General features: G+C 48.1%; 42 protein-coding genes (1 of these 42 running past the window's edge). 23 read left to right on the top strand and 19 right to left on the bottom strand.

Features of this window, described 5'->3' with window-relative positions; translation table 11 throughout:
* Positions 1-247 precede the first annotated feature (247 nt).
* The 3 genes from aspA to I2I11_RS18590 form a co-directional block, all read right to left on the bottom strand.
* Positions 248-1,657, bottom strand: a complete 1,410-nt coding sequence (aspA, locus tag I2I11_RS18600) for an aspartate ammonia-lyase (RefSeq protein WP_196269250.1) — start codon at positions 1,655-1,657, stop codon at positions 248-250.
* 55 nt (positions 1,658-1,712) lie between these two features.
* Positions 1,713-2,876 (bottom strand): ribonuclease D, encoded by a 1,164-nt coding sequence (locus I2I11_RS18595; RefSeq protein ID WP_196269249.1) that lies wholly within the window; start codon positions 2,874-2,876, stop codon positions 1,713-1,715.
* A 149-nt stretch (positions 2,877-3,025) separates the two neighbouring features.
* Entirely contained in the window at positions 3,026-3,259 is a 234-nt protein-coding gene (locus I2I11_RS18590) for a hypothetical protein (RefSeq protein WP_196269248.1), read from the bottom strand.
* 313 nt (positions 3,260-3,572) lie between these two features.
* On the opposite strand from I2I11_RS18590, the gene I2I11_RS18585 reads away from it, so the two are divergent.
* Entirely contained in the window at positions 3,573-4,361 is a 789-nt protein-coding gene (locus I2I11_RS18585) for a DUF5602 domain-containing protein (RefSeq protein ID WP_196269247.1), read from the top strand.
* Between the two features lie 55 nt (positions 4,362-4,416).
* Here the strand turns inward: I2I11_RS18585 and I2I11_RS18580 are convergent, their stop codons facing one another.
* On the bottom strand, positions 4,417-6,171 hold the full coding sequence (locus tag I2I11_RS18580; protein ID WP_196269246.1) for a M28 family metallopeptidase: 1,755 nt from the start codon (positions 6,169-6,171) through the stop codon (positions 4,417-4,419).
* Positions 6,172-6,429: 258 nt separating this feature from the next.
* On the bottom strand, positions 6,430-6,786 hold the full coding sequence (locus tag I2I11_RS18575; RefSeq protein WP_196269245.1) for a WYL domain-containing protein: 357 nt from the start codon (positions 6,784-6,786) through the stop codon (positions 6,430-6,432).
* A gap of 537 nt (positions 6,787-7,323) precedes the next feature.
* On the opposite strand from I2I11_RS18575, the gene I2I11_RS18570 reads away from it, so the two are divergent.
* The 5 genes from I2I11_RS18570 (at position 7,324) to I2I11_RS18550 (ending at position 14,889) form a co-directional block, all read left to right on the top strand.
* Positions 7,324-10,080 carry a 2-oxoglutarate dehydrogenase E1 component gene (locus tag I2I11_RS18570; RefSeq protein WP_196269244.1) on the top strand — a complete coding sequence of 919 codons (2,757 nt, stop codon included), beginning with the start codon at positions 7,324-7,326 and terminating at the stop codon, positions 10,078-10,080.
* Positions 10,081-10,189: 109 nt separating this feature from the next.
* The gene (odhB, locus tag I2I11_RS18565; RefSeq protein ID WP_196269243.1) at positions 10,190-11,761 is read left to right on the top strand and encodes a 2-oxoglutarate dehydrogenase complex dihydrolipoyllysine-residue succinyltransferase; all 1,572 of its coding nucleotides are present in this window, start codon (positions 10,190-10,192) and stop codon (positions 11,759-11,761) included.
* Positions 11,762-11,951: 190 nt separating this feature from the next.
* Positions 11,952-13,355, top strand: coding sequence for a dihydrolipoyl dehydrogenase (lpdA, locus tag I2I11_RS18560; RefSeq protein WP_196269242.1), 1,404 nt, complete (start codon positions 11,952-11,954; stop codon positions 13,353-13,355).
* 387 nt (positions 13,356-13,742) lie between these two features.
* Positions 13,743-14,531 (top strand): pentapeptide repeat-containing protein, encoded by a 789-nt coding sequence (locus I2I11_RS18555; protein ID WP_196269241.1) that lies wholly within the window; start codon positions 13,743-13,745, stop codon positions 14,529-14,531.
* A 133-nt stretch (positions 14,532-14,664) separates the two neighbouring features.
* Entirely contained in the window at positions 14,665-14,889 is a 225-nt protein-coding gene (locus I2I11_RS18550; RefSeq protein WP_230680407.1) for a PLDc N-terminal domain-containing protein, read from the top strand.
* A 22-nt stretch (positions 14,890-14,911) separates the two neighbouring features.
* Here the strand turns inward: I2I11_RS18550 and I2I11_RS18545 are convergent, their stop codons facing one another.
* Positions 14,912-15,475: a hypothetical protein gene (locus I2I11_RS18545; protein ID WP_196269240.1), complete on the bottom strand. Its 564-nt coding sequence runs from the start codon at positions 15,473-15,475 to the stop codon at positions 14,912-14,914.
* Positions 15,476-15,686: 211 nt separating this feature from the next.
* On the opposite strand from I2I11_RS18545, the gene I2I11_RS18540 reads away from it, so the two are divergent.
* Entirely contained in the window at positions 15,687-16,172 is a 486-nt protein-coding gene (locus I2I11_RS18540; RefSeq protein ID WP_196269239.1) for a CHRD domain-containing protein, read from the top strand.
* Between the two features lie 116 nt (positions 16,173-16,288).
* Positions 16,289-16,774: a GNAT family N-acetyltransferase gene (locus I2I11_RS18535; RefSeq protein WP_230680406.1), complete on the top strand. Its 486-nt coding sequence runs from the start codon at positions 16,289-16,291 to the stop codon at positions 16,772-16,774.
* Between the two features lie 80 nt (positions 16,775-16,854).
* Here I2I11_RS18535 and I2I11_RS18530 read toward each other — a convergent pair whose 3' ends face one another.
* Entirely contained in the window at positions 16,855-17,409 is a 555-nt protein-coding gene (locus I2I11_RS18530; RefSeq protein WP_196269238.1) for a DUF4864 domain-containing protein, read from the bottom strand.
* Between the two features lie 139 nt (positions 17,410-17,548).
* Between I2I11_RS18530 and I2I11_RS18525 the strand changes: the two genes are divergently transcribed.
* From I2I11_RS18525 to I2I11_RS18515, 3 genes are all read left to right on the top strand, one after another.
* Positions 17,549-18,361 (top strand): phosphatase PAP2 family protein, encoded by an 813-nt coding sequence (locus I2I11_RS18525; RefSeq protein ID WP_196269237.1) that lies wholly within the window; start codon positions 17,549-17,551, stop codon positions 18,359-18,361.
* A gap of 204 nt (positions 18,362-18,565) precedes the next feature.
* On the top strand, positions 18,566-18,874 hold the full coding sequence (locus I2I11_RS18520) for a hypothetical protein (RefSeq protein WP_196269236.1): 309 nt from the start codon (positions 18,566-18,568) through the stop codon (positions 18,872-18,874).
* 204 nt (positions 18,875-19,078) lie between these two features.
* Complete coding sequence (locus I2I11_RS18515; RefSeq protein WP_196269235.1) at positions 19,079-19,525, top strand: hypothetical protein; 447 nt, start codon at positions 19,079-19,081, stop codon at positions 19,523-19,525.
* A 72-nt stretch (positions 19,526-19,597) separates the two neighbouring features.
* Here I2I11_RS18515 and I2I11_RS18510 read toward each other — a convergent pair whose 3' ends face one another.
* The 7 genes from I2I11_RS18510 to I2I11_RS18480 form a co-directional block, all read right to left on the bottom strand.
* Positions 19,598-19,885: a hypothetical protein gene (locus I2I11_RS18510; RefSeq protein ID WP_196269234.1), complete on the bottom strand. Its 288-nt coding sequence runs from the start codon at positions 19,883-19,885 to the stop codon at positions 19,598-19,600.
* 197 nt (positions 19,886-20,082) lie between these two features.
* Positions 20,083-21,600, bottom strand: coding sequence for an HTTM domain-containing protein (locus I2I11_RS18505; protein ID WP_196269233.1), 1,518 nt, complete (start codon positions 21,598-21,600; stop codon positions 20,083-20,085).
* A gap of 92 nt (positions 21,601-21,692) precedes the next feature.
* The gene (locus I2I11_RS18500; RefSeq protein ID WP_196269232.1) at positions 21,693-22,169 is read right to left on the bottom strand and encodes a hypothetical protein; all 477 of its coding nucleotides are present in this window, start codon (positions 22,167-22,169) and stop codon (positions 21,693-21,695) included.
* 211 nt (positions 22,170-22,380) lie between these two features.
* Positions 22,381-23,742 (bottom strand): lysophospholipid acyltransferase family protein, encoded by a 1,362-nt coding sequence (locus I2I11_RS18495; RefSeq protein ID WP_196269231.1) that lies wholly within the window; start codon positions 23,740-23,742, stop codon positions 22,381-22,383.
* Positions 23,743-23,965: 223 nt separating this feature from the next.
* On the bottom strand, positions 23,966-24,370 hold the full coding sequence (locus tag I2I11_RS18490) for a hypothetical protein (protein WP_196269230.1): 405 nt from the start codon (positions 24,368-24,370) through the stop codon (positions 23,966-23,968).
* A 331-nt stretch (positions 24,371-24,701) separates the two neighbouring features.
* Positions 24,702-24,923 carry a hypothetical protein gene (locus tag I2I11_RS18485; RefSeq protein ID WP_196269229.1) on the bottom strand — a complete coding sequence of 74 codons (222 nt, stop codon included), beginning with the start codon at positions 24,921-24,923 and terminating at the stop codon, positions 24,702-24,704.
* 54 nt (positions 24,924-24,977) lie between these two features.
* Entirely contained in the window at positions 24,978-25,484 is a 507-nt protein-coding gene (locus I2I11_RS18480) for a hypothetical protein (protein WP_196269228.1), read from the bottom strand.
* A gap of 200 nt (positions 25,485-25,684) precedes the next feature.
* Here I2I11_RS18480 and carB point away from each other — a divergent pair, with 200 nt between their 5' ends.
* Positions 25,685-28,498 (top strand): carbamoyl-phosphate synthase large subunit, encoded by a 2,814-nt coding sequence (gene carB, locus I2I11_RS18475; RefSeq protein ID WP_196269227.1) that lies wholly within the window; start codon positions 25,685-25,687, stop codon positions 28,496-28,498.
* Positions 28,499-28,742: 244 nt separating this feature from the next.
* Here the strand turns inward: carB and I2I11_RS18470 are convergent, their stop codons facing one another.
* Positions 28,743-30,707 carry an LTA synthase family protein gene (locus tag I2I11_RS18470; RefSeq protein WP_196269226.1) on the bottom strand — a complete coding sequence of 655 codons (1,965 nt, stop codon included), beginning with the start codon at positions 30,705-30,707 and terminating at the stop codon, positions 28,743-28,745.
* Between the two features lie 541 nt (positions 30,708-31,248).
* Between I2I11_RS18470 and I2I11_RS18465 the strand changes: the two genes are divergently transcribed.
* From I2I11_RS18465 to I2I11_RS18455, 3 genes are all read left to right on the top strand, one after another.
* The gene (locus tag I2I11_RS18465) at positions 31,249-31,533 is read left to right on the top strand and encodes a DUF4834 family protein (RefSeq protein WP_196269225.1); all 285 of its coding nucleotides are present in this window, start codon (positions 31,249-31,251) and stop codon (positions 31,531-31,533) included.
* Positions 31,534-31,575: 42 nt separating this feature from the next.
* Positions 31,576-34,074, top strand: a complete 2,499-nt coding sequence (locus I2I11_RS18460) for a YfhO family protein (protein ID WP_196269224.1) — start codon at positions 31,576-31,578, stop codon at positions 34,072-34,074.
* A 74-nt stretch (positions 34,075-34,148) separates the two neighbouring features.
* Positions 34,149-35,048, top strand: a complete 900-nt coding sequence (locus I2I11_RS18455) for a 1-aminocyclopropane-1-carboxylate deaminase/D-cysteine desulfhydrase (RefSeq protein ID WP_196269223.1) — start codon at positions 34,149-34,151, stop codon at positions 35,046-35,048.
* On the opposite strand, the gene I2I11_RS18450 is transcribed toward I2I11_RS18455, so the two are convergent.
* Positions 35,020-36,198 carry a hypothetical protein gene (locus I2I11_RS18450; protein WP_196269222.1) on the bottom strand — a complete coding sequence of 393 codons (1,179 nt, stop codon included), beginning with the start codon at positions 36,196-36,198 and terminating at the stop codon, positions 35,020-35,022. The two genes, I2I11_RS18455 and I2I11_RS18450, sit on opposite strands and share 29 nt — an antisense overlap.
* Entirely contained in the window at positions 36,182-37,333 is a 1,152-nt protein-coding gene (locus tag I2I11_RS18445) for a hypothetical protein (RefSeq protein WP_196269221.1), read from the bottom strand. The genes I2I11_RS18450 and I2I11_RS18445 overlap by 17 nt, the downstream gene beginning before the upstream one ends.
* 187 nt (positions 37,334-37,520) lie before the next feature.
* On the opposite strand from I2I11_RS18445, the gene I2I11_RS18440 reads away from it, so the two are divergent.
* A complete protein-coding gene (locus I2I11_RS18440) occupies positions 37,521-38,156 on the top strand; it encodes a DUF4230 domain-containing protein (protein ID WP_196269220.1) in 636 nt (211 codons plus the stop codon).
* Positions 38,157-38,334: 178 nt separating this feature from the next.
* Here I2I11_RS18440 and I2I11_RS18435 read toward each other — a convergent pair whose 3' ends face one another.
* Positions 38,335-38,817: a regulatory protein RecX gene (locus I2I11_RS18435; RefSeq protein WP_196269219.1), complete on the bottom strand. Its 483-nt coding sequence runs from the start codon at positions 38,815-38,817 to the stop codon at positions 38,335-38,337.
* A 264-nt stretch (positions 38,818-39,081) separates the two neighbouring features.
* Here I2I11_RS18435 and I2I11_RS18430 point away from each other — a divergent pair, with 264 nt between their 5' ends.
* On the top strand, positions 39,082-41,673 hold the full coding sequence (locus I2I11_RS18430; protein ID WP_196269218.1) for a DUF5686 and carboxypeptidase regulatory-like domain-containing protein: 2,592 nt from the start codon (positions 39,082-39,084) through the stop codon (positions 41,671-41,673).
* Positions 41,674-41,823: 150 nt separating this feature from the next.
* The gene (locus I2I11_RS18425; protein WP_196269217.1) at positions 41,824-42,132 is read left to right on the top strand and encodes a hypothetical protein; all 309 of its coding nucleotides are present in this window, start codon (positions 41,824-41,826) and stop codon (positions 42,130-42,132) included.
* A 54-nt stretch (positions 42,133-42,186) separates the two neighbouring features.
* Here I2I11_RS18425 and I2I11_RS18420 read toward each other — a convergent pair whose 3' ends face one another.
* Entirely contained in the window at positions 42,187-43,137 is a 951-nt protein-coding gene (locus I2I11_RS18420; protein ID WP_196269216.1) for an EamA family transporter, read from the bottom strand.
* A gap of 184 nt (positions 43,138-43,321) precedes the next feature.
* Here I2I11_RS18420 and I2I11_RS18415 point away from each other — a divergent pair, with 184 nt between their 5' ends.
* The 5 genes from I2I11_RS18415 to I2I11_RS18395 all read left to right on the top strand — a co-directional run.
* A complete protein-coding gene (locus I2I11_RS18415) occupies positions 43,322-45,778 on the top strand; it encodes a bifunctional UDP-N-acetylmuramoyl-tripeptide:D-alanyl-D-alanine ligase/alanine racemase (protein ID WP_196269215.1) in 2,457 nt (818 codons plus the stop codon).
* A 370-nt stretch (positions 45,779-46,148) separates the two neighbouring features.
* Positions 46,149-46,400 carry a FeoA family protein gene (locus I2I11_RS18410; RefSeq protein ID WP_196269214.1) on the top strand — a complete coding sequence of 84 codons (252 nt, stop codon included), beginning with the start codon at positions 46,149-46,151 and terminating at the stop codon, positions 46,398-46,400.
* A 7-nt stretch (positions 46,401-46,407) separates the two neighbouring features.
* A complete protein-coding gene (feoB, locus tag I2I11_RS18405) occupies positions 46,408-48,564 on the top strand; it encodes a ferrous iron transport protein B (protein WP_196269213.1) in 2,157 nt (718 codons plus the stop codon).
* Between the two features lie 867 nt (positions 48,565-49,431).
* Positions 49,432-52,644, top strand: a complete 3,213-nt coding sequence (locus I2I11_RS18400) for a SusC/RagA family TonB-linked outer membrane protein (protein WP_196269212.1) — start codon at positions 49,432-49,434, stop codon at positions 52,642-52,644.
* A gap of 1 nt (position 52,645) precedes the next feature.
* Positions 52,646-53,502, top strand: the 5' portion of a protein-coding gene (locus tag I2I11_RS18395) for a SusD/RagB family nutrient-binding outer membrane lipoprotein (RefSeq protein WP_196269211.1). It continues 655 nt past the right edge of the window; the window shows 857 of its 1,512 coding nt (coding positions 1-857); the start codon lies at positions 52,646-52,648; the stop codon falls past the right edge of the window.

The following is a 53,502-nucleotide window of genomic DNA, read 5'->3' as shown; positions in this document are numbered from 1 at the left end:
CCCGGGAGAGTAGGTGGCCGCCAACCCTATAACAAAGAGATGCCCCCTGTAGAGAAATCTACAGGGGGCATCTCTTTGTTGTGCCAATCCAATAGCAACTGGATGGAGGCTAGATAGCTGCTGCCTCTACTTTAGCATATCCTTTCCGGAATAGCCCTAACCTTTTAATTTTGCTCCTGTAAATGAAAAGCAGGTAAGGAAGAGAGATTTCCTTACCTGCTTTTCGTTTGATTTATAAATACGCAGGTTAGCTGTTTATAAACCTGGGACTAATCAGGTTTTCCAGAGAGTAGATCTCGTTCCATTTTTCCTGCGTAATGCGTTTCCTTTCAATTACTGTAATATCGTGTATCGATTTACCGGTGAGCAGGGCTTCTTTAGCAATAGAAGAAGATTCTTCGTAGCCAAGTATAGGATTCAGGGCTGTTACAATGCCTATACTATTCATCACCATATTCTTACAAACCTCCTCATTCGCCGTAATGCCATCCACACACTTCCTTTGTAAAGTATAACAGGCATTCTCTAAGTAAGTGCAGGAGCTGAAAAGGCTGAAAGCTATCACCGGCTCCATTACGTTTAGTTGCAACTGCCCTGCCTCCGCAGCCATGGTGATTGTAACATCGCTACCAATTACATAGTAAGCTGTTTGATTAACCACCTCAGGTATAACCGGGTTTACTTTACCAGGCATAATGGAAGAGCCTGGCTGCATGCGCGGCAGGTTTATTTCGTTTATACCAGCCCGGGGCCCCGAAGATAGCAGGCGCAGATCATTGCAAATCTTTGATACTTTAACGGCACATCGTTTTAACACACCAGATACCTGCACGTAAGCGCCTGTGTCGCAGGTAGCTTCTATCAGGTCTTCTGCCAGCACAACAGGTATGCCGGTTAGCTCACGTAAGTATGCGGTAACGCGTTCAGGATAGCCTTCGGGGGCATTAATAGAGGTGCCAATAGCGGTAGCTCCCATATTAATTTCACAGATCAGCATTTTCGCTTCATTCAGCCGCTGAATATCTTCCCTGATTGTAGTAGAAAAGCCATGAAATTCATCCCCAAGCGTCATCGGCACAGCATCCTGTAACTGTGTGCGGCCCATTTTAAGTATAGTCTTAAATTCTTCGCCTTTTCTGGCAAAAGACTGCTGCAAGGCTTCCAGACTTCCGATAAAGTTCTCTATCCTGCGGTAAAGCGCCAGGCGGAAAGCTGTGGGATAAGCATCGTTAGTAGATTGTGAGAAATTGATGTGGTTGTTCGGGTGCAGGAACTGGTATTCGCCTTTCTGGTGGCCCATCATTTCCAGGCCAACGTTTGCCAGCACTTCGTTTACGTTCATATTAACTGAAGTGCCTGCGCCGCCCTGGATCATATCCGTTACAAACTGATCAAGGTACTCGCCGGCAATAAGCCGATCAGCAGCGCGGCAGATTACGTCCGCTATTTCAGGAGATATAACGCCGCAATCGCGGTTAGCCATGGCTGCTGCCTTTTTTACATAGCCAAAAGCCTGTATAAAGAGGGGCTCTTTAGAAATAGGAATACCTGTAATATTAAAGTTCTCTAAAGCGCGCAATGTCTGAATGCCATAGTATACTTCGTCCGGAATGTCTTTTTCTCCTAAAAAGTCATGTTCTTTTCTGAATCCGCTCATGTGCAGCTTGTGAGTTTATAAGTATTCTATCAATAATATTTGTTTATAGCTGGCCTTATACCTGGCCAGATAAGGTGATGCCCAGTTCTTCGGCGGTTTCTGATACAATGTCGGCTGCGTATTTTTTACTGCAGCGCAACCGGCCTGTCTGGCTATACTCCATTATCAGGTTCTGGTTGATGATCAGCCTGGAAGTAAATTCTCCATACTTCTCCATAATCCGTTTTTGTACGTGCGTCAGCGCTTCCTTGCGCTGTTCGGTTTCGGAGGTGCGCAAAGGGCGCTGCCAGCGGTTTTCCGGATAATCGTGGCTGATATCCTGCACGGCTGCTTCCCGTTTCGCTTCAGCAATAGCGTCTTTTAATTGTTTCTCACTGCCCGTTTTTTTCAGGCCACCGTGTATACCTTTGGTATGATGGAGCCATTCGTGCAAATCTATGTCCGTGTTTTTGGCCAGCTCTACCAAAGCCTCATTACCGATTACGTAAGCAGCTGGTTTGTTGAATGACCTGGCCATTTTATCTCTAAATTCATACAGCTTTTTAAGTATAAACTGCTGATAAAGATTAAGCCGAAAAGCTTCCTTAAGTTTCATGTGCGGATTTTCCGCCTCTGCGTAGGTAATTTGCTCCAGCAGATGGTTTTCCTCTTCCAGCCACGATAAACGTCCTTTTTCTTGCAGTCCGGCCAGAAGATGATCTTTTATGCGGTGCAGGTAAATAACGTCGATAGCAGCGTAGCGCAGTTGCTCTGCCGTTAGTGGGCGCTTGTTCCAGTTGCTGGACTGCTGAGATTTGTCGATCTCTATATCAAAGTCTTCTTTTAAAACCGTAGCCAGCGACGAGCGTTCATAATTCAGCAGTTTGGCTGCAACATCAGTATCCAGCACGCCTTTTATCTGGCAGCCGAGCTTGCTGAGCAACATGATGTCGTTGTTGGAGTGATGGATGATCTTGGTTATACTCGGGTTTTCCAGAAGATGAAAGAAGGGCTGCAGATCATGTATAGTAAACGGGTCAATGACATAGCAGGTACCGCAGCCATCCGTAATTTGTATGAGGCACAGATTAAAGCCATAGGTAAAGCGGTTCTGATCGAATTCCAGATCCAGGGCCAGCACGTTATGCTGCTGCAGCGCTTCCACTGCATTCTGCAGGGCTTCATCAGACGCAACCAGCTTTATAATGACACCATCGTGCGAGAGGGGTGTATTTTCCATTCCTAAAGTTAAAATGTTTGCAGCATATAAGCACCTTCGCTATTCTTTTCTTTTGCCGGAGCAGCAACTGCCATACCCAAGTATAAGCCCAAAAAAAAGTCTCTGCTCGTAAGAGCAGAGACTTCTATATAATATAAAGTATAACCTACTTATTCAACAGGCGGCTGTTCTTCCTGTATATCGTCCACTACGCCATCGTTTACGGTGGTATCCTGAACAACAGCAGTATCCTGGTCTATGTTAGTATCTATTTCCATATCAGATTCTACCTGATCAGTAGACTCTATCACGTCAGTATCGGTTGCATCATTTGTATCGGTTCCGCATGCAGTAAAAGCAACAACTGCAAATGCGGCAAACGCTAATTTCCATGTCTTTTTCATAATTGTATCAATTAGATGATCAAATTAATTTACACTGTTAATACAGTTAATGGCCGAAGGTAACCCGGAAAGTTGAAGAAAGCTGATAATTATGTAGTTAGCCGCAATAAATGCGGGGTGAGTGATAAGTGAAACCTGCTATATACATGCAGTTGGGCAGACAAATACAAAATTATAGTAAAAGCACCTGTTTATATAGTATAAATTTTCCTTAGCAAGTTAATATACTTTATCTTAGTCAGCATCTTAGCCGGGGTAACTCATCCATGCCTGTTCGCCGGGTAAAATCCGTTTCATTTTAAATCCAGAAACTATGAAAACAAAAACATTTCGCAGTGCTTTAGCCTTGTCTCTCTGTGTATCATTCCTCTTCCTGACAAGTTGTGAAGAACTGGAGGACATTATTCCTTCAGGGAAGGATAAAACAAAAACTTACTATGGCCCTTCTGTTAGTGTTGGAGAAGGAGCTGCCAGGGCATGGGTTAAGCTAAAGAAAGATGGCAAGCCTGCAGCCATAGGTATGAACGTATCTGCCGAAGCAGTAGAAAGTTTAACGGAGCAGCCTGATAAAGTATTTTCTTTGCCGCTGCCGGAGCAGGCAGAACTAACTCCTTTTAAAACGATAACCTTAGACTGGAACAGCATGGGGCACCCCGAGGTGTATTTTGTGCCTCATTTTGACATACACTTTTACATGATTTCTGATGCTGAACGGGCAGAAATTGCAGGCGGCCCACAGGAACATACAGCGGCGTTTGAAGAAAACTATATGCCGGCCAGCTATTCGTCGGGCGTGTTTGCTGTGCCAAATATGGGCGTACATTGGGAAGATCTCAGCGAACCGCAGCATCATGAAGGAGATTTTACAAGAACATTTATTTACGGCGCCAACAATAATGAAGTGATATTTTACGAACCCATGGTAGCGGTTTCGTATCTGCAGGAGCTGGAGCCGGATGATCTAAGAAAGATGAGCGTACCGCAGGCACCAAAAGTGCAGAAATCCGGCTACTATCCTTTAGCTTATACTATTAAGCTAAATTCGGGCACAGGAGACTATAGCGTTGCCCTAACGGATCTGCAATACAGAAAGGCTGAATAAGGTTAAAGATTAGCTGTAAAAGAACCGGCCCCGGCATATGCCGGGGCCGGTTCTTTTATTTTACTGCTGTTTTTGTACTGTCGGCTGCTGCCAGCGAAGCCTCCCGCCGGGCTTTAAACTCAGTGCCCTCTTTCCATTGTGGGTACTTGGGCGTATTTGCTACGCGATAGCCCACCCGGAAAAACAATTTCAGATCTTCCACAGCGCCTTCCAGGTTCCAGTCGTCGCGTACCTCGTCAGACAACTTGTGATAATCGTTAGCCGTGTAGTTTTCCTGCCACTTCTGTACATAGTCAGCAGGCTGGTTGCGCGCTACCACACCAGATTCGGCATAAAGTGCGGGCACACCCTGCTTGGCAAACTCAAAGTGGTCGGAGCGGTAGAAACCGCCATTCTCAGGCGAGGACTCAGGCACAATATGGCGGTTCTGTTTCTTTGCTTCCTGCGCCAGCACGTCTTCTAACGTAGAGTTGCCATAGCCAATTACGGTTACATCTTCGGTGGGGCCATAGGCATTCAGCACATCCATGTTGATGTCGGCCAGGGTTTTGTTGAGCGGGTATAGCGGATTGGTAGCATAATATTTAGAACCAAGCAATCCTTTTTCTTCGCCCGTTACTGCCAGGAAGAGGATGGAGCGTTTAGGCTTCTGAGGCAACCTGGTATAAGCTTCCGCCAGTTCGAGCAGTCCGGCTGTACCAGTAGCATTATCCAGCGCGCCGTTATATATCTGATCTCCTTTAAGCGATGGATCTTTGCCCAAGTGATCCCAGTGGGCGGAGTAAACCACGTATTCGTCCTTCAGTTTAGGGTCAGCACCTTCCAGCTTTGCCACCACATTTTTGGATTGTATCTCGCGCAGCTTGTTCTGGATGCTGAAATTGGCTTTAGCATTGAGCGGGATTGGTTTAAAATCTTTTTGAAGCGCCGCCTGTTTTAATTGCTGAAAGTCTTTGCCGGCAGCTGAAAAAAGCTCTTTTGCTTTCTCGGTCGTAATCCATGCTTCTACTTTTGCACGGTCCATGTTTTTGTTCGGCATGTTGATATCGAAGTTCTCGCGGCTATGGCTGCCGGAAATCACTTCGTAAGGATAGCCTGCCGGGCCCGTTTCGTGGATGATAACTGCGGCGGCGGCGCCTTTCTCTGCGGCAATTTCATACTTGTAAGTCCAGCGGCCATAGTAAGTCATGGCTTTGCCGCCAAACATACTGCTATCCAGCTGGCTGCTGTTGTTCGGATCTGGTATGGCCGGATCGTTGATGAGCATCACGATGGTTTTGCCTTTTACGTCCACATCCTTGTAATCATCCCAACCATACTCGGGTGCCACAATGCCATAGCCTACAAACACCATATCCGAGTTGTTGATGTCTATTTCCGGCACAAAGCGTTTGGTGAGCGCCACATAATCCGTTGGGAAGTTAAGCTTGATTACTTTGCCGCCAGCCTCAAACGACGCTTTTGGTTGGGCAGTGAAGCCAACAAGCGGAACATTCTGCACATAAGTGCCATCAGGATTACCGGGCTGAAGTCCCATCTTTTTAAACTGGCGGGTAAGGTAATTCACGGTAGAGTCTTCGCCAATGCTGCCGGGAGCGCGGCCCTCAAAAGCGTCGGATGCCAGCACGGTGGTACGGCTCAGAATATCAGCGGCGGTTATACTTTGCAGGGCAGGTTGCAGCAGGGCACTGTCAGCGGCAGCGGTAGTAGCGGCACTGGCATCTGTGTTATCGGCTACCTGGCGGGCACTCTCGTTACAGCCAATTGCCAGCATGCCCAATACGGCAAGTAGCGGAAGGTTATTTTTCATAGAATAGTGTATTGTTTAATTCGCTTCAAGATAGTCGTTTTTACTGTACGTGCCATAGCCGCATACGGTATACTTTCGGCCGGCGTATATAGGTTTTGAGGCAGTACAGACGGCTGCCTGTGCATGGCTTTACAGGCCATGTTATACCTGGGTACTACCGGCAGGTATAACATGGGACGACTTGGGTTGCACTAAATTTTGCCCGGTAAAGGGCTGCTTTCATAACATGGAAAGGCGCGAATGTATATTACTGCCGCATCAGATACGATAGTAAATACGGGACATAGAATTGTCGTAAGGGTCGTAGCCGGGGCGATGCTGAGAAAATCGCTTATCCAGCAGTTTCAGGTTTCTGATATCGCTCAACATAAAGCAATGCCAGCGGTTTTTTTCGTCCGCCCCTTTCAATCTCTCAGCTAGCCAGGCGCAGAGGCAGTCCTGGTGGTTATGGTTATGGCCTACAAGGTGTGGCTCCACCACGTATATGCTGCCATTATATTCAAATTGAACCAGTAGCCTGGCACCAATTGCTTTCGATAGTTCTTCTAAAAGATAGCTATACATACCAACAAGTATGGTTAAAGGGTTATAGCAGGTGCTCCTATTGCCGTTCATATTTCATCCAGAACTAAAAGCATTTTGGGTAAGATAAAGATACGCGGAACATAGGTGCTAGAACAGGAAACTAAATCCAGAAAAGTAACATAGGTTTTAAACACGTTTATACGTTTTATTCACTAAAGATATGCCTTGTAGTGTTATAATGGCGGTTCGCCCCGTTTTCATTTTCTGTGAAAGTAACATTTTATTTTTGTACTCATACTGGTATTACTTTGCCCTTATGCCTGAAAGTATGGGTTGCCTGATTTTTATTATGGCAATAGACAACGAAAACACAGCCGCGATGTGCTAAGTATAATACAAAAACTTATTACCTGCCGGCTATACAAAGGATGTTCCGGTTTCAGAGTTACGGCAGCACCTTTCGGGTATAAATTTTACGCCCTCTTGAAAGCGATATAAACCTTTGCTACTTTTAGTTACGTAATACATATATGCTTCATGATAAGCTATATTTGCATATGCGCATGTATATAATTTGGATTGGGTGAAATATTATTATATTTGCCGCCACATAAAGATGTACTTACAATGGATAAATATACTTACATCGCCAATGCACACGGCGATTATATAGATGAACTATACAAAACTTACCAGCAAGACCCGGAGGCAGTAGACCCCAGCTGGAGCAAGTTTTTTGAAGGCTTTGAATTTGCAACTGCCTATGACGGAAATGGCCATGCAACAGCCGAAGGTGCTGCAGCCGTTTCTGCGCCCGAAATTGTACCGCAAAAGGGATCAAAGAAAGAAGTTGCTGTCCGGAATCTGATTCATGCTTACCGCACGCGTGGCCACCTGCGCGCCAAAACTAACCCGGTGCGCGCCCGCAAAGATCGGCGGGCAAGGCTGGATCTGGCTGATTTTGGTTTATCTGAGGCTGATCTGGATACGGTTTTCCAGGTTGGCGATGTGATTGGTATTGGTCCTGCCACGTTGCGCGATATTGTAGCTTCGCTGCAGAAAATATACGAAGGCTCTATCGGCTTCGAATACATGTATATCCGTGATCCGGAAGTGCTGGAGTGGTTTAAGCAAAAGGTAGAGAACGAGTCACTTAACTTCAACCCGTCCATCGACTTCAAAAAGCGTATTTTATACAAGCTAAACGAGGCGGTGGTGTTCGAGAACTTTTTGCATACAAAGTTCCTCGGTCAGAAGCGCTTCTCCCTTGAAGGCGGTGAAACAACTATACCCGCGCTAGACGCAATTATCGACAAAGGCTCTGAATTGGGTGTAGAAGAAGTCGTAATAGGTATGGCACACCGTGGCCGCCTGAATGTGCTGGCGAACATTATGGGCAAAACTTATGAGCAGATATTCTCAGAGTTTGAAGGCACCGCTGTGCCTGATTTAACAATGGGCGATGGAGACGTGAAGTACCACATGGGCTTTTCCTCGGAAGTTGTAACACCTTCAGGACATAAGGTAAATCTCAAGCTGGCGCCAAACCCATCGCACCTGGAGGCCGTGAACCCGGTGGTAGAAGGCTTCGTACGTGCCAAAATTGACACCTTGTACGACAAAGACCCGGATAAAATCCTGCCTATACTTATACATGGCGATGCAGCTTTAGCAGGCCAGGGTATTGTGTATGAGGTAACGCAAATGGCCAATCTAGCAGGCTATAATACCGGTGGCACCATACATTTTGTAATCAATAACCAGGTAGGTTTTACCACTGATTTTGAAGATGCCCGATCTTCTATTTATAGTACTGATGTGGCCAAGATAATTGATGCGCCGGTACTGCACGTAAATGGCGATGATCCGGAGTCTGTTGTGTTTGCTATGCGTTTTGCAATGGAATACCGCCAGAAGGTAAACAACGATATCTTTATCGACATGGTGTGTTACCGCCGCCATGGCCACAACGAGGCCGATGAGCCGAAGTTTACGCAGCCGCAGCTTTATAACCTGATATCAAAGCACCCGAATCCACGCGAAGTATACAACAAGGAACTCATCAGCCACGGCGAAATAGACGCTGAACTGGCCAACAACATGGACAAAGAGTTCCGCCAGTTGCTGCAGGATCGGCTCGATCTGGTAAAGCAGAAGCCATTGCCGTACAACTATCAGCAGATGGAAAAGGACTGGCAGGAATTGCGCCGCTCCAATCCGGAAGACTTCAGCCAGTCTCCAGAAACAGGCATATCTCCTGCCGTGGTGGAGCAAGTAGGGAAGGCGCTGACCACGCTGCCACCCGGCTTTAAGCCTTTAAAGCAAATCGAGAAGCTGATCAAAGATCGTAAAGAAATGTTCTTTGAAACCGGACAACTGAACTGGGCTGCCGGAGAACTGCTTGCTTATGGCTCTATCCTTCTGGACGGACACATTGTGCGTTTCTCGGGCCAGGATGTGCAACGCGGTACCTTTTCGCACCGCCACGCAGTGCTGCACGATGCCGTAACCAGCGTGCCGTACAACAGCCTGAACCACATGACGGACAACCAGGCATCTTTCGAGATCTATAACTCGCTGCTGTCGGAGTATGGCGTACTTGGATTTGAGTTTGGCTATGCCATGGCCAATCCCAATGCGCTCGTTATCTGGGAGGCACAGTTCGGCGACTTTGCCAACGGCGCCCAGGTGATGATAGACCAGTTTGTAACTGCTACCGAATCGAAGTGGCAACGTATGAATGGCTTGGTGATGCTGCTGCCGCACGGCTACGAAGGTCAGGGACCGGAGCACTCCAACGCCCGTCCCGAACGTTTCCTGCAGCTTTCCGCGGAAAACAATATTTTTGTAACCAACATCACCACACCGGCCAACTTCTTTCATATGCTGCGCCGCCAGCTGGCTTTGCCATTCCGCAAACCAGCTATAAACATGGCACCTAAGTCGCTGCTGCGCCATCCAAAAGTGGTGTCGCCAATAGAAGATTTCACGTCAGGCAGATTTAAGGAAGTAATTGGCGATGATTATGCAGAGGCAAGCCTGGTGAAGAAAGTGCTGTTATGCTCCGGCAAAGTATACTTCGATCTGTTGGAAGAACAGCAGAGAACCAGCCGCCAGGATGTAGCTATTATCCGTATGGAGCAATTGGCACCATTCCCGGCAGTGCAGTTGGATGCTGAACTGGGCAAGTATAAAGAGGCGAAACTGTACTGGGTGCAGGAAGAACCGGAGAACATGGGTGCCTGGAGCCACATCCTGCGCCTGATGCGCCGCCGTATAGAAGATGTAATTTCGCGTAAAGCCAGTGCCTCACCCGCTACCGGCTATATGAAAATACACGTAAAAGAGCAGCAGGATATTGTAGACCGGGCATTTTCTATTTAATTAGAAAGTATAATGGAGGGCGACTATGGATAGTATACCTGTCATGGGCTCTCTTCTTTGTAATTCGTAGTTCAAAATCCGTAATTCGTAATTCATAATTGAGCAAGATATGAGCTTAGAAGTTAAAGTGCCTGCTGTAGGTGAGTCGATCACCGAAGTAACCATAGCCAACTGGCTAAAGAAAGATGGCGATCGCGTGGAGCGGGATGAGGTAATTGCAGAACTGGAATCTGATAAAGCCACTTTCGAACTGCCGGCCGAAGCCGCAGGCATTTTACACATTGTAGCGCAGCAGGGCGATACGATAGAAGTAGGTGCTGTAATCTGTGAAATTGATCAGGAAGGCGCTGCTCCTTCTCCTGTCACGCCAGCGGCTCAGGAAACAGCTCCGACCGGTGGTGCACAAGCCAGCAACGCCGGTGAGGCCGTTGAAATGAAAGTACCCACAGTAGGCGAGTCTATCACCGAGGTAACCATAGCCAACTGGCTGAAAAAAGATGGCGATCATGTGGAGCGGGACGAAGTGATTGCAGAACTGGAATCTGACAAAGCGACCTTCGAATTGCCTGCCGAAGCAGCCGGTACCCTGGAAATAGTGGCCCAACAAGGCGATACCATTGAAATAGGCGCTACCATCTGCCGTATTATGCCTGGCGCTGGTACTGTGCAGGCAAACGCCCAGGCTGCTGCCAAACAGGAGGCAGCCACGCAACAGGCAGCCGCTGCGCAGCCAGCTGCCGCACCATCAGGCGCACAAACGTATGCCAGCGGCACGCCATCACCGGCTGCGGGTAAAATACTGGCTGAAAAAGGTGTTAACCCAGCCGATGTGCAAGGCTCCGGACGCGACGGCCGCATCACGAAAGAAGATGCTCAAAATGCACAGGGCCGGCCCGCGCAGCCCGAAGCGAGGCCAGCGGCAGCAAATGCTCCTGCACAATTGGCAGCAACCGGCAATCAGCAAACCGCTTCCACCGGAGACCGCCAGCAGCGCCGCGAAAAAATGAGCTCGCTGCGCAGAACTGTTGCCCGTCGCCTGGTGCAGGTGAAGAACGATACGGCCATGCTCACTACCTTTAATGAGGTAGACATGAAGCCGATTATGGACATTCGCGCCAAGTATAAAGACAAGTTCAAGGAGAAGCACGAAGTAGGGTTGGGCTTTATGTCGTTTTTTACCAAAGCCTGTACCGTAGCGCTGCAGGAGTGGCCTGCCGTAAACGCGCAGATCGATGGCAACGACATGATCTTTAACAATTTCTGTGATATCTCTATCGCGGTTTCCTCTCCGAAAGGCCTGGTAGTACCCGTTATCCGCAATGCAGAAGAACTGACACTGGATGGTATTGAGAAAGAAGTAGTGCGCCTCGCTAAAAAGGCACGCGACGGTAAATTGTCTATCGAGGAAATGACAGGTGGCACCTTTACTATCACCAATGGTGGCGTGTTTGGGTCGATGATGTCAACGCCGATTATCAACGCGCCGCAGTCGGCCATACTTGGCATGCACAACATTGTGCAGCGCCCGGTAGCTGTAAACGGACAAGTAGAGATCCGCCCGATGATGTACCTAGCCCTTTCTTATGATCACCGCATTATCGACGGACGCGAATCGGTAAGCTTCCTGGTGCGCGTAAAAGAGCTGCTGGAAGACCCGATGCGCTTGCTTTTGGGAGTATAAATTCTTGAAATGAGTGGAGGAGGAGAGGCTGTAAAAGTTGCTCCTCCTTTGCTTTATAGTACTGTCAGTAGTATGTCCGCGCTTCTAAGTGAGGAGTTTGGTGCTGCGAAAATCTCCTCCTGAAAAGGATAGATAGTACAAGTATGGATAAGTTAAAACAGAGAGCTTGCTCTCCACAAAACATAGAAAGATGAAATACGATGTAACCGTAATTGGGTCTGGTCCTGGTGGCTACGTGGCGGCTATCCGTTGCGCGCAGTTGGGCCTGAAAACCGCTATCATAGAAAAGTATAACGTGCTGGGCGGCACTTGCCTGAACGTAGGCTGTATTCCGTCCAAAGCTTTGCTCGATTCATCAGAGCACTTCCATAATGCAGCGCATGCTTTTCAGACGCATGGTATTGAGCTAAGCAACCTGCAGGTGAACATGCAGCAGATGATCAAGCGGAAAGGCGAAGTAGTGAAGTCGAACAACGACGGCATTGCTTACCTGATGAAAAAGAATAAAATTGATACTTACTATGGCCTGGGCTCGTTTGTAAGCAAAAATAAAATAAAAGTAACTGGCACAGACGGAAACGTGCAGGAGATCGAAACCGATAAAACCATCATCGCTACCGGTTCCAAACCTGCCTCGCTGCCTTTTTTGCCTGTCGATAAAAAACGCATCATTACCTCTACCGAAGCCTTGGAACTTACAGAGGTGCCAAAGCATCTGATCGTAATTGGCGGTGGTGTGATTGGCCTGGAATTAGGCTCGGTGTATGCACGCCTTGGCGCCAAAGTTACGGTGGTGGAGTACCTGGATACCATCATCCCGACCATGGACCGTGCGTTGAGCAAAGAATTGCAGCGCGTGCTCAAGAAAACGCTGGGCTTCGAATTCTTCTTCAACCACAAAGTAACGGGCGCTACCAACAATGGCGAAACCGTGACAGTAACCGCCGAGAATCCGAAAGGTGAAACCCTTACTTTTGAAGGCGATTATGTGTTGGTATCCATTGGCCGTAAACCTTACACCGAGGGGCTTGGTCTAGAAAACGCAGGCGTACAGATGGGCGAACGCGGTATGATTGCCGTAAACGACCACATGGAAACCAACGTGCCGGGCATTTACGCTATCGGCGACGTGGTGCGCGGCGCCATGCTGGCCCACAAAGCAGAGGAAGAAGGTGTGCTGGTGGCTGAGGAAATTGTTGGACAGAAGCCGCACATCAACTATAACCTGATACCGGGTGTGGTGTATACCTGGCCGGAAGTGGCTGGCGTAGGCTTTACCGAAGAGCAACTGAAGGAGCAGGGCCGCGCCTATAAATCAGGTTCATTTCCATTTAAAGCTTCCGGGCGCGCCAAAGCCTCCGGCGACACAGATGGCTTTGTAAAAGTGCTGGCCGACAAGGAGACAGACGAAATCCTGGGTGTGCACATGATTGGCCCCCGCATCGCTGATTTAGTTGCCGAGGCCGTCGTAGCGATGGAGTTTCGTGCCTCCGCAGAGGACGTCGCCCGCATGAGCCACGCGCACCCGACTTACGCCGAAGCCATAAAAGAAGCCTGTTTAGCCGCAACAGAGAACCGTGCGATTCATATCTAACAGGTTTATACTTTGATTTTATACTTGCAGCGCCACCTCACAAGAGGTGGCGCTGTTGGTTTATAAGGTATTGTTTGTAGCCCTGCAACGCTGTTTATACTTGTCAGGATAAAACTAACTTACGACTGGAGGTATAGTAGGCCAGTGACTTCGGTTTACTCTGCCTGGTGTGGGTAAGTATTATGCCGAAAATGGGCAGAAGAATTTTGTAGTGTCTCCGGCTGCGGAGGTTCTGGTACTGTCACAGCTTCGGAAATAAGGAGCATCTTATTGTAAGTGCCTGACTTGTAATAAATCCAGAAATAATCGGCCGCTCACGCAACCTTTACTATATTGACTTCATCTTTTAGGTAAACAACTACACATACAAATACTAAGCATAAAATCATGATGAAAAAGCTACCACTACTCCTGCTTGTACTGCTACTGCCGCTGCTTTCTATGGCGCAGAGCAGGGTAAACGCTTCTGAGATTCTGGACAAAATAAACCGTGGGGAAGCCGTAAGCTACCGGAATGCAACCATAGTAGGCGACCTGAACCTGACGAAACTGAAGAATATGAAGTTGAAAAGCGGTAAGGGCGAAAACGACTCAAAAGAGTACATCAGTACGGTTAATGCGCCGCTCACCTTTATCAACTGCACGTTTGAGGGGAATGTGCTGGCCTACTTTAACCCGGATAACGGGAGCGGTATGTTTAATGCATCCAATGAAGTATACAATACCAACTTTGATAAACCGGTCCGCTTCGAGAACTGTACTTTTGAGGAGGAGAGCGCTTTTAAATATTCTGCATTCAGGGGCGGTGCCTCATTTGCCGGTAGCCGTTTCTCGGAAGAAGCGCTTTTTAAGTATAGCGACTTCGCCAAAATAGTAGACTTCAGCAACGTGCGGTTCAGCGATGATGCCAACTTTAAGTATGTGGATTTTCCGGTAACAGCCGATTTCAGCGGGGCCGTGTTCGATGGGGAGGCGAACTTTAAGTATGCCAAATTCCCGGAAGGTGTAAACTTCGGGAAAGCTGTTTTTGAAGGCCTGGCTAATTTTAAATATGCCAAGATTGCAGACACCTTCAACATCAGAGGAGCCGCCTTTAGAGGGGATGATGACTTTAAATATACCAGGCTGAACAACCAGTCCTTTACGTTATCTAACCTGCTGGAAAAGAATAAGTAACCCCAAGTATAAACCAGGCAGGCAGTGCCACTTACTAAGTGGCACTGCCTGCCTGGTTTATACTTGGCCGATAAAAGCAAAAGTAGGAGTTGTAAATTATTCCTTGTATATTTCATTACAGAAAAATTATACTATGATGGCAAACGTACTTTTATTTATCGGCAGTTTAGGAGCCTTCGAGCTTTTTATACTTATAATTCCTGCGCTGCTATGGCTATATGCGCTTGTCGAGATCCTAACCAAGTCTTTTAAAAATGGTACAGACAAAATAGTATGGCTGCTGGTAGTGTTACTCTTGCCGGTACTAGGCTTTATCCTTTACTATGCCATCGGGCGAAGCAGGCTGGTTAGGTCGTAAGCCTGGCACAGCCTATATGCATTTAGCGAGGCAGCAGCTTTAGCAGTTCCGCAAGGCTTCCTTCCTCATCAAACTTCTTAACTAGCGGCAGCGACAGCCACGTTGCGCGTACTGCGTTTACCAGCTTCAGGTCTACTTCTTCGTGCTGTATTGCAGCGAAAATCAAAGCGGCCATAGCGGTTTTGAGCACGTTTGCCTTTACCCGTATAGTATGTACCGCATAGCGGGCCGGATGCAGGTGCACATGCCGCCCTGCCACTACACCCCAGCGCAATACCCAATCCGTACCATCAGAAAGTGTAATAATACGATAAGCATTTCCTTCGGCAGCTAAATAGCGGCGATATCTCTCCGGCGCCAGCAAATCACGTTGCTGCAGGCAGGCAATAGCTTCTTCAGCTATTTGCTGCGCCGAAAGTTTGCCGGTGTATACATCCAGCTGCGAAGCATTGCCTATCGCTAAAATGTCGGTCTTAAGGGTTGTGGCTGGGGCAGAAATACCTTCATGTATAAAGCGTTGTATGTAGCCCAGGTGGTGTTTGAGCGGGTGGAAAAGGACAGGCTTGGGCAGGTTTGATAGTGGCATAGTAAAGAGGCTGTACTTATACTTCCGGCTTCAGGTTAGAGCGCCTGTTGTGCTTGCATGTACCTTATAAACAATATTTTAAGTTTCTACAAGCATCTGGCGTAAGTTGGTATAACCATCCGGGCAGCTCACGGAATAGTGGGTCAGGATAATTAACATTTCTTTAAAGTATAAGTAAATTAAATTTATACTTAAACTTAAAAAAACTGCTATGGGATTCCGGAAATTTAACTATCTCAATGCCCTGCGTTTAGGCCTGCTGCTGTTTACAACTTTTATGTGGGGGTGTAAAGATGCCGATGATGAAGTCAGTCTTAACCTGGTAGGCTTTAATGACGTGCGGCTGCTCGGCGAAAATGAAGTGCCGGCAAGGGAAACCAACGGTGCCGGTGTTTTTAACGGCGTCTACAACAAGGATACAAATGTGATGACCTTTAACGTAACCTGGGCACTGGGCAACTGGGACGACAATACCGTGGGAATGCATTTTCATGGCCCGGCCACCCCTGATACCAGTGCGCCCGTCGTCATTCCTGTAACTGGCGCTTCCGAGAACAGCGCAGGCACCTATTCCGGCTCAACCCGTGCGCTGACCGACGAAGAGGAAGAACAACTGCTAAACGGCGAGTGGTATTTTAATATACACAGCACCACCTATCCGGCAGGCGAGCTGAGAGGCAATCTTATGCGAGATTAAAAATTTACATAAGCTGCATCAGGAAAGCGCCTGCCATACCTAGCAGGCGCTTTTTGTGTGTTGAAAGTAATTTCGTTTTGCTAAATTTGTGGCCGTACCAGCAAAAGATACACGCCATGCCACTGGAGTACTCCATGCCGTCAACCATTCAGATTGTTGACTTCAATCCTTTTTACGCCAAGGCCTTCTACGACCTGAACCACGAGTGGATTTCAAAATATTTTGTGATGGAAGAAGCCGACGAAAAATCACTTCGTGACCCGCAAGGCTATATCATCAACAAAGGCGGCCTTATTCTGATGGGCTTGTTCCATGGAGAAACCGTTGGCACCTGTGCGCTGATAAAAGATGGAGAAGGCGTATTTGAACTGGCCAAAATGGCCGTAACACCCAAAGCGCAGGGGCTGCATATAGGCCGGCTGCTGGCAGAGCGCGCAATTGAAAGGGCCCGCAAAGCAGGGGCACATAAAATATACCTGGTATCTAACCGCAGCCTCACCAAAGCACTGAGCCTGTATACCAAGCTAGGTTTTGTAGAAGTACCCATGCCTCCCAGCATCTATGCGCGCGCAGACATCAAAATGGAGCTTGATCTGACCTAGACTTCAAACAATTACAATAACAAAAAGGACGGCAGAAGATAATTTCTTCTGCCGTCCTTTTTGTTATTGCTGTGGCTGCCTTATACCAGGCTGCTTTGTGGTTGTGGCGCCATGCGTGCTACGCCTTCCGTCATCCAGCAGCCTTTGTATTTCCCTTTTGTTTGCCTGGCAAGTATAAACAGGAAAGGCGCCTGCTGCCCGTCCCTGTCAGTAATTACAACCAGTTGGTAAGCCATGTTGCCGGTGATGACCAGTTGTCCGGTTCTGTACTTCCTGAAGTTAAGTATAGAACTATAGGCTGGGTCGCGTACCAGCATCCGGAAGTGGTTGATGGGGCCCAGGTGCATTCTGTTTACCGGCGATGAAAAATTAAAGACCGTTATTACGCCACTGTCGTGATGATCATTCTGCTGTAGGGCCAGGAGCTGTATGCGGATAACCTCGCGCGGTGAAAGGCCTTTATCCGGCCGCACATGTGTCCATTTAGCCGTGTAGCCTGCGTCTGTTGTTATGTAAGAGGCCTCTTCCTGCCTGTCGGGGGTGGGCACCGGGGGGAATTTTGCCCAGAACCATACCAGCAGCAACAGCCCGGTGGCGAGCATCAACTTATCAAACACATTATCTAACCGCTTCATATAGAATATGTACTTTAGATAGAAGCACAATGTTGTGTTTTTGCCCTGTTTAAGAGTATACAGCTATTATAGCAAAGGCAATAAAATTAAGCGGGAAACAAATACGCGAATTGCCGTATAGCTGAGCATTGCACTTATAATGAAAAACATCCTTACACATTACGTACAGCAGGCACTGGCCTGGTTGCTGCGCCAGCCGCCGGTGCGGCGGTTCCGGCGGCGCTACCCGCGTGTGTCGGGGTTTATTGCCGGCCGGTTTAACCCAAAAGTCTTTACCGGCCTGCCACTTACCCTCATCCTGATTGTTTTTGGTATTAACCTGGCGCTGCTGTCCGAGCTGGCCGAAAGTGTGATAGAATCCGAGAGCATTGTAACGCTGGACAAAAGCTTTACAGCCCTGCTCTTCAGCATACGTACCGAGTGGCTGAGCCAGGTAATGTATGGCGCCACGCAACTGGGCGAGCAGTGGGCAGTTTTTGTAGCAGGCGGCATCATGTCCCTTATCTTTCTTTTCCGAAAAAAATATGTGGCGCTGCTGGCTTTCTGGCTGGCGCTGGCCGGGGTCGGGATTTCTACCAGGTATGGCAAAACATTCGTCAGCCGCGAGCGCCCTGCTAATGTGGCCTATTATGAGGTGGAGCACTTCTCGTTTCCGAGCGGGCATGCTACTACTGCCCTTGCCCAGTACGGACTGATTGCCTACTTTCTGTATCGGCATTATCGTAAGCGCAGGCAGCGGCAGCTTATACTTGGAGCCGCCATTATACTTATTCTGATAGTTGGCTTTAGCCGGATTTACCTGGGCGTACACTATCTTTCGGATGTGCTGGCAGGCTTTCTGCTGGGCATCTTATGGCTCCTGGTGGGCATCAGCCTGATGGAGGTAATGGTGCATCGTCGCAAAAGGCAGCTTAGCAAGGCAGCACCAATATCAAAAGCGCCTGATCCCTGAAAACATATACAGCAACAAAGCAGCATATCAGCTTTTGCCTGCTTATAAGTATACTGCGATAAGATTGTGCTGTAGGACAAATAACAAATTAAATGCAACCATCCACGTTGTTTTGCGATAAAATAAGTATGGCTACCCGTCAGCGGAACGGTAACAAACTGTAGCAAGACAGTAGCATTTACTTAAACTAAAACAGAATATACTATGGAAAACAGCGCAAATAAGACATCGCAAGCGAAAACAAATATAGCTCCTCAGGGCAGCATGCACAACATTAGCAGCAACCAGAACGATCATAACACATCGGACAAAAGTGGCTTGAGTGACATGACCAACAAATTAACCGATAAACTACAGCAGTTTGGCAGCTCTACTGCCGAAAAGGTGGGCAATTTAAGCACAACACAGAAGGTAGTAGGCGGTTCATTGCTGGCGTTGGGTGCAGGCTGGATAGCAATGAACTCAATGAACAAGCAAGATAAAATGAGAAAGAACGTAAGAAAAAGGAATTAAAAACTCATCTTGAAACCGTAAAGAAGCCGGAGTGTATCATGCATTCCGGCTTTTTTATGGCTATAATGTTTAGCTGCTGCAGAGGCAATGCCAGAGAAGATAAGAGGCTGTAACGGATAACTGCAACCTTATGCGTGGCATTGGGCTATAAAGAGAAGACCAAAGGAGAGTATAATTAAACAAGTATAAACTAAATCTGATGTTATGGGGATAATGAAAGCTTTAGCCGGAGGCTTAGCCGGCGCCTGTGTTCTTACGCTTGTACACGAAACAGCAAGGAGGCTGGTAGCCGATGCGCCCCGCATGGATGTGCTGGGAATGCGCGCTATTTCTAAAACCATGGAAAAGGCTGGCGCCGAGCCACCTCAGGATCAGGAGGAACTGCATAGCTGGGCTCTGGCAGGCGATATTGTTTCTAACGCTGTTTATTACAGCTTTGCCGGTGTAGGTAAAGACGCTTTGTGGAGAGGTGCAATATTGGGGGCAGCGGCCGGTGCCGGCGCTATTTACCTGCCGGGCCCGCTCGGGCTGGGCGAAGCTCCCAGCAACCGCACTCCTAAAACGCAGGCCATGACGGTTGGCTTATACCTGCTCGGCGGCCTCGTTGCCGGAGCGGCAGGTTACCTGATGGGAAATAAGAAAGATGATTAGAACATCAGTTATTTAAACAAAAGCGGCAGATGCGTGAGCACCTGCCGCTTTTGTTTAAATAAGATAAAGCTATTAGTTTCCTCCGGTTGTTCCGCCACCGGTTGTTGACTCTGTGGTTGTACCACTTGTGGTGCCGGCAGTGGTTCCCATGGTAGTACCTGCTGTTGTACCCATGGTATCTTCTTCCATAGTGTCGTTCATGTCACCGCTATTCGTGGCGCCCGAATTGCCCATAGTGCCGGTATCGTTTGTTCCGGTGCCTTCCGTTTCCACACCTGTAGTGTTATTGGAGGAACAGCTGGTGAAAGCGGGTGACATTAGCAGTGCGCCAGCTATCAGGTATACATGTGCTTTTTTCATAAGAATCAATTTTAAAGTTTGTTTTAAAGGTTTAGTAAAAGGAAAAGTTGAGTAAGGAAATAAAGGTATTGAGGTATTCTGTTTTAAGTATAAGTTGCCGTTAAGGCATCTCGCTGAATAACAGATAACAATCAAAGTATAAGCTTACGGCTAGACATAGTACTTTCATATGCTGCCCGCTTTAAGCTAATCAACTGCTACAACTGCTCCGGCAGGTTGGCACAGCTACAAAGCACTTCCCGCGTGGGGGTGGCTACCTGGTAGTCGGGCAGCGACGGCTCCTTCATATAAATGACATTTAACTGTTTGATAGGCTGCTGCGGATGCGCCTCGTTCCAGCGGCGCACCAGGTAATTGCAATAGTATGGCCGCATGTAAGCATTCCGGACAAACAGGTAGTTTTCAGAATACTTGCGCCAACGATCGTTCTTAAATAAGGATACTACTGAAGCCGGTTTGGCATAGTTTGCTGCTTCGCCCTCATGGTTCAGGTCAATAGCTTTGCCGCTGGCAGTGTGTCCTTCCAGCACGTACCAGCCATCATCCTTAAACACAACCGGCGCGAACATGCCCCAGTGCTGATCAAGGCGCAGCAGGTAGCCAAACCAGCGGCTGCTGTCGGGCAGTTTGGGTATGTTGAGGTTGGTGCCGCTCAGGTTCCACCAGATGCAGTAAAGCAGCACCACACTTACAAAACCGTTCTGAAACTGCGGCAGCAGATGCCGTGGCACCGTTGAACTTACGCGCACCTGTATGCTGATCAGAGGAGGCCTGCGTATTTGCTGAAAAATGCGCTTGAAATGACCCGTGTATGGCCGCCTGAATGAAGCAAGTAGCCGCCGGTCCAGCCAATCCATAACAGAGCGCGGCAGCAAACCTGCCACAGATGCAATATTGATCAGGTAAAAAAGCCCTACAAATAAAGTCAGGCTGATGCCAATGTGAAAACCAACCAGCACCACTACGGTCACCATCCGGAAGAAGCTGTTGTAAAAAGGTATCAGCAGCAAAAAAGGCAGCAGCAACTCTACATAATAGGTGGTAATTGTAAGTGCATGCAGTAAATCAGGATACGGATAGATCAGCCGCCCGCCCGGCATTAGGATCTGGTCCAAGCTGAGGGCATAGTACAAGGCTGTGCCTTCGGTGCGCCACTCCGGCGAATTCTTGAGCAAAGCGGTACAAAAGTATACCAGGCAGACCTGCAGGATATAAGCAACTGTGGCAGCACTAAAATAGCTGGTGTCTGCCAGCGGAGGATGTTTACGCTGTGTTGCATCGTAAGAATAATACCTGCCCCATGGCAAAAAAATAGCCCAGAACAGCAGCATCCGGAGCAAATCGTCACCCCCCTGTGTGATAAGTGTATTGCGGTTCTGCAAGCTCAGCAACAGCAGCCAGCTTGCTATGGTTGCCAGGCGGGTTTTATAACCAAGTAGCAGGCATACGGCAAACCCGGCCGCTATAATAAACAGGATTACCTCAAATTGCCACATGCCACTGAGGGCGTGCAGCGAAAAGAATTGTGGCGGCCAGAGATATTGGTGCAGCACATGCAGCGGCAAAACACCCATGTTGGAGTAATGCGCTTCCAGATCGGTGGCCCTGATGGCCAAATCCGTCAGGATGATACCCGCTATCCATATGCGCATTACAGCCAGGGCACGCAGATCTACGGTAAACACCCTGCGGAAGTACAACTCCAGGTATTTCATCCTTGAATAACAGTAGGAGTGAAATGCAAAAAGGCAATACCATCACGGTGCTTGCCTTTTTGCTCTTTTCTCAGTTAACAACGCACCTGCAACTACATTGTAGTAGTGCCGGTAGTCATACCTGTCGTAGTGCCAGTAGTCGTACCTGTCGTGGTGCCGGTAGTTGTGCCTGTCGTAGTACCAGTAGTGGTTCCAGTGGTCGTGCCGGTCGTTGTTCCAGTGGTTGTACCGGTCGTTGTTCCGGTTGTAGTACCCATGGTAGTTGTACCTGTTGTAGTTCCAGTGGTAGTACCCATAGTCGTTGTACCTGTTGTTCCAGTGGTAGTTCCCGTAGTAGTACCCATCGTGGTCGTTCCGGATGTTGTTCCGCTGGTTGTGCCGGTTGTGGTACCATCGGTTGTCGTACCGCTGGTCGTTCCGGAAGTAGTGCCGGTGGTTGTACCATAGCCATCATCCGTCGTGTCGGTATTATCCATGCCGTCAGTAGCTGTATCAGTCGTAGAGCAGCTTGCCAGTAAGCCTGCTACTACAAAGGCCGAAGCGCAGAGATTTAAAAAAGTCTTTTTCATTGCTCAGTTGTTTGTTTAAAGTTTGTTTTAGATTGAGTGGTTTGACTCATGCAATCCTTTTACGAGCTTGTTTGTAAAAGGTCGCTAAAGTTTGTGCAATTATTGCGGAATGATAGCGCGCCTGGTGTATACGCTACTTTGGGCCAGATTAAAAACTTTGAGAGAGTTAAGAGAAAGGAACACAGAAGAATACAAAACTTGCGGTGTGCTGCTAAGCAGATTTTTGGTGCAGGTTTATTTCACGGAGATATTCCTGCCGGGCTTGCTCCAGGTCCAGCCTGAGCTCCTCCTGCTGCCGCCGCAGGTCCTCCACCAGCAATTGCCGCTTCGAAAACAGACGCAGCAAAGTCCAGTGGCCTTGCGTGTGCTTCAGGATGCTCCAGTAATGCAGCGCAAAAAAACCGCTCAGAGGCAGGCTCAGCAAGTACAGGAGTATGGCAGCCGTTGCTGGCTGCCATACTTGCGAGAGCAGCCATACTTCAGATGTATAAGCCAGTGGGAAAGTAAAAATGCCTGCGGTCAGCATAATAGGCGCATGCCATTCTTCCTCATGGGTAACGGCTCTGGCTATTTTAGAGGGTATAATGTATGGCACATAATTATGCAGCAGCCCGAATACGTATGCAGGAAAGCCCAGCACCAGGTATACAGTGAGTCGTAAAAATTGCCATAGCACTGACTTGCGGCCCTGCCCCACCAAAGTATCCTGCAGATGCAGGCGGTGCAGCTGCAACATATAATTCTGTAGCTTTTGCCTGATTACGGCTACCCGCTCCGGTTGTGTCCGGTAAAAGTAATTTATACTTCTCACGATGCCTTTGGTCAGCAGAAACTCTTTTTCATACGTGGTGGCCAGCGGTGGAACTTCGTCCCAGAGTTGTTCTTTATAGATAGCCTCAATGTTGCGTGCCAGTTCGTCCTCTTCCGCTGTCGGCGTGTTGATGGTAAGCTTTTCCAGGCGCTGGCGTATCTCCTCCGTCAGGGCCAGCACAGCGGCAGGCCCATCTGTTTTATATGCCTCCGCATAATCAGCCACATTTATGGGTTTGCCTACATTTACAAATACACTGCTCCGGAAGCGGGTAGGGGCGGTGTAGTTAAGCCCTACCGGCAGTATCTGTATGTCTAATCCCGTATCTGCTGTGGCACTGAGAGCAATGCGGGCAGTGCCGGTTTTTATTTTGCGCAGCCGGCGCTCGTTAAAGCTGTTGCCCTCCGGAAAGATAATAAGTGTCTTCTGCTGTGCAAGGGCCTTAAAGATGGCAGCAAAAGCTTCCTCGTTACTCACTGGCTGCTCCGGGTTGTCCTCGCGGCGGTGAATAGGGATAAGATGCATTTTGCGGAGCAGCCAGTTCTGTACACTAGAGCCGAATACGGTACTTTTTGCGATAAAATAGACAGGTTGCTTCAACTGGGCAGCGATCACCACAGGATCCATAAAGGTATTGGGGTGGTTTGAGACAATTAGCAGCGGCCCCTGTTGCGGCATCAGGTCACGGCGGCGCACCTCCAGTTGCCGGAAAAACACCCGGAGCCCGATGCGGTAAATCAGTTTAAGTATAGCATACAGCATGTGCGGCTTCTGTTTTGATAAGTGTTGCCCTTTGTATCTTCTGTGATGGCTCCTAATATAAACATTTAGTGTATGAGTGCCGTGCAGCCCGGATTAAATTTTACAAGTAGCAGCAGGCACATCAGTAGTGCAGGACAGAAAGTATAAAATCTGTGTAGTATACCGGAGGTGCGGGGCAACTGATGTTATAATCAGGAGTAATTTATACTTTAGGGGCTGCCCGCTAAGCAGCCTCTAAAGATATCAGCCAGTCGTATGCAGAGGTAAGGTCTTCAAAAATGCGCACCTCAAACGGCAGGAGTGTGGCAGGATGGTGCAGGAATCGCTGCGTTTGCTGTCTTGCTGCTTTATCAAAAGAATCTAAAACAGCAAAACGACTGAGCGGCAGGGCACAAAAAATCTTCAGAAAAACATCAAACGTCCAGGCAGCGTCTGCTTCAGCTAAGGACGGCAGTAGGCGCCTGTCCGAAATAAAATAATGAACATTTTGTTTGGTGATAATATCGGCAGTTAAAATCATGGCATCACGATACTGCCTGCTGCTGCACCTGCCATACCACTGGCTGATGAGCACGCCATGCGAAGCGTAATACTCGACATAGAGATATTCTGAATGGAAGCATACCATTCCGGTACAACATTTAGTGTGACTTATATAGAGTAAGGTTAATTATTTATTGCTGATTATCAAAATGCTTTACTTCTTTTTACATAACGTTAACCGGCCGGAAAAGGCTGTTGTCGTATTAAAATGATTTTAAGGAAGCGTCTGAAATTGCATCTTATTTTTGAGAAGCCGAAGCAGGAAGAAAAGCACAGGATAAAGGCGCTACCAAAAGAGCAGGCTTCCTGCATGGGCTGGCAGAGCAACAGCAAGTATAACGCAGGTTATTGCCGGAAAGAAGCAAAAAGCCGGAGTGCCTGGCAGCACCCCGGCGGAATTTATACTTCTGAAAGGCCTATTTGGTGCGAAGATTATTCGCGTTGCTGCCGTCGAGTTTGCGCGTATCTGCCTCGTTTTTGGCGGCTACGTTCCCGGCTCTTTCCTTGCCCTCGTATTCTTTATCCAGAATATCTACTCCCTCTTTCTTCATGCCCTTCAGTGGCTCCGGGTTTTCATCGGGGAGGCGTTTGCTTTCGTCTGCGTTGGTAACAATGCTGTTGTCTTTGGGTGTTTCCATGGCTGTATAGTTATGTGATGCTATACATTTACGGATTAGCCGCAGGTTTAGCTGCTACTTCATCTGGCTTCGAACGTATGCGGGCAGCTTGTCCTGGTCTGCAGCAGCTTCCATTTTCTCCAGCAGCTTGTTTTTGGCGCGTTTGTCAGTTGCTTTGATATGCTTGTATAGGGTTACCATACTTTGCACGCCGCGCAGGTTGGCTTCATACTCGTTCTTGTCGCCGTTGTGCTGAATCAGGTACAGGCCCTTTCCGAACACAAACTGAGGCACCATCATGTCCTTATAGGCAAATTTCTTGTCTTCAAGGATGGGTTGTAGAAAAGTGGCATCTATATTAACGGTGTACGGGGCGCCCTCTATCCATTTAAATGCATATTGTGCCTTCTGCTGCCGTTCGCTGAATGGTTCCGGAAACGGGTTTTGCTCCAGCCAGCGTATGGTTTGTGCTACCTGTGCAGTATCCCGCAGGTAGTCTTCTTTGGTTTGCCAATCGGTGCTTTGGGCAGAGGCCACGAGCGAAAAGAGAACCAGGAGTGTACTGATGTAAAGCTGCTTCATAAATTCAGGTTAAATAAAATTAGTTTACACTAATATAGATATTTTTAAGGATAAATAAAAAAGGCATTTAAAAAACATAAACAGGCTGCTGTAATTACTTATATAGCCTGTAAAACAGGTATAATGGTAAAGACCGGCGTTTTTTCCTTTGCACCCCCAACATTTTGCCTTAACTTTGGGCAATTTATACATACCACACGATGCCTAAAGACACCAGTATTAAATCCGTTCTCATTATTGGCTCCGGTCCCATCATTATCGGCCAGGCCTGCGAATTCGATTATTCCGGCTCCCAGGCCGCCCGCTCCCTCAGGGAGGAGGGAATCGAGGTAACGCTCATCAACTCCAACCCCGCCACCATCATGACGGACCCGGTTACGGCGGACAATGTGTACCTCAAACCGCTGGAGAAGAAGTATATCATCGAGATTCTGGAGAAGCACAAGATTGATGCGGTGCTGCCTACCATGGGCGGACAAACAGCGCTGAACCTGGCTATCGACTGCGAGAAAGCCGGTATCTGGAAGAAGTATGGCGTGCGGATGATCGGGGTGGATATTAAAGCCATCGAAACAACTGAAGACCGCGAAGCTTTCCGCCTGAAAATGCTGGAGCTGGGTATAAATGTCTGCAAAGGCGAAACAGCCACCTCGTTTCTGGAAGGAAAAGAGATTGCCCAGGAAATTGGTTTTCCGCTCGTTATTCGCCCGTCGTTTACGCTGGGCGGTTATGGCGGCGGCTTTGTGAATACCCCGGAGGAGTTTGATGCGGCCCTGACACGTGGCCTGCACGCCTCGCCTACGCACGAGGTGCTGGTAGAGCAAAGTATAATGGGCTGGAAAGAGTATGAACTGGAATTGCTGCGCGACAACGTGGGCAACGTAATTATCATCTGCTCTATCGAGAACTTCGACCCCATGGGCGTGCACACCGGCGACTCTATTACCGTAGCGCCAGCCATGACGCTGCCGGACACGGTATACCAGAAAATGCGCGACCTGGCCATCAAAATGATGAACGGCATCGGACAGTTTGCTGGCGGCTGCAACGTGCAGTTCTCGGTAAACCCTGCCGACGACAAAATCATTGCCATCGAGATTAACCCGCGCGTATCCCGCTCCTCGGCGCTGGCCTCCAAAGCCACCGGCTACCCGATTGCGAAAATTGCTTCCAAACTGGCCATTGGCTATAACCTGGATGAGCTGAAAAACGCCATCACCAAAACTACCTCTGCCTACTTTGAGCCGGCGCTGGATTATGTGATTGTGAAAATACCGCGCTGGAACTTCGATAAATTTCCGGGTGCCGACCGCAAGCTGGGTTTGCAGATGAAATCGGTGGGCGAGGTGATGGGCATTGGCCGCACCTTCCAGGAGGCGCTGCAGAAGGCCTGCCAAAGCCTGGAAATTAAACGCAACGGCATTGGCGCCGACGGCAAGGAAAAAACGAACTACGACGAGCTGATCTACAGCTTAAAGAACCCGAGCTGGAACCGCCTGTTCAGCATTAAAGATGCCATGCGCATCGGCATTCCGACCAGCACCATCCAGAACCTGACGAAAATCGACCCCTGGTTCCTGGCCCAGATTGAGGAGCTGGATGTGATGGAAAAAGAGATTGAGAAGTATAACCTGGCCACCATTCCGGCCGAACTGCTGCGCGAAGCCAAGGTAAAAGGCTATGCCGACCGCCAGATAGCGCATTTGCTGCGTTGCAAAGAAAGCGAGGTACACAGCGTGCGTACCGAACTGGGCATTAAGCGCGTGTATAAAATGGTGGATACCTGCGCCGCGGAGTTTGAGGCGAGCACACCGTACTATTACAGCACCTTCGATGGTGAGAATGAAAGTATCGTGTCGGACCGCAAAAAAGTAGTGGTGCTGGGCTCGGGCCCGAACCGCATCGGGCAGGGCATTGAGTTTGACTACAGCTGTGTGCATGGCGTACTGGCGGCCAAAGAGTGCGGTTACGAGACCATCATGATTAACTGCAATCCCGAAACCGTTAGCACCGACTTTGATATTGCCGACAAGCTATACTTTGAGCCGGTATTCTGGGAGCATATTTACGACATCATTCTGCACGAAAAGCCCGAAGGTGTGATTGTGCAGCTGGGCGGGCAAACAGCGCTGAAACTGGCCGAAAAACTGGAGCGCTACGGCATCAAAATTATGGGCACCAGCTACAAAGCTCTTGATTTGGCCGAAGACCGCGGTTCCTTCTCGGCCCTGCTGCGCGATCTGGATATTCCGTATCCGCCGTTTGCCGTGATTGAAACAGCCGAAGAGGCGCTGGAACTCAGCAAAGAGCTTCGGTTCCCGCTGCTGGTGCGCCCAAGCTATGTGCTGGGTGGCCAGAACATGAAAATCGTGATAAACGAGAAAGAGCTGGAAGCCCATGTAATTGATTTGCTCAAAGACCATCCCGGCAACAAAGTGCTGCTCGACCACTTCCTTGATAATGCCATCGAAGCTGAAGCTGATGCCATCTGTGACGGCGAAGACGTACACATCTGCGGCATCATGGAACATATCGAGCCGGCCGGCATCCACTCCGGCGATTCTTATGCCGTATTGCCGCCCTTTGATTTGAGCGAAAACGTGCTCAACCAGATTGAGGAATACACGAAACGCATTGCCGTGGCCCTGCAGACAGTAGGTGTTATCAACATCCAGTTTGCCATCAAAAATGAGGTAGTATACATCATTGAGGCGAACCCGCGTGCCTCGCGCACATTCCCGTTCATTGCCAAAGCTTACCGGGAGCCATACATCAACTACGCTACCAAGATTATGCTGGGCGCGAAAAAGGTGAAGGACTTTACGTTTAATCCTTACAAGCACGGCTACGCTATCAAGGTGCCGGTGTTCTCTTACAACAAATTTCCGGAAGTGAACAAGGAGCTCGGGCCGGAGATGAAATCTACCGGCGAGGCCATTTACTTCATCGATGACCTGCAGGACGATTACTTTACCCAGGTATATTCCGAGCGGAATTTATACCTGAGTAAATAAGCCTAAAGTCCTCTTCTGAAACAAGGAAGATAGCTTGGGATAAGTATAAAACAGAGCAGTCCCGCCTCTTTTTACAAAGGCGGGACTGCTCTGTTTTATAACTCTTCTGTTGTAAGTATTTCAGCCTGCGTGTCTCATTTAGCGTAGTTCCTCCGGTTGGCAACAGGCCTCTTCTATACTAAAAGGATAAAAACCTATAGGATTGGCAATCGCATTGATACTTGTGTTTTAATCGCAGCGGGGTTTACCTGCCACCGGCTAATTTTACCACTCCTACCTGCAGGTTGTCATCTACCATGCGGTTGTTGTATTGCTGTATAAAGGCTTTCACCCGGTTTTCCATGTGCCGGCGCTTTTCGGGGAGTTGGTCTTTCAGGTCGGTTTTCAGTAAGATGTCGTTCACGTAATTATACATGGCGGTGGTTTTTTCACCGTCAAACTGAATCATGTACTCGCCCTCAAACCACTGGTATGCACCCAGGTAATTGATGGCAAAATCATCAGAATGGTCAGGCGTCAGCATGTCTTTGCCGTAAGCGAAGTATGGTTTGTCGTAATGCAGGTAGCCCAGCACGGTAGGCATAATATCCAGCTGCTGCACCACACGCTTTTCTACGCCCTTAAATGACGGGTCGCCGGGAGCATAAAAGAGTATCGGGATAGCAAAAGCACCCCAGGCCGACTGGTACTCAGGGTAATATTTGGCCGTGGCCGTATGGTCGGCAGAGATCACAAACAGCGTGTTTTTATACCAGGACATGGTACTGGCTTTTTCAAAAAACTTCTGCAACGCCATATCGGTATAGCTGATGCACTCATACACCGGCAACGGCCCTTTGCGGAATTTGCCCTCATAGCGCTCCGGTACCTTGAACGGGTGGTGTGACGAGAGCGTAAAAACGGCGCTCATAAAAGGTTCCTGGAAGGTATTGATCTTGTTGGCAGTAAACTGCAGAAACGGCTCATCCCAAATACCCCAGATACCATCAAAATCGGCATCGTTGTTATATTCATCCTTGCCATAATACTCCTGCACGCCTATCAGATTCATAAACGCTTTAAACCCCATGGAGCCGTTGGGGGCGCCGTGAAAGAAGGCTGTATGATAGCCTTTTTCGTTGAGCAGGCGCGGCAGGCTGGGCAGGTGGTTGCCGGCATAAGGCGTCAGCACAAAAGGCTCCTGCAGGCTCGGAATACTGGTAAGCACCGAAGGCAGCGCATCAATAGATTTTTTACCATTGGCAAAAGAGTACCAGTATACTTTGCTCTCCTGCATCAGTTTGTCCATAAAAGGGGTAAAGCCCTGATAACCGTCCTGGCCTATGCGGCTGGAGTTGTAACCACCAACCGCCTCTTTGCTAAAGCTCTCAAGCACGATAATTACCACATTTTTAGGCTGGAAAGCAGCTGTGTCGGTAGGTTGGTGTATGGGCGAGTAAATAGAAGCCAATTCGCGCTGGTTAAAATAAGCTACTTTTTTAAAGTCGGCTTTGTTGATGGTGCGCAGCATGGAGAAAGGGGTGTTCAGAACCAGGTACATCTCGTTTGGCCGCGATACGTACTCGCCGGCGTTGCTCAGCGTAATAGGCCGTGTACTGTGCCTGAACCCGCCGCGCATCCCAGCCACACAAAGGCCCAGCACCAGCCCGAGTACCAGGGTATGCGCCGGATAGTATATCCATGGGTTTATACGTTGCGGCGCGCTTACTTTTATTTTGCCATAGAGCCATACTGTCAGCCCAACAAGCGCCACCCAGATGAGCAGGATATACCAGAAATCAGCGGCAAAGCTGGAGGCCAGCCGGGCCATATTTTCGTTGGCAAACTCGCTGAGTACGCTCCAGGTAGTGCGGCGTAGCGTGTAGCGGTAATAAATAATATCGCTCAGGTTGGCCAGCAGCGTAATACTGTTGCTGATAATAAAAATATATTTGGCTACCTTTAAGTAAGTCTTGTGGTATCGGAACGGGAACGGCAGCAGCAACAGCAGGATAAAAAGCAGGTTGGTATACAGCACCGCCGACAGGTCGAAGCGCATACCCGCCAGCAGCAACCAGGCAAAATCAGTCAGGCTGGTAGCTTCAAACAGTTCTCTGTTCAGGACAAAGAAAAGTATTCGGGCTAAGGTATAAAGCAGCATGGCAAGGCCCAGATAAAGCGCCAGTGCCACATGTACCTGCTGCCAGATTTTATTTCGGTTGGATGACATGGGTAAGTATAAATCCGGGGGCCAGGCCCCTAAATATATTATATTTTGAAAAGCCTGCAAAGGTAAGTATTCCAGCGTATTTTTCAGGCAGCATAGCCCAAAGTATATCTGACTTACAAACCAGTTTTTAGCGGGTGTTTCAGGCTTTCTGTCAGGCTGTCTTCTCGCGCAGATCAAAACAGGAAGCGCAAAAGCCCGGAAACTCATCCTGAAGTCTGGTGGTTATAAGAAAGGGAAGCAAATTTAATATGAAGTAGCGCGTGTATACTTTACCTTTGCAGCCGTGCTGTAGCCAAAATGAGCCTGTTTAGCGTTTCTGCCTAACACCCGGCTCTTCAGCCATTGTTGATGTTTTTTTACCGGCAATCTATACTTTAGTGACCTTTTATGCGGGTGATAACACTGGCAAAGCCCTTGGGAAGTGTAAGAGGTAAAATTCTGAACAGCCAAAACGTCATACAACAAAACTTTGGCAAACGAGTTGATTATAAGTATAGGTACTGTTTTTGCAGTATACCCCTTAAAGCAATAAAGCATTATCATGATAAAATTCATCATAACCACACTTCTTATTATTTTCTTTATGCGCATGGTGGCGCCTGTGTTGTTTCGTTGGCTGCTCGGGGCTTTCGTGAAGAAAAGTATGCGCAATGGCACCTTCTTTTATACCAACCAGCCGCAAAGCCCTTACCAGGAACAGCCCCGCAACCATGAACAAAGCAATGGCAGGGCTACAGGAAAGGTGAAAATTGATTATATCCCCGAGCAACCCAATCAGAAGCATTTCGAGGGCGGCGAATACGTGGATTATGAAGAAGTAAAATAAAACTGCTATCTTTCAACCTCTATTTTGAGGTTTTTGAGAGATATGACAACTTCCTTCAATTTCAGGCGCGATGTGTTGCCGCACATTGTTGCTATAGTTATTTTCCTACTTTTAACGGCCCTATACTTCGCGCCGGTGCTCTTCGAGGGCAAAGGCCTGGCGCAGCACGATATCCAGCAGTTTCAGGGCAGCGCCAAAGAAATACAGGACTACCGCGAAAAGACCGGCGAGGAAGCTCTCTGGACAAACTCCATGTTCAGCGGTATGCCGTCTTACCTCATCAACACGCATTACCCCGGCGACTGGTCAGGTACCATCCACTCAGTTTTAACGTTTGATATGCCGGCGCTGGCGGGCAATATTTTTATCACGCTGCTCTGCGCCTATATTCTGCTGGTGGCTTTGGGCATGAGCTCGTGGCTGGCTACCATCGGCGCTATAGCCTTTGCCTTTTCCTCCTACAACATCATCATTCTGGAGGCGGGGCACAATACCAAATCTCTTTCTATTGCTTATATCCCGATGGTGCTGGCAGGTTTGCTGGTAGCGTTACGGCGTAATTTGTGGCTGGGCGCAGCGCTGTTTGCGCTGGGCCTTACGCTAAACCTGCACTTCAACCACCTCCAGATGACCTATTACATGCTGTTGCTGGTGCTGGTATTTGCAGTGGTGGAAATCATTTTTGCCATAAAAAACGGAACGATAGCCGACCTGCTGAAGCGGGGCCTGGTGCTATTGGTGGCCGCAGTGCTGGCGGTAGGCGTAAACTTTGGCCGCTTGTACACCACGGCAGAGTATAGCCAGTACAGTATCCGGGGCAAATCAGAATTAAGTACTAAAAACAGCGGCGACAGAACCAGCAGCGGCCTCGACCGTGATTACGCTTTTAACTGGAGCTACGGCGTGGGCGAAACAATGACGCTGCTCATACCCGATTTTTACGGCGGCAGCAGCTCCGCTTCGCTCGATAAAGACTCCGAGACATACAACGCTTTTACCAAGATGGGCGTACCGCCGGTGCAGGCCGAGCAGATTATAAGCCAGGGTTTGCCGATGTACTGGGGGCCGCAACCCATGACGAGTGGCCCGGTATACGTGGGCGCTATCATTTGTTTCCTGTTTGTGCTGGGGCTGTCTATCGTGGATCGTCGCTGGGTAAGCTGGCTGGTAGCAGCTACTGTGCTTTCCATCGTATTGGCATGGGGCAAAAATTTCGAGGCGTTTAATTATTTCATGTTCGATTATTTTCCGGGCTATAACAAGTTCAGGGCAGTTTCGTCGGCGCTGGTGATTGCGCAGATAGCCATGCCGCTGCTGGCCATGCTGGCACTCTGGAAACTAATCAAAGAAAGGAGTCAGATTAAAGACTTCGAGAAAAAGCTGCTGCTTTCCGGAGGCATCACAGCCGGCATCTGCCTGCTGGTGTGGCTTTTTGCCGGTATGGCCAGCTTTACCTCTGCTACTGACCAGCAACTTATCCAGGCGCAGTTTCCTATAGATGCCATTCGTGCCGACCGTGAAAGCCTGATGCGCTCCGATGCGCTGCGTTCGCTGGTGTTTATTGTACTGGCTGCCGGTGTGCTATACTTCTACCTCAAAAATAAAATCTCTGCTACCGTGGCGATTGCAGGCGTAGGCGTTCTGATACTGATAGATTTGTGGGCAGTAGACAAGCGCTACCTGAACGATAACGACTTTCAGCAACAGGTGGTAGCTACGCATTTTGCACCAACCGCTGCAGACCAGGCGATTTTAAAGGACAAAGACCCCAGTTACCGGGTGCTATACTTGCCGAACCCGTTTAACGATGCCCGCTCGTCATACTTCCACAAGTCGATTGGCGGGTATCATGGCGCCAAACTGCGCCGCTACCAGGACGTGATTGACAGTGTGATGAGCAATGAATTACAGGGGCTGATTACCACTTTTCAGAATAACCCAACTGCTGAAACGGTGACATTGGCCCTGCAGAATGCGCCGGTATTAAACATGCTGAATACGCGCTACATTATTTACAACGATGCCGCCGCGCCACTCACAAACCCTGCTGCCCTGGGCAATGCCTGGTTTGTGGAGGATGTGCGCACCGTAAACAGTCCGGATGAAGCGCTGCAGGCGCTACGTAATTTCGACCCGACGAATACGGCCATTGTGGATGTGTCTGAGTTTGATGTTCCGTCCAAAAGCTATACTCCGAACGGCTCCACTATTAAGCTCACCAAGTATAACCCGAACGAACTGACCTACGAAGTGAATGCCACAGGCAACCAACTGGCAATTTTCTCAGAGATATATTATCCGGCTGGCTGGCAGGCTTACATAGATGGCAAACCGGTGGATCACATCCGTGCTAATTACGTGCTGCGCGCTTTGCCGGTGCCTGCGGGTAAACATACTATCAGGTTTGTGTTTGCGCCCCAGTCTTATGCTTTGGGTAATACGGTGTCGATGATTTCCTCGATATTGCTGTTGCTGGTCATAATAGGCGCTGTAGTATACGCGGTAAAGCAAAAGCCAGAACCGGCACCAGCTAAAGTATGATTTGATAAGAGATATAAATTAAAAGTTAAGGTATAAATGGGGCCTCAGCCAGTGCTGGGGCTTCTTTTTGAACGATGGAGGCGCCGCTGCAACAACTACACGACCCCTTACTGCAGGAGCAGGAAGTTGAACTTTGGCTGAAGCGCGAAGACCTGCTGCATCCGCACATTTCCGGCAATAAATGGCGCAAACTTAAGTATAATTTACAGGAGGCAAGGCGGCTGCAACATGATACATTATTGACTTTCGGAGGGGCTTACTCCAACCACATCGCCGCCACAGCCGCCGCCGGAAAGGAATTCGGTTTTAAAACCATCGGCATTATCCGGGGCGAAGAACATCTGCCACTCAACCCTACGCTATCTTTTGCTAGTGCCTGTGGTATGCAACTGCACTACAAGAGCCGTGAAGCGTACCGGCACAAAAGCGAACCGGCTTTTCTGGAACAACTGCAGGCGCAGTACCATCAACCCTACATCTTACCCGAAGGCGGCACCAACCTGCTGGCCGTGAAGGGTTGCACCGAAATTACAGAGGATATCAGCCTTGATTACGACTACATCTGTTGTGCAGCAGGCACCGGCGGCACGGCGGCTGGCATTGTGGCTGGTTTGGCTGGAGAAAAGCAAATACTCATATTTCCGGCTTTAAAAGGCGGAGAGTTTCTGCAGGCGGAGATAGAGGAACTGGTGCTGCAATATAACGGACACAAGTATAATAACTGGCAACTTATTACAAATTATCACTTCGGTGGCTATGCCAAAGTAAAGCCGGAGTTGCTGGCATTCATACATGATTTTCAGCAGCGGCACCACATCGCGCTGGAGCCCATCTATACCGGCAAGATGATGTACGGCCTGTTTGATTTAATCCGGCAGGGCTATTTCCCGAAAGGCGGCCGGATTATAGCCGTACACACAGGCGGTTTGCAAGGCAATGCTGGCTTTAAAGAGCGGCTAGGGGTGGAGATATAGCTTCTTTCTTTTCGATAAACCCGTAAAGTCCTGTTATCCCAAATAGCATAAACATAGGCAAAAGTGGAATAATAAACCTGGAGTCCCAGTCTTCAGAGGTCATAGCGACAATTGTTGCCTGTAGCAAAAACACTGTTAAAGGAAAGGCTTTTAATGCTAGTGCTTTACTTTTAATGATAAAGTATCCTGCGAATAGGTATAACGGATAAATAAAGCAGATTATTAAGACGTTGTGCAGCAGCGAATAATAAGGCTTTATGTAGCCAATAAATGCAATGAACTTCAGAAAAAAGATCTTAGCAAAGAATACAGGATTTAACAAAACAAAGAACAGGATGCGAAGTATAGGGGAGGACTTTTCTGCTGGTAAAACAACATGTTGGGCCCTGACAGCATATGTACCCGAAGCATATATTATCTCTCCTCTGGCGTAAGTTTCTACTATCTGGAAAGTGGTTAGGAGGTAAGAGTCAAGAATAAAAAGAAGGAGGCTAAGAGCTATAATAAAGGAAAGAAGGATTGCTTTCTTGTGTGGCTGTAACATATGCCTGTAAGAATAACACCAGCAGGCAATTATTCCCAACAGTACAATAAAACCGTTTGGCCTGAGGAACATGGGTATAAGGCTAAGCACAAAGGATTTTGCATAATGTTTACTACTGTTGCCTTTTGTTAAAGGGTAAATTACATATAGGATAGAACTGGTGAACAATGATTCTGTTAATATGTAGACGTTAAGATACTGCACATCTTTCCAGAGTATAAACCCCGTGGTAGCTGCAACTGCCATTAATCGATTGCCATTGGTAAGATTCCTTACAGAGCGGAACAAAAGTATACAGGCTATACCTGAAGCTGCTATTTGGGCAAGCACGGCGGCTCCTAAACCTAACTTCAGCTTAATAAAGAAAGCCAGAAACAGGATATACAGGATGTACCTATTTTCCTGGCTTTCTCCAAGTTGTCCGGTTTCGGCTATATGATTAGCATAGGGTATGTAGCGGACAATACTATCAGGAACAAGCTTTACTCCTAAGCGCTGAAAGAAGTAAACCTGAACAGTAAGCCACAAGGCAGCAAGACTGCAGAAAAGCAGCCAGCCAGGAATACGATGAAGTGAGCGGTTAAGCCTGTTAAGGCTTGGGAGCATTAAATTTTGCATATAAGGAGTGGAAACCTATAGCAGCAAAAATAAATATAAACGGCATTAAGGGTACTATAAACCTGTTATCCCAATCCACTGCAATTACCAAACTCATGGTTGTTTGTAATATTGTTACTACAAGCATAAAGGCTTTTACAGGATGTTGGCTTAATCTTTTCATTCCGTACAAAGCTGCCCCATAAACCGGAATAAAGTATAGAAGTATAGCACAATTATGTATGGCTGAGTAGTATGGCCTTACTTGTCCCCAGAAAAAAATAAAGCGCAGCAGTAACAGCTTGGTATATGCTAAAGGCTGAGATGTAATGATACGCCACAATTGCTTTATTACAGAATTGTGAATGCCTGACATGACAGGAGCAATATTAACATGTAAGCCATCGTAGCCCTGAATAACCTGCCCCTGTGCTACGTATTGAATCGGGGAATAAATTTCTAAAGCATTATTGGCTACGAAAACAAGTAATGGTACTATAACAACTGCTACAAGTATGATACTTTTTGCTCTGAACTTAAAACTATATCGCTGATGCAGGTAACTGATGGCACTGGCGCTGGCGCCTAACAAAAGGAAAAAGCCATTTGGACGAAGGAAAAGCGCAAACAATAAGATTAGTAAAATGGCCGTAATGTCGTAAACGCTTTTATGGGGCTTGGAAATGCCATATAACAGGAAAATAGTTACGCTAAAATATAGCGATTCTGTATGAATGTAGAAATTCCATTGCTGAATTTCAGGCCATACTATGTAGAGTAGCAGGCAGATAAGTGCAGTATGGCTACAACCCGTTATGTTCAGAACAGTTCTGTACAGGTAAATTAATGCTACGCCCGAGCAAGCGATTTGTGCCACAATGACGGCCCCGACAGGCAGGTGCAGCAAGTAGAGAAATAAATAAAGAATAAGCGTATAGCCGGAATAAAGAATATTTTCAGCCTGATACCAGTAAGAACTTTCGGTTTCTAGCGCCGCTGCATAAGCAAGATACCGGTGGCTATCAAACATTATTTTAATGCCGAGCTTATTATACATAAATGCATGAACAACAAGCCACAGCAGTGCCAGTAGGATTGGTTTTGCTGTAATTAATCTTGTGAGCTTGTTATGAGAAATTTCCAAAGTAGAAGGCAGGAAAGATGACCAAGGCAAGAAACAAAAGTATGTAAATATTAAAGCAAAGTAATACTTTGTCGTGGGGATTACCACCAACAAGTACTTCGGATCAGGTAATGCTGTAGAAGCAGCTAAATTAATGTAGCATAATATTTGCAAAGCCGTACCTGTAACAAATCACAAATTACGCCACATGCCCCTACTTCGCGTTCTGCTCAAATTGCTTCCCTGGATACTGGTCATTGCCGCCGGCATCTTTATCTGGCGCAGCGTTAAAGACTTTTTTAAGGAGCCGGAAGAAAAAAAGGTGCCCGAGGTAGTGGTAAACTATAGTACTATCCTGACTTCGGTGGAAGAACTGGGCCGTATGGAACTGGTGCGCTACAATTTTAAAGATGTAGTGGAGTACCAGAAGTATGTATCGCGGTTTGTGCCCAACTCTAAAATTGTGCTGATTGTCGCCGGCGAAGCCGTCGGTTGTATAGACTTTTCTAAAATAAAGCAGTCTGACATACAGTTCCAGGGCGACACGCTGGTGCAGGTGGCGTTGCCCGCTCCGCAGATATGCTATTACAAAATAGATCACAGCAAATCCAAGGTGTTCAGCAAAGAGAATACTTATTTTCAGGATGCCGACCTGGTAGAGGACGCCTACAAATATGCGGAGCAGAACGTAAAAAAAGCAGCACTTAACTCCGGCATACTGCGGCAAACGCAGTTAAACGCCGAAAAAATTCTGAAGCCGATGCTGCAGGAAATTACCGGAAAACAAGTGGTACTGGTACCGCAACGCCGCATCTCCAACCCCGAACTGCCGCCAAAGCGGTAGTTCGGGGTTGGAGATGCTTGATGGTTTTTCGCGAAAGGCTGGTTTCGTGCTTTCCTGCTGTGCGTAGTTTCCGGCACCTTTACTTTAAGAACCAAGTATAAGCTATCTGTTTAGCAAGCCACATTACTGGCGGGAACACAAATGCGGCAGGCTACACGCACAATTCGTAATTCGGGACTCATAATTCGAGACTCTTCAAAGCATCCTGCACCAAATCATTTTCATAGCCTTTGCTCAGCAGGAAATAGCTCAGTTTCTGGCGGCGGGTGAACGGGTTCTTTTCTTTTTCGGTGGCATTCTTTTTCTCCAGCAGGTAAAGCAGGTTCTGCTCGTATACTTCAGGGTCAATTTCCTTCAGGCCTTGTTTGATGCAGTAATCGGAAATGCCTTTGCCTTTGAGACCCTGCAGGATTTTACGACGGCCCCATTTCTTGAGGCCATACTTACCGCGCACATAACTCTGGGCATACCGCTCCTCATCCACCAACTTCTCCTGGCCCAGCCGCACGATTAATTCTTCCACGTCATCCGGCTCCAGGCCATAGGAGTAGAGTTTGGTGCGCACCTCCTGCTGCGTACGCTCCTGGTAAGCGCAGTAAGCAGCCGCCTTCAGCAGGGCTTCTTTCGGGGTATATGATTTCTGTTTCTTCTGTCGTTCCAAGTTTGTGAGTATTGTTGTGTAACTATAACAAGTATACGCCGCCCAGAGTTGCCTGTAAAGGAGGCAGCAGAAGTATAAACAGCCTCGGAAAAGCTTTCAGCGTTGCAAATAAATCCGCCAGGCCAGGCAACGGTAACGGACGAAACAGACTCTGAAGAAGTAAAGAATCTCTGTTACAAAAATGCTGATTTACCGAAAGTATACCAAAGTGCTGTTGTTCTGAAGTATCATCCGTAATTTGCATCTACCAAAACCTTAGCCTGCATGCGCCATTCCTGCCTTCTGTTATTGCTGCTGCTATTGCCTGTACTGAGTATGGCGGGTGTGCTGCGCGGTCGCATTGTTGATGAAAACGGAAAAGGCCTGCCCTTTGCCAGCATCTATATCAAAGAAACTGCCAGCGGCACCGCTTCCAACGAGCAGGGTAACTTTCAGCTGCAGCTCGCACCGGGCACTTATACTTTGGAGTTTAAGTATGTCGGTTACCGCTCCGAAACCCAGACTATAACCATAAGTGAAGATAAGCAGGAACTGAACGTGCAATTGCAGCCGGAGGTACTAAACCTGAAAGAAGTGGTAGTGCGTGCCGCCGATGAAGATCCTGCTTACGGCATTATGCGCAATGCCATCCGGCTGCGCAAATATCACCAGAATGAGGTGAAAGCCTGGAGTGCCCGCGTGTATATGAAAGCCGTAGGCCGCATGGACAAAGTGCCCTCCAAAGTGCTGGGCATCAAAGTGGTGGATGTGGATACGGGTATCGTGTACCTGTCGGAATCTATATCGGAGCTGAGTTTTAAAAAGCCCGACAAGGTGCACGAGCGCATGATTTCGAGCCGGGTGAGCGGACAGAAGAAAGGCTTCAGCTTTAACAAGGCGTCGGAGATGAACATCAGCTTTTACGATAACCTGCTGCAGGTAGAAGGGTTGAGCGAACGCGGTTTTATATCGCCGCTGGCTAACAACGCGCTGTTTTATTACCGCTTCGAGTACCTGGGGGCTTTTCAGGAAAACGGCCGCACCATCAACAAAATAAAAGTTATCCCGCGCCGCAAGCACGATCCTGTTTTTTCGGGCAGCATTTATATTGTAGACGGTAGCTGGCGCATCCACAGCGTTGATTTAAAACTAACCAAAGATGCCGGTATCGACTTCGTGGATTTTATACGCGTGCGACAGGTATACGCGCCGGTGGCGGAGCATGTATGGATGCCAGTGTCGCAGCGCTTTACCTTTGAGGCCGCAGGGCTTGGCTTTAAGGGAAGCGGCTATGTAACAGGCGTATACTCGAAGTATAAAGTGCAGCCGGCTTACAAAACACCGCCCAGGCTGGAGGAAACAGCACCCGAACCCGCCACCGCTGATGCTGCTGCTATAGCTGAAGCCAAGCCTGTCAGCAAACCGAAAATAAGATTAATAGAACCAGAGGAAGCCGATCCTAGAGCGGAGCAGCCCCTCCACAACGATAAGATCTTCAGCAAAGAGATTCTGGTAGTAGAGAAGGAAGCCAACAAGCGTGACTCGGCTTATTGGGCGGAGGTGCGGCCGGTGCCGCTCACACAGGCCGAAGTAACGGATTATCATAAAAAAGACAGCCTGGAAGTTATTAAAAAGTCGCAGCCTTACCAGGATTCGCTGGACCAGGTGCGCAACAAGCCCTCGTTTGGCAATTTTCTGATAGGCGGTTATACCTACTCCAACACCTTTCAGAATAAATATTACAGTTTCGATCCGCTCCTAAGCCTGACGGGTGGCCGCAGCATATTGCAGTATAACACCGTGGAGGGTGTCGTGGCCGATGTGCGGATGGCATACACCAAACGCTTCGAAGATCGCCGCCGTTATACCATTGCGCCTGCTGTGCGCTATGGTTTTTCCAACGAAAAGCTCAACGCCAAGCTCGAATTAAGCTACAGTTACAATCCTTTTAAGAACAGCGTTATTTCAGTGGAAGGGGGACGAAACGTAGAGCAAATCAACAACCTGAACCCTATTTCGCCTTTTGTCAATTCGGTTTATACCTTGGTGGCCGGGCGTAATTACATGAAGCTTTACCAGCGCGGCTATGGCCGCGTGAGCTGGCGCAGCGAGTTGTGGAACGGCGTTTCCTTTAGCGGCAACCTCGATTACGCGCACCGCATGCCCCTGCAGAATACGGTGGATTATACTTTCAGAGATGGCGCCGATACCCGGTTTACCTCTAACGTGCCTGTAAATGCCGAACTTGCCGATGCCTCTTTTATGCCGCACGAAGCACTCACCGCGTCCTTCAACATCAGTCTGCGGCCGGGCCAGGAATATATGACCAGGCCGGATGATAAAATTAACCTCGGCTCCAAGTATCCCACCATTACGGTCGGTTACCGCACAGGCATAAAAGCTTTGGGAAGCGATGTAAGGTATAGCACCGCCGCCCTCCGCATCAGCGACGACATGAGCTTTGGACTGCTGGGCCGCAGCAAGTATAGCTTTACGGGTGGCACTTTTTTCAACAAAGGGGCAATGTACCTGATGGATTACAAGCATTTTAGTGGCAACCGCACCCTTTTTGCCGGCACCTACGAGGGTTTTCAGCTGCTGGATTATTATCGTTACAGCACTAACAACAGCTACCTCGAAGGCCATTACGAACATCATTTCAACGGTTTCCTGTTCAATAAAATACCGCTGTTCCGCCAACTGAAATGGCAGGAAGTAGTGAGCCTGAATTACCTGTATACCCGCGAGTCTGAAAATTACCTTGAGCTGGGCCTTGGCATCGAGCACATCTTTAAAGTGGTGCGCCTGGATTTCGTTACCTCGTTTCAGGAAGGCAGCAAAGCCCGCGCCGGCGTAATGATTGGTGTCGGGTTTTAAAGTGCAGCTTTTGTATGGTTGAGATGTAATATTATGTATTGCCAGCTATAGCGGTGTTGCCCGGCCCACTTTATTACACGCCTCAGCGCTGTGATAACTTATTACAATTCTGTTCGTTAAGAGTAGCCTAATAACTAATCCAAAACGGACATGAAAACGACATCAAATATAGTAAAAACAAGTATGGCAGTAGCTGTGGCAGCTGTCATTGGCTTTGGCTGCAACGGTGGCGAAAGGCCTGCAGCGAACCCTACAGATGATACCAGCACCTCCGAAGCGATTGTGAATGAATCGGATGCAGAGCACTTGAACGAGCCACGCCCGGCACCCATCGGCGATACCTCCGTTACCGGTGAGCAGGCCGATCAGTTCGGCAATAACATGAATCCCAACCAGGACTCCGCGGCCCGTGCCATGCATGAACTGGATGAGCAGAAAGCGAGAGAGGACAACCAGTAAGCAGGTATCCGGTAAAGTATAAACGCCTCCCAGGTATAACCGGGGAGGCGTTTTCTATTTCACAACGGCTGTGGTACCTACAGGCGGTATCACCAGGCCATCGCCACGCTTCCGGCGGTTTTTCAGGTTGATGTTATAGATGATGACAGAAACGAAGATAAGTCCGTAAGCCGCTATTTTGGTAGCGGTTGTCTGTTCATCGAAGTATAAAAAAGCCATCACAAAGTTCAGAATCGGGTTGATGTACATCAGGATGCCGATGGTGCCGGAGGTAAGCTCTTTCAGCGCAAACAGGTTCAGAAACAGGGGCAGTACCGTAAAACCGACACTCAGCAAACTGATGTTCAGAAAGAAATGGCTGCCGAGCGCAAGGGTGCTGTCGCCTTTAAAATAACTGTAAAATGGGGCAATCAGGGCAAACGAAAGCAGCAGTTGCAGCGTGAGCAGTACAATCTTGTCGTAATCCCTGAGGATGCGCTGCGTGATAAGGTAAAAGGCATAGCTAAAGGCAATCAGCAAGCTAAACAGCAGACTCCGCAGCTCGCCGGAGCCAACCAGCGCACAACTGAGCGCACTCAGCCCGATAGCCAGCCATTGATTTGCCCGTAGTTCCTCTTTTAATAACAGGAAACCGAGCACCGCAGTAATAATCGGGCAGAGCAGGTAAGAAAAGGAACCTGTCTGAATGTCGATGTGGTTGATGACGTAGATAAAGGAAAGCCAGTTGATGGTCAGCAGGAGGCCGCCGAGCAAAGTATAAAGTATAAACTTGCGCTTTTCCTGGGTCGTGGCAGCCTTTAGCGCAGCAAAATTATCCAGCAGCATCCGGCGGCGAAACAGGAGTAAAATTAACAGCAGCAGCACCATCGAAAAAGCGACGCGCAGGTATAAAATCTGTCCGCTGGGGTAAGCTGCCAGCGCCTTCAGCGGAAACGGAATAAAGCCCCAGATAACGAAGGCTGCTATGCCCGCCGTGAAATATGGTTTGTTGTCCGTTGTCTCCATGATGCTTTCCGAAAAATTAAAATTGCGCAAAGGTAAGTATAAAAGCGGCAGTTCAGAGTGTAAGAACAGCATTAAATAGTTTCGTAGAAAAGCTTGCCATACTTTATAAACCAGGTCGCCTCATGCTCCACTTTCAACTCTTAACTCCCACCACTACCTTTGTTGCAAGTATAAACCGGATGTTATGCTCACTTTTCAGCAGCTCATTTCCATCACCCAAGGCAGGGAGATACAGTTCGTACAACCCCAGCCTGTTATCCACCTGCTCACCGACAGCCGTAAGCTTTCGCAGCCGGCAGGCACCGTGTTTTTCGCCATTCACGGCAAGTACAACGATGGGCATAAATACCTGCCACAACTGTACAGTAGGGGCGTCCGGCAGTTTGTAGTAGAAAAAGGCAGCGCAGATGAACTGAGACAACAGTATCCCGAAGCCAATATTATACTTGTTCCGGACAGCCTGAAAGCGCTGCAGCAGGTGGCGGCGTGGCACCGGGCACAGTTTCAGTTGCCCGTAATAGGCATAACGGGCAGCAACGGCAAAACCATTGTAAAGGAGTGGCTGGCACAATTGCTGAGCCCGGAAGAATTGGTAGTGAAAAGCCCACGCAGCTACAATTCGCAATTGGGTGTGCCACTGAGCGTATGGCAAATCAACCCGAACCATACTTTGGGTATTTTTGAAGCAGGCATTTCGCAGGCCGGCGAAATGGAGCAATTGCAGCAAATCATCCGGCCCACCTACGGCATTTTTACCAACATCGGCAGCGCCCACGACGAAGGCTTTGTATCGCGGGAGCAGAAGGTGGCCGAGAAACTGAAGCTCTTCAAAGACGTGGAATTGCTGTTTTACTGTGCTGATCAGCAGCTGCTGCACGAGGCAGTGCAGCGACAGGGTATAAAATCCTTTACCTGGGCCAGAATGCAACCTGCCGATGTAACGATAACCGCCACTACCACAGCCGGATCTAAAACCATCATCTTTTATACTTATCAAGGCGAACAACAGCAGCTGGCCATCCCTTTTGCCGATGAAGCCTCGGTAGAAAATGCACTCCACTGCCTGGCGGTGCTGCTGTACCGTCAGTTGCCGGTAGCTGCTATACAGGAGCGCCTCGGCCGTCTGCATCCTGTGGCCATGCGCCTCGAAATGAAGGAAGCCATCAATGGCTGCTACCTCATTGATGATACCTACAACAACGACCTGGCCGGTTTGTCCATCGCCCTCGACCTGCAGGCCAATCAGCCGCAACACGGGCAGCGCACCCTTATACTTTCTGACTTGCTGGAATCAGGTTTACCGGAAAAGAATTTATACCTGCAGGTCGCGGAACTGGTGCAGGCGCACGACGTGCAGCGGCTTATCGGCATCGGACCTACTATCAGCAAGTATAGTCATCTGTTTTCTGCTTCGGAGGAGTTTTATACTTCTACTTCGGATTTCCTGAAAGCCTTTAACCCGGCAAGGTTCCGCAATGAGGTAATTCTGGTAAAAGGCGCGCGCGTTTTTGCGTTTGAAAAGATTGTGCAGGCCTTTCAGCAGAAGGTGCACGGCACGGTACTGGAAGTAAACCTGGATGCCCTGCTGCATAACCTCAACTATTATCGCGCTAAACTGGCGCCGGGCACCAAACTGATGGTGATGGTGAAGGCCTTTGCATATGGCAGCGGCAGCTTTGAGGTGGCCAACCTGCTGCAGTTTCACCGCGTGGATTACCTGGCTGTGGCCTATGCCGATGAAGGCGTGCTGTTGCGCGAGCAGGGCATTACGCTGCCTGTGATGGTAATGAATCCGTCGCCGGACAGTTTTGCCAAATTGCAGCAGTACAGCCTGGAGCCTGAGATTTACGCGTTGGAGCAGTTGCAGGCTTTTGTTTTGTCGCTGGAGGCTGAGGCAACGTATAAAATCCACCTGAAACTAGACACCGGCATGCACCGCCTCGGCTTTGTGCGCGAAGATTTTGATACCTTATTCAGTTTGTTGCAGCAATATCCGCAGGTACAGGTCGTGAGCGCTTTCAGTCATTTGGCCGGCGCCGATGAAGCGTTGCATAATGATTTCTCGCAACAGCAAATCGCCACCTTTACAAGTATGGCCGCCGATGTGGAGACACGCTTAGGCTACAGCGTAACAAAGCACATCCTGAATTCAGCGGGTATTGTGCGCTTTCCGGAGCATCAGCTGGATATGGTGCGCCTTGGTATTGGCCTCTATGGCGTGGAAGCCACCGGCGCCGAACAGGAAGCGCTGCGCCCGGTCAGTACCTTAAAAACCACAGTATCGCAGGTGAAGAGTATAAAGCAGGGTGACACCATCGGCTACAGCCGCAAAGGCATAGCCGACGCAGCCAAAACCATCGCCACCATCGCTATTGGTTATGCCGACGGCTACGACCGCCGCTTCAGCAATGGCGTGGGGCATGTACTTATAGATGGGCAGCGGTGCCACGTTATTGGCAATGTATGCATGGATATGTGCATGGTGGATGTAACCGGGCTTGAAGTTAAAGCCGGGGATGAGGTTGTTGTGTTCGGGCCGCAGCTGACGCTGCTGGAACTGGCCCAAAGCATCGGCACCATTCCCTATGAACTGCTCACAAACGTAAGTACGCGGGTGAAGCGGGTGTTTTATGCAGAGTAGGTTTTTGATTGTTGATGGGATTTCTGTCGCAAGTTTAGCGGAGCGCAACTTGTGACTTTACATGATTGATGCAAGGTTTCAACTTGCTTTCTGCGGCAGCAGAAAAGTATACTTTAGCAGATTTATACTTTAATCTACTGAAGTATAAACTATAGTTCAGGCCATTGCTATACTTGCTTTTGCAAAGCAAAGAAGTTACAAACTTCTGTTGTTATGCACCGTCATAAGTTGCGCTCCGCTACACTTGCGACAGGAATCTCCACATCAGCACATCAACCCCATAGCACATTAATTGAAATCTTTTGCTTTAAAGTGAAACACCTTGTAACTTGCGGTTGTTTATAAGTAGTCTAAATAAAAACAACGAGACGTGCGAAAAAAGGTGGACGAACGAAAGGGCCAGAAGAGTGTGCGCGACCTGAAAATAGGAGAACGTGGCGTGATCTGTTGCCTGAACGACCCCGAGATGGGCCTGAAACTGCTGGAAATGGGTTGCATTCCGGGTACGGAAGTAAAGCTGAACAGCCGTGCGCCGCTTGGCGATCCCATCACCATTATCGTAAACGATTACACCCTCTCGCTGCGATTAGACGAAGCCCAAACCATTTTGCTGAAGCCGTAAAATCCGCATGACAATAGTAACGATTCAGCCGCAGGAAGTACAGACCGAGCGGCCTGTAGCTCCTCAATCCATCTCCAAAGTTGCGCTGATCGGCAATCCGAACTCCGGTAAATCGTCGCTCTTTAACCAGCTGACGGGCCTCAACCAGAAAGTAGGCAACTTTCCGGGCGTTACGGTCGATAAAAAAACAGGGTATTGCCAGCTTTCGCCCACCCATAAAGTACAGATTATTGATCTGCCGGGCACGTATAGCCTGTACCCCAAGTCACTGGATGAGCGCGTAATTATAGACTTGCTTTACGACCCCGAGTCGCGCCACTTCCCCGACCTGGTGGTGGTTACCGCCGATGCCTCTAACCTGAAGCGGAACCTGCTGCTCTACACCCAGTTGGCCGACCTGAAAATTCCGACTGTGCTGGCGCTCAACATGGTGGATGTGGCAGAGCAGGAAGGTATAAAAATTGATGTGCCGGCCCTGCACCGGGAACTGGGCGTGCCGATTATCCCGATGAATGCCCGCAAAGGCATTGGCGTGGCGGCCCTGAAAATCATCATGTCGCAGCAACTGGAGGCGCCTAAAACCCGCTTCTACGATATTCCAGAGGCGCTGAAGCCAGCGGTGCAAAGTATACGCAGCCAGTTTAACCTCAAAAACGATTACCAGGCGCTGCACTATGCGCATCAATGTAAAAGCCTGAAGTTTCTATCAGAGGGAGATAAAGCCTGGCTGGAGAGCCTGCTAAGCACCCTGGATTTTCATTCTAATGCGCAGCAGGCCGACGAAATTATAGCCCGCTATGCCCGCATCAACACACTTTTGCTGGATGTGATGCGCGTGGAGCGGGTGGACAAGGACGAAAAATTCAGCAACCGCCTTGACCAGGTATTGACGCACAAAGTGTTTGGCTACCTGATTTTCTTTATCATCCTGTTCCTTATCTTTCAGGCGATCTTTGCCTGGGCCAGTTACCCGATGGAGCTGATAGATGTGGGGATAACCGGCCTGAACGGGCTTATTCAGCAAAGCTTTGATGGTCCGCTGGTAGATCTGCTGACGGAGGGAATTATAGCAGGACTCGGCGGCGTGCTGGTATTTGTGCCGCAGATTGCCATTCTGTTTGCCTTTATCGCCATACTGGAGGAAACGGGTTATATGGCGCGGGTCACGTTTATGATGGACCGGATTATGCGCAAGTTCGGGCTGAACGGCAAGAGCATCGTGCCGCTGATTTCCGGGGTAGCCTGTGCGGTGCCGGCTATTATGTCTGCCCGCACCATCGAAAACTGGAAAGATCGCATGATCACCATTTTTGTGACGCCCCTGATGAGCTGTTCGGCGCGCATACCCGTGTATACCATACTGATAGCGCTGGTGGTACCGGAAAAATACTACTTCGGCTTTATGAACCTGCAGGGGCTGGTGCTGATGGCACTTTACCTGATTGGCTTTCTGGCGGCTATTTTCTCAGCACTGCTGCTCAAAACCATTTTGAAGGCGCGGGAGCGGAGTTATTTTATCATGGAGTTTCCGGTGTACAAAATGCCGCGCTGGAAGAATGTGGGCATCACGATTGTAGAAAAATGCAAAGCCTTCGTGTTTGAAGCCGGGAAAGTAATTGTAGCCATATCGGTTATACTTTGGGTACTGGCCTCGTACGGGCCGGGCGATAATTTTGAGCAGGCCCGGCAGCAGGCCATAGCCGAGGCAAAAGTAAAGAACCTGACGCCGCAACAGACTGAAAACAAAATTGCCTCCTATCAGCTGGAATCGTCTTACGCCGGTCTTATCGGGCATACCATTGAGCCCGCTATCCGCCCGCTGGGGTATGACTGGAAGATAGGCATTGCCCTGCTGACATCGTTTGCCGCCCGTGAAGTTTTTGTGGGCACCATTTCTACTATCTATAGTATAGGCGAAGAAGAGAACGTGTCCACCATCAAAGAGAAGCTCCTATCAGAGAAGGATGCCAACGGTGATCCGTTCTTTACGCCCGCCCGCGGCTTCTCGCTGATGATATTTTACCTCTTTGCCATGCAGTGTGTGAGCACGCTGGCCATTGTGCGCCGCGAAACCAAGAGCTGGACCTGGCCACTGGCACAACTGCTATACATGAGCGGACTGGCCTACGTAATGGCCTTTATCACCTACCATATATTTAAATAGCAGGTATAACCTGTTCTGGCTCCAAGCTGCTGCATTTATTTGTAGCAGCTTGTATTGTTTTATATTTTGATAAAATTAGGTTATACTTATACAAGGTATAGCGCTCAAAGCAATTGTGCAGAAGCAGGATATTTTGTAGCAGGATAACGGTAAGATAGTATACAAATTACAGCAAAAACCGTATAGTAGTGAGAGTAAGTACTTCTTGATATAGAAGATGATGCCTGTGCTGTGGCATAGGGCACATAAGGTATAGCCCGTCTTCTTAAAGGCTGAAGCCAGGCATACTTCTACAACATGATGGTGGTACCTATTGGTAGCAAACCTTTGCCTCTGAATATAATCATATTAACCAGTTTAAGTGCAGGGAACCCGGGGTGCTCACATTCCAAATCAGCATTTGCTAAGTAAAATGATGCTGCAGGATTGATTTTGATAAACGCCTCTTTTCCTTTCAAATATTAAATTTTAGCCTTACATGCAAGGTTCTGTTTTGTAAGAGATTATGTTTGTTATGCATGCAGCTTTCTTTTTTTTGCAGATAATTATTTCTATCTTTCGGCACGCGTTAGACGGTAAAATGATGCGGATTTCTTGAAAAATTTAAGACGAAACAGCCGCTGTTCAGGCAGGAATGTACATGGCCATGCTTCAGTTCAAATTTGAAGGTGATGTTACATAACGCCTATAGCAGCGCATCTTACTCTCCGATATATTTATGGCTGTGAACACATTACAGACAAAAAGGCGAAAAAGAGATATCTGGCAACACGAATCGTATACCTGTTTGCCGTTGAAGTTAACCACCGGCTTCCTGGCTTTTTTATTATTTTTTACTATTAAACACTTACTTAAACTAACAGCACAATGAAAAAAATTCTATTTCTATGTCTCTTCCTGATGACCGCCCTGCTGCAACAGGCTATGGCTCAGGTAAGGACCGTTACCGGTACGGTAACGGACGCCGTCACAAATCAGCCGCTACCTGGGGTTACGGTTTTGGTGCAGGGTACTACAGTGGGCACAGCCACCGGAGCAGATGGTACTTATACTATAAATGTACCCTCAGGAAGCAACACGCTGGAATTCCGGTATATCGGTTATACCAATGTTGAGCGGGCGGTTGGCAATGCAACAACACTTGATGTAGCGCTGCCGCGCGATACAGAGCAATTGCAGGAGGTAGTTGTAACAGCACTGGGTGTGCCAAGAGAGGAAAGATCAATTGGGTACTCTGCTCAAACTATAGATGGAGGGGCAGTAAGCAATGTGCGGGAAACTAATATTGTAAACTCTCTTGCCGGTAAAGTTGCGGGTGTTCAGGTGGGCGTTAACTCTGGCGCTATGGGCGGTTCCTCCAAAATAACGATGCGCGGTGTAAGTTCTATTACTGGTAATAACAATGCCCTGTTTGTAGTGGATGGTGTTCCTATCGAAAACTCCAATACGAATAATACAGACCAGCAGCGTGGTGCCGGTGGATACGACTATGGTAGTGCTATCCAGGACATCAATCCGAATGATATTGCAGAAGTTACGGTGCTGAAAGGTGCAGCTGCTACAGCATTGTATGGTAGCCGTGGCGCGAACGGTGTAATCGTAATTACCACTAAAAAAGGAACAGCAAATAAAAATGGTATAGGTGTTACCTATAACTTTGGCCTTACCTTAGATCAGGTTTATAAACTGCCGGAATATCAGAATAAGTATGGCGGTGGATATGGCTTTGATAAGCTATATTACAACGAGCACCCCGAAGCCTTTCCCGAGGGAAGACAGGGTTTTTATGATGATGGCGACGGTAAAGGAAGCTATGATTTATTAGCTGATTATGGAGTGGACGAATCCTGGGGGCCAAAATATGAAGGCCAGCAGTACAGGGCATTTTGGAGCTGGGATAGAGATAAGAACAATCCAAACTTCGGAGAGTTAGCTACATGGGAAGCTCATCCGGATAATATTCGTGATTTTTTTGAAACAGGAACTACATTAACGAATTCTATAGCGTTAGATGGTGCAAATGAGAAGGGCTCTTTCCGTTTGTCTTACTCAAATCTGGATCAGAACTTTATTCTGCCTAACTCTAAACTTGTACGCCACAATGTAGGCTTTAATGGTGCCTATAAATTAAGTGAGAAACTAAATGTTTCTGCCAGTGCCAATTATGTAACGCACGAAGCAAAAGGCCGCCCCGGAACAGGATACGATGGCAACAACGTAATGCTACAGTTTACTGAATTCGGCCAGAGGCAATGGGATAATGATCGCATGAAAAACTATATGCTGGAGTATGATGGTTCACAGTTATCCTGGAACCGTACAGCATGGAATATTCAGGCGCCACGGTTTACAGACAATCCATACTGGGTGCGTTATAAAAACTTTCAGAATGATGGCCGGGACCGTGTATTTGGTAACATATCAGCTAACTATAAGCTAACGGATTACCTGAGTGCAGATGTAAGAGTTTCAACCGATACTTACTCAGAAACCCAGGAAGAGCGGATTGCTATTGGCTCCCAGGCTATTCCTGATTACACCCTGTTTAAGCTGAACTTCATGGAAAATAACATCCAGGGTTTGCTGAACTTCAATAAGGATTTATCTGAATCGTTCTCGTTAAATGCCTTTGTGGGTGGGAATAGGATGACGCGTAGTCGTCAAATCTTTAGTGGCTCTACTGTGGATGGACTAAGCTCCGATGTATATAATTTAGGGGCATCAGTAGGCCGACCAACTATAGAAGATGAGAAGTATGAGAAGCAGATCAACTCTTTGTTTGCAAGCGCATCCTTAGGGTATAACGACATGGTGTACTTGGATTTAAGTGCTCGTAACGACTGGTCTTCCACGTTGCCAGTAGAAAATAATTCTTACTTCTACCCAGCGGCTTCCCTTTCTTACGTGTTCACAGATTTAATCAGCGCATCATGGCTAAATTTTGCCAAAGTTCGCGCTGCTGTAGCACAGGTAGGTAATGACACAGATCCTTATAATACCTTGCTGACATATCAGTTAAGACAGCCTTTCGGAAATGATTCAAGGGTGTCTGTACCAAACACACTTCCTAACCCGGAGCTTAAGCCAGAAATTACCACAGAGTATGAAGTTGGTTTAGAATTACGTGGCTTAGATGATAGAATAGGACTGAATGCCTCTTATTACGACAGAAAAACTAAGAATCAGATTCTTCCATTAAGCCGCTCAGCAGCTACAGGCTATACCTTTAAATTCGTAAATGCTGGATTAGTGGAAAATAAAGGAGTTGAGCTTAGTCTTAATGGAACACCTGTCAGAACCGATAACTTTAGCTGGGACATTATTGTAAACTGGGCTAAAAACAAGAACGAGGTTGTTGAGCTTACAGAAGATCAGAAGATTTATATCATAGCTAACGCTCCTTTTGCTGTTCAGCTTCAGGCCCGTGAAGGCGAATCCTTTGGCTCGATTGTTGGTTATAACTACACATACGATGATCAGGGTAGAAAACTGGTAGATGAAGATGGTTACTATATCCGATCTGATGAGCAAGAAGTGATTGGATCAGTATTGCCTGATTACACGGGAGGTATAACCAACACCTTTAATTATAAAGGAGTAGCCTTATCCGCACTTATTGAATTCCAGAAAGGTGGCGACTTCTTTTCTACAACACAAATGTGGGGGCATAGCTCCGGTATCCTGGAAGAAACTGCAGAAGGAGATATTCGCGAGAATGGTATCATCGCTCCTGGTTATCAGGAAGATGGTACGCCTAATGATGTTGTATTAGATGCGCAGGATCATTTCTTCTCTAACGGAGGATACTTTATAAACGCTGCGGATATTGTAGATGCGAGCTATATTTACCTCCGTGAAGTAAGTTTGGGTTATAGCCTGCCAACAAACGTTATTGGCAAAACGCCTTTCAATAATATCAGACTGGCACTGGTTGGTAGAAACTTATGGCTGATTGATTCTAACTCGAAGCATGTTGATCCATCAAACATCACAAACTCTATCACCAACGTTCAGGGCCTAGAAGGTGGTGCATTGCCATCAGTTCGCTCTTATGGATTTACATTAACGCTGGGATTGTAGTTTGAAAATCTTAAATCAATTAAAAATGAAGTCATATAATAAAATATTGCTTGGGGCGGCCTTGCTCTCTTTCATGTCCTGTACAAAAGATTTTGAGGAGATGAACGTGAGCCCTAACCAGCCGGCAGAAGCCTCTGCCGGGCAGCTGTTTGCCACAGCTCAATACAACTTCGCCGATAATATTGGTGACGAGTGGAACAATGGACGTATGGGAATGTACTATGCACAATACTGGTCCTCAACGTACTATACCGACGAAAGCCGCTATAAAATACGTGAAGGAGTTAACCAGACCATGTGGAATACATTTTATGCCGATGTATTAAGAGAATTGCAGGAGGCGCAGAAGCTAGCAGCAGAGAGCAATCAGAACGGATCTGAGAATCAAGTCGCTATAGCTGAGATATTCCAGATTATGACATACCATTACTTGTCTGATATCTACGGTGGACCGATTCCATATTCAGAAGCTTTAGATCCGGACAATGCCACACCTAAATACGATTCAGGTCCTGAAGTATATGCTGGCTTATTAGCTGATCTGGAAAAGCAAATTGCAATTCTGGATGTAACAAAGCCAGGATTTACATCAGGTGATATCGTATACAGCGGAAACGTCGCTTTGTGGAAGAAGTTTGCTAACTCTCTGCGTATGCGTATAGCACTTCGTATGATAGACGCTGATGAGGCAGCAGCAACTGAAGCAATCAGGAAGTCGCTTGATCCGGCTAATGGTGGTATCATATCTTCTAACGAAGAAAGCGCTTTATTCCGGTGGTTATCGAGTCCTCCAAATAACAATCCGATTAATGAGGCCTTTAAGAGTAGAGTAGATTTTTCTATGTCGGCCACGTTTGT

The sequence above is a fragment of the Pontibacter rufus genome (assembly GCF_015694705.1).
GTDB lineage: Bacteria > Bacteroidota > Bacteroidia > Cytophagales > Hymenobacteraceae > Pontibacter > Pontibacter rufus.
This window is presented reverse-complemented; position numbering and strand designations above follow the sequence as displayed.

Excerpts from the sequence above, each read along its gene's own strand:
- I2I11_RS18500 (WP_196269232.1), bottom strand. The coding sequence starts at position 22,169 with ATGAAAAAGACTTTTTTAAATCTCTGCGCTTCGGCCTTTGTAGTAGCA.
- I2I11_RS18535 (WP_230680406.1), top strand. The coding sequence starts at position 16,289 with ATGCCACTGGAGTACTCCATGCCGTCAACCATTCAGATTGTTGACTTC.
- I2I11_RS18570 (WP_196269244.1), top strand. The coding sequence starts at position 7,324 with ATGGATAAATATACTTACATCGCCAATGCACACGGCGATTATATAGAT.
- I2I11_RS18485 (WP_196269229.1), bottom strand. The coding sequence starts at position 24,923 with ATGGAAACACCCAAAGACAACAGCATTGTTACCAACGCAGACGAAAGC.
- I2I11_RS18455 (WP_196269223.1), top strand. The coding sequence starts at position 34,149 with ATGGAGGCGCCGCTGCAACAACTACACGACCCCTTACTGCAGGAGCAG.
- I2I11_RS18440 (WP_196269220.1), top strand. The coding sequence starts at position 37,521 with ATGCCCCTACTTCGCGTTCTGCTCAAATTGCTTCCCTGGATACTGGTC.
- carB (WP_196269227.1), top strand. The coding sequence starts at position 25,685 with ATGCCTAAAGACACCAGTATTAAATCCGTTCTCATTATTGGCTCCGGT.
- I2I11_RS18525 (WP_196269237.1), top strand. The coding sequence starts at position 17,549 with ATGAAAAACATCCTTACACATTACGTACAGCAGGCACTGGCCTGGTTG.
- lpdA (WP_196269242.1), top strand. The coding sequence starts at position 11,952 with ATGAAATACGATGTAACCGTAATTGGGTCTGGTCCTGGTGGCTACGTG.
- I2I11_RS18450 (WP_196269222.1), bottom strand. The coding sequence starts at position 36,198 with ATGCTCCCAAGCCTTAACAGGCTTAACCGCTCACTTCATCGTATTCCT.
- I2I11_RS18550 (WP_230680407.1), top strand. The coding sequence starts at position 14,665 with ATGATGGCAAACGTACTTTTATTTATCGGCAGTTTAGGAGCCTTCGAG.
- I2I11_RS18465 (WP_196269225.1), top strand. The coding sequence starts at position 31,249 with ATGATAAAATTCATCATAACCACACTTCTTATTATTTTCTTTATGCGC.
- I2I11_RS18555 (WP_196269241.1), top strand. The coding sequence starts at position 13,743 with ATGATGAAAAAGCTACCACTACTCCTGCTTGTACTGCTACTGCCGCTG.
- I2I11_RS18400 (WP_196269212.1), top strand. The coding sequence starts at position 49,432 with ATGAAAAAAATTCTATTTCTATGTCTCTTCCTGATGACCGCCCTGCTG.
- feoB (WP_196269213.1), top strand. The coding sequence starts at position 46,408 with ATGACAATAGTAACGATTCAGCCGCAGGAAGTACAGACCGAGCGGCCT.
- I2I11_RS18575 (WP_196269245.1), bottom strand. The coding sequence starts at position 6,786 with ATGAACGGCAATAGGAGCACCTGCTATAACCCTTTAACCATACTTGTT.
- I2I11_RS18495 (WP_196269231.1), bottom strand. The coding sequence starts at position 23,742 with ATGCTGTATGCTATACTTAAACTGATTTACCGCATCGGGCTCCGGGTG.
- I2I11_RS18580 (WP_196269246.1), bottom strand. The coding sequence starts at position 6,171 with ATGAAAAATAACCTTCCGCTACTTGCCGTATTGGGCATGCTGGCAATT.
- I2I11_RS18545 (WP_196269240.1), bottom strand. The coding sequence starts at position 15,475 with ATGCCACTATCAAACCTGCCCAAGCCTGTCCTTTTCCACCCGCTCAAA.
- I2I11_RS18530 (WP_196269238.1), bottom strand. The coding sequence starts at position 17,409 with ATGAAGCGGTTAGATAATGTGTTTGATAAGTTGATGCTCGCCACCGGG.
- I2I11_RS18420 (WP_196269216.1), bottom strand. The coding sequence starts at position 43,137 with ATGGAGACAACGGACAACAAACCATATTTCACGGCGGGCATAGCAGCC.
- I2I11_RS18590 (WP_196269248.1), bottom strand. The coding sequence starts at position 3,259 with ATGAAAAAGACATGGAAATTAGCGTTTGCCGCATTTGCAGTTGTTGCT.
- odhB (WP_196269243.1), top strand. The coding sequence starts at position 10,190 with ATGAGCTTAGAAGTTAAAGTGCCTGCTGTAGGTGAGTCGATCACCGAA.
- I2I11_RS18595 (WP_196269249.1), bottom strand. The coding sequence starts at position 2,876 with ATGGAAAATACACCCCTCTCGCACGATGGTGTCATTATAAAGCTGGTT.
- I2I11_RS18490 (WP_196269230.1), bottom strand. The coding sequence starts at position 24,370 with ATGGTATGCTTCCATTCAGAATATCTCTATGTCGAGTATTACGCTTCG.
- I2I11_RS18515 (WP_196269235.1), top strand. The coding sequence starts at position 19,079 with ATGGGGATAATGAAAGCTTTAGCCGGAGGCTTAGCCGGCGCCTGTGTT.
- I2I11_RS18425 (WP_196269217.1), top strand. The coding sequence starts at position 41,824 with ATGAAAACGACATCAAATATAGTAAAAACAAGTATGGCAGTAGCTGTG.
- I2I11_RS18540 (WP_196269239.1), top strand. The coding sequence starts at position 15,687 with ATGGGATTCCGGAAATTTAACTATCTCAATGCCCTGCGTTTAGGCCTG.
- I2I11_RS18415 (WP_196269215.1), top strand. The coding sequence starts at position 43,322 with ATGCTCACTTTTCAGCAGCTCATTTCCATCACCCAAGGCAGGGAGATA.
- I2I11_RS18430 (WP_196269218.1), top strand. The coding sequence starts at position 39,082 with ATGCGCCATTCCTGCCTTCTGTTATTGCTGCTGCTATTGCCTGTACTG.
- I2I11_RS18585 (WP_196269247.1), top strand. The coding sequence starts at position 3,573 with ATGAAAACAAAAACATTTCGCAGTGCTTTAGCCTTGTCTCTCTGTGTA.
- I2I11_RS18520 (WP_196269236.1), top strand. The coding sequence starts at position 18,566 with ATGGAAAACAGCGCAAATAAGACATCGCAAGCGAAAACAAATATAGCT.
- aspA (WP_196269250.1), bottom strand. The coding sequence starts at position 1,657 with ATGAGCGGATTCAGAAAAGAACATGACTTTTTAGGAGAAAAAGACATT.
- I2I11_RS18510 (WP_196269234.1), bottom strand. The coding sequence starts at position 19,885 with ATGAAAAAAGCACATGTATACCTGATAGCTGGCGCACTGCTAATGTCA.
- I2I11_RS18480 (WP_196269228.1), bottom strand. The coding sequence starts at position 25,484 with ATGAAGCAGCTTTACATCAGTACACTCCTGGTTCTCTTTTCGCTCGTG.
- I2I11_RS18460 (WP_196269224.1), top strand. The coding sequence starts at position 31,576 with ATGACAACTTCCTTCAATTTCAGGCGCGATGTGTTGCCGCACATTGTT.
- I2I11_RS18505 (WP_196269233.1), bottom strand. The coding sequence starts at position 21,600 with ATGAAATACCTGGAGTTGTACTTCCGCAGGGTGTTTACCGTAGATCTG.
- I2I11_RS18470 (WP_196269226.1), bottom strand. The coding sequence starts at position 30,707 with ATGTCATCCAACCGAAATAAAATCTGGCAGCAGGTACATGTGGCACTG.